The organism is Arthrobacter sp. SLBN-112 (assembly GCF_006715225.1).
Classification (GTDB): Bacteria; Actinomycetota; Actinomycetes; order Actinomycetales; family Micrococcaceae; genus Arthrobacter.
On record NZ_VFMU01000001.1, the window covers coordinates 3551388 to 3609058 of the forward strand.

50 protein-coding genes, 4 tRNA genes and 1 riboswitch (2 of these 55 cut by a window edge) are annotated in these 57671 nt (G+C 66.4%); of the genes, 9 read left to right on the forward strand and 45 right to left on the reverse strand.

Annotated elements, in window-relative coordinates; genetic code table 11:
• The 3 genes in view from FBY33_RS16315 to FBY33_RS16325 are tightly spaced (each overlapping or abutting the next) and all read right to left on the reverse strand, a layout consistent with a single transcriptional unit that may run on beyond the window.
• On the reverse strand, positions 1-446 hold the start of the coding sequence (locus tag FBY33_RS16315; RefSeq protein WP_200831406.1) for a class I SAM-dependent methyltransferase. It extends 931 nt beyond the left edge of the window; 446 of the gene's 1377 nt are visible here — the first part of the coding sequence; the start codon lies at positions 444-446; the stop codon falls past the left edge of the window.
• Positions 443-1174 carry a DUF1365 domain-containing protein gene (locus FBY33_RS16320; protein ID WP_142031455.1) on the reverse strand — a complete coding sequence of 244 codons (732 nt, stop codon included), beginning with the start codon at positions 1172-1174 and terminating at the stop codon, positions 443-445. Before FBY33_RS16320 ends, FBY33_RS16315 begins: the two co-directional genes overlap by 4 nt.
• Complete coding sequence (locus FBY33_RS16325; protein WP_142031456.1) at positions 1171-2568, reverse strand: NAD(P)/FAD-dependent oxidoreductase; 1398 nt, start codon at positions 2566-2568, stop codon at positions 1171-1173. The genes FBY33_RS16320 and FBY33_RS16325 overlap by 4 nt, the downstream gene beginning before the upstream one ends.
• A gap of 96 nt (positions 2569-2664) precedes the next feature.
• On the opposite strand from FBY33_RS16325, the gene FBY33_RS16330 reads away from it, so the two are divergent.
• From FBY33_RS16330 to FBY33_RS16340, 3 genes are all read left to right on the forward strand, one after another.
• Entirely contained in the window at positions 2665-3582 is a 918-nt protein-coding gene (locus FBY33_RS16330) for a LysR family transcriptional regulator (RefSeq protein ID WP_056336315.1), read from the forward strand.
• 45 nt (positions 3583-3627) lie between these two features.
• Positions 3628-4134: a DUF2004 domain-containing protein gene (locus FBY33_RS16335; protein WP_142031457.1), complete on the forward strand. Its 507-nt coding sequence runs from the start codon at positions 3628-3630 to the stop codon at positions 4132-4134.
• A gap of 177 nt (positions 4135-4311) precedes the next feature.
• Positions 4312-4710: a hypothetical protein gene (locus FBY33_RS16340; protein ID WP_235010600.1), complete on the forward strand. Its 399-nt coding sequence runs from the start codon at positions 4312-4314 to the stop codon at positions 4708-4710.
• A gap of 172 nt (positions 4711-4882) precedes the next feature.
• On the opposite strand, the gene metE is transcribed toward FBY33_RS16340, so the two are convergent.
• The 7 genes from metE to FBY33_RS16375 form a co-directional block, all read right to left on the reverse strand.
• The gene (gene metE / locus FBY33_RS16345; protein WP_142031458.1) at positions 4883-7222 is read right to left on the reverse strand and encodes a 5-methyltetrahydropteroyltriglutamate--homocysteine S-methyltransferase; all 2340 of its coding nucleotides are present in this window, start codon (positions 7220-7222) and stop codon (positions 4883-4885) included.
• Between the two features lie 141 nt (positions 7223-7363).
• A complete protein-coding gene (locus tag FBY33_RS16350) occupies positions 7364-8329 on the reverse strand; it encodes a methylenetetrahydrofolate reductase (RefSeq protein WP_142031459.1) in 966 nt (321 codons plus the stop codon).
• A gap of 330 nt (positions 8330-8659) precedes the next feature.
• Positions 8660-9373 carry a hypothetical protein gene (locus FBY33_RS16355; RefSeq protein WP_142031460.1) on the reverse strand — a complete coding sequence of 238 codons (714 nt, stop codon included), beginning with the start codon at positions 9371-9373 and terminating at the stop codon, positions 8660-8662.
• The gene (locus tag FBY33_RS16360; RefSeq protein WP_142032959.1) at positions 9370-11343 is read right to left on the reverse strand and encodes a vWA domain-containing protein; all 1974 of its coding nucleotides are present in this window, start codon (positions 11341-11343) and stop codon (positions 9370-9372) included. The genes FBY33_RS16355 and FBY33_RS16360 overlap by 4 nt, the downstream gene beginning before the upstream one ends.
• Complete coding sequence (locus FBY33_RS16365; RefSeq protein ID WP_142031461.1) at positions 11343-11822, reverse strand: hypothetical protein; 480 nt, start codon at positions 11820-11822, stop codon at positions 11343-11345. The genes FBY33_RS16360 and FBY33_RS16365 overlap by 1 nt, the downstream gene beginning before the upstream one ends.
• Positions 11812-12732 carry a DUF58 domain-containing protein gene (locus FBY33_RS16370; RefSeq protein WP_142031462.1) on the reverse strand — a complete coding sequence of 307 codons (921 nt, stop codon included), beginning with the start codon at positions 12730-12732 and terminating at the stop codon, positions 11812-11814. The genes FBY33_RS16365 and FBY33_RS16370 overlap by 11 nt, the downstream gene beginning before the upstream one ends.
• Positions 12733-12738: 6 nt before the next feature.
• On the reverse strand, positions 12739-13746 hold the full coding sequence (locus FBY33_RS16375; protein WP_142031463.1) for an AAA family ATPase: 1008 nt from the start codon (positions 13744-13746) through the stop codon (positions 12739-12741).
• Positions 13747-13885: 139 nt separating this feature from the next.
• Here FBY33_RS16375 and FBY33_RS16380 point away from each other — a divergent pair, with 139 nt between their 5' ends.
• Complete coding sequence (locus tag FBY33_RS16380; RefSeq protein WP_440151848.1) at positions 13886-14089, forward strand: hypothetical protein; 204 nt, start codon at positions 13886-13888, stop codon at positions 14087-14089.
• Here the strand turns inward: FBY33_RS16380 and FBY33_RS16385 are convergent.
• The 6 genes from FBY33_RS16385 to FBY33_RS16410 form a co-directional block, all read right to left on the reverse strand.
• The gene (locus tag FBY33_RS16385; RefSeq protein ID WP_142032964.1) at positions 14086-14868 is read right to left on the reverse strand and encodes a carbohydrate ABC transporter permease; all 783 of its coding nucleotides are present in this window, start codon (positions 14866-14868) and stop codon (positions 14086-14088) included. The two genes, FBY33_RS16380 and FBY33_RS16385, sit on opposite strands and share 4 nt — an antisense overlap.
• 98 nt (positions 14869-14966) lie before the next feature.
• Positions 14967-15848, reverse strand: coding sequence for a carbohydrate ABC transporter permease (locus tag FBY33_RS16390; protein ID WP_142031464.1), 882 nt, complete (start codon positions 15846-15848; stop codon positions 14967-14969).
• Positions 15849-15850: 2 nt separating this feature from the next.
• Positions 15851-17203 carry an extracellular solute-binding protein gene (locus FBY33_RS16395; RefSeq protein WP_142031465.1) on the reverse strand — a complete coding sequence of 451 codons (1353 nt, stop codon included), beginning with the start codon at positions 17201-17203 and terminating at the stop codon, positions 15851-15853.
• A gap of 6 nt (positions 17204-17209) precedes the next feature.
• Complete coding sequence (locus FBY33_RS16400; protein WP_142031466.1) at positions 17210-18412, reverse strand: ROK family transcriptional regulator; 1203 nt, start codon at positions 18410-18412, stop codon at positions 17210-17212.
• A gap of 204 nt (positions 18413-18616) precedes the next feature.
• On the reverse strand, positions 18617-19753 hold the full coding sequence (locus tag FBY33_RS16405) for a class I SAM-dependent methyltransferase (protein ID WP_142031467.1): 1137 nt from the start codon (positions 19751-19753) through the stop codon (positions 18617-18619).
• A gap of 50 nt (positions 19754-19803) precedes the next feature.
• Complete coding sequence (locus FBY33_RS16410; RefSeq protein WP_142031468.1) at positions 19804-20886, reverse strand: FAD-dependent oxidoreductase; 1083 nt, start codon at positions 20884-20886, stop codon at positions 19804-19806.
• Positions 20887-20932: 46 nt separating this feature from the next.
• Between FBY33_RS16410 and FBY33_RS16415 the strand changes: the two genes are divergently transcribed.
• Positions 20933-22315, forward strand: a complete 1383-nt coding sequence (locus FBY33_RS16415) for a class I SAM-dependent methyltransferase (protein ID WP_142031469.1) — start codon at positions 20933-20935, stop codon at positions 22313-22315.
• 13 nt (positions 22316-22328) lie between these two features.
• Here FBY33_RS16415 and mctP read toward each other — a convergent pair whose 3' ends face one another.
• The 15 genes from mctP to FBY33_RS16490 form a co-directional block, all read right to left on the reverse strand.
• The gene (mctP, locus tag FBY33_RS16420) at positions 22329-24005 is read right to left on the reverse strand and encodes a monocarboxylate uptake permease MctP (RefSeq protein WP_142031470.1); all 1677 of its coding nucleotides are present in this window, start codon (positions 24003-24005) and stop codon (positions 22329-22331) included.
• Positions 24002-24379: a DUF3311 domain-containing protein gene (locus FBY33_RS16425; protein WP_142031471.1), complete on the reverse strand. Its 378-nt coding sequence runs from the start codon at positions 24377-24379 to the stop codon at positions 24002-24004. The genes mctP and FBY33_RS16425 overlap by 4 nt, the downstream gene beginning before the upstream one ends.
• 228 nt (positions 24380-24607) lie before the next feature.
• Positions 24608-24680, reverse strand: a tRNA-Ala gene (locus FBY33_RS16430).
• 212 nt (positions 24681-24892) lie between these two features.
• Positions 24893-24965, reverse strand: a tRNA-Ala gene (locus FBY33_RS16435).
• Between the two features lie 128 nt (positions 24966-25093).
• Positions 25094-25495, reverse strand: a complete 402-nt coding sequence (rsfS, locus tag FBY33_RS16440) for a ribosome silencing factor (RefSeq protein ID WP_056336274.1) — start codon at positions 25493-25495, stop codon at positions 25094-25096.
• 39 nt (positions 25496-25534) lie between these two features.
• On the reverse strand, positions 25535-26920 hold the full coding sequence (locus FBY33_RS16445; protein WP_142031472.1) for a hypothetical protein: 1386 nt from the start codon (positions 26918-26920) through the stop codon (positions 25535-25537).
• A gap of 7 nt (positions 26921-26927) precedes the next feature.
• The gene (gene nadD / locus FBY33_RS16450) at positions 26928-27542 is read right to left on the reverse strand and encodes a nicotinate-nucleotide adenylyltransferase (RefSeq protein WP_200830595.1); all 615 of its coding nucleotides are present in this window, start codon (positions 27540-27542) and stop codon (positions 26928-26930) included.
• A gap of 55 nt (positions 27543-27597) precedes the next feature.
• Positions 27598-27837, reverse strand: a complete 240-nt coding sequence (locus FBY33_RS16455; RefSeq protein WP_142031474.1) for a hypothetical protein — start codon at positions 27835-27837, stop codon at positions 27598-27600.
• A gap of 79 nt (positions 27838-27916) precedes the next feature.
• Positions 27917-29281, reverse strand: coding sequence for a glutamate-5-semialdehyde dehydrogenase (locus tag FBY33_RS16460; protein WP_142031475.1), 1365 nt, complete (start codon positions 29279-29281; stop codon positions 27917-27919).
• 26 nt (positions 29282-29307) lie between these two features.
• On the reverse strand, positions 29308-30444 hold the full coding sequence (gene proB, locus FBY33_RS16465; RefSeq protein ID WP_235010601.1) for a glutamate 5-kinase: 1137 nt from the start codon (positions 30442-30444) through the stop codon (positions 29308-29310).
• A 4-nt stretch (positions 30445-30448) separates the two neighbouring features.
• Positions 30449-32038, reverse strand: a complete 1590-nt coding sequence (gene obgE / locus FBY33_RS16470) for a GTPase ObgE (RefSeq protein WP_142031477.1) — start codon at positions 32036-32038, stop codon at positions 30449-30451.
• Between the two features lie 118 nt (positions 32039-32156).
• Positions 32157-32420: a 50S ribosomal protein L27 gene (gene rpmA, locus FBY33_RS16475; protein WP_009372867.1), complete on the reverse strand. Its 264-nt coding sequence runs from the start codon at positions 32418-32420 to the stop codon at positions 32157-32159.
• Between the two features lie 60 nt (positions 32421-32480).
• Entirely contained in the window at positions 32481-32789 is a 309-nt protein-coding gene (gene rplU / locus FBY33_RS16480; protein WP_079596325.1) for a 50S ribosomal protein L21, read from the reverse strand.
• A 263-nt stretch (positions 32790-33052) separates the two neighbouring features.
• Positions 33053-34573, reverse strand: coding sequence for a bifunctional hydroxymethylpyrimidine kinase/phosphomethylpyrimidine kinase (thiD, locus tag FBY33_RS16485; RefSeq protein WP_142032967.1), 1521 nt, complete (start codon positions 34571-34573; stop codon positions 33053-33055).
• Between the two features lie 7 nt (positions 34574-34580).
• Positions 34581-34678: riboswitch (TPP riboswitch) on the reverse strand.
• A 149-nt stretch (positions 34679-34827) separates the two neighbouring features.
• Entirely contained in the window at positions 34828-38250 is a 3423-nt protein-coding gene (locus tag FBY33_RS16490; RefSeq protein ID WP_142031478.1) for an Rne/Rng family ribonuclease, read from the reverse strand.
• Positions 38251-38689: 439 nt separating this feature from the next.
• Between FBY33_RS16490 and FBY33_RS16495 the strand changes: the two genes are divergently transcribed.
• A complete protein-coding gene (locus FBY33_RS16495) occupies positions 38690-39358 on the forward strand; it encodes a vitamin K epoxide reductase family protein (RefSeq protein WP_142031479.1) in 669 nt (222 codons plus the stop codon).
• A 68-nt stretch (positions 39359-39426) separates the two neighbouring features.
• Here the strand turns inward: FBY33_RS16495 and ndk are convergent, their stop codons facing one another.
• From ndk to ileS, 4 genes are read right to left on the reverse strand one after another with little or no spacing between them, the layout of a single operon-like run.
• A complete protein-coding gene (gene ndk / locus FBY33_RS16500) occupies positions 39427-39846 on the reverse strand; it encodes a nucleoside-diphosphate kinase (RefSeq protein ID WP_018769466.1) in 420 nt (139 codons plus the stop codon).
• A 51-nt stretch (positions 39847-39897) separates the two neighbouring features.
• On the reverse strand, positions 39898-40362 hold the full coding sequence (locus FBY33_RS16505) for a DUF4233 domain-containing protein (protein WP_056336835.1): 465 nt from the start codon (positions 40360-40362) through the stop codon (positions 39898-39900).
• A gap of 2 nt (positions 40363-40364) precedes the next feature.
• Positions 40365-41723, reverse strand: a complete 1359-nt coding sequence (locus FBY33_RS16510; protein ID WP_142031480.1) for a bifunctional folylpolyglutamate synthase/dihydrofolate synthase — start codon at positions 41721-41723, stop codon at positions 40365-40367.
• A gap of 3 nt (positions 41724-41726) precedes the next feature.
• Positions 41727-45044 carry an isoleucine--tRNA ligase gene (gene ileS / locus FBY33_RS16515; protein ID WP_142031481.1) on the reverse strand — a complete coding sequence of 1106 codons (3318 nt, stop codon included), beginning with the start codon at positions 45042-45044 and terminating at the stop codon, positions 41727-41729.
• Between the two features lie 395 nt (positions 45045-45439).
• Between ileS and FBY33_RS16520 the strand changes: the two genes are divergently transcribed.
• Positions 45440-46447, forward strand: a complete 1008-nt coding sequence (locus tag FBY33_RS16520; RefSeq protein ID WP_142031482.1) for an endonuclease/exonuclease/phosphatase family protein — start codon at positions 45440-45442, stop codon at positions 46445-46447.
• Between the two features lie 15 nt (positions 46448-46462).
• Here FBY33_RS16520 and FBY33_RS16525 read toward each other — a convergent pair whose 3' ends face one another.
• On the reverse strand, positions 46463-47221 hold the full coding sequence (locus FBY33_RS16525; RefSeq protein WP_142031483.1) for an SDR family oxidoreductase: 759 nt from the start codon (positions 47219-47221) through the stop codon (positions 46463-46465).
• An 18-nt stretch (positions 47222-47239) separates the two neighbouring features.
• Entirely contained in the window at positions 47240-47620 is a 381-nt protein-coding gene (locus FBY33_RS16530) for a DUF488 domain-containing protein (RefSeq protein ID WP_142031484.1), read from the reverse strand.
• A gap of 72 nt (positions 47621-47692) precedes the next feature.
• Between FBY33_RS16530 and valS the strand changes: the two genes are divergently transcribed.
• Positions 47693-50314, forward strand: a complete 2622-nt coding sequence (valS, locus tag FBY33_RS16535) for a valine--tRNA ligase (protein WP_142031485.1) — start codon at positions 47693-47695, stop codon at positions 50312-50314.
• 355 nt (positions 50315-50669) lie between these two features.
• Here valS and FBY33_RS16540 read toward each other — a convergent pair whose 3' ends face one another.
• The 6 genes from FBY33_RS16540 to FBY33_RS16565 form a co-directional block, all read right to left on the reverse strand.
• Entirely contained in the window at positions 50670-51284 is a 615-nt protein-coding gene (locus FBY33_RS16540) for a mycothiol-dependent nitroreductase Rv2466c family protein (RefSeq protein ID WP_142031486.1), read from the reverse strand.
• Positions 51285-51298: 14 nt separating this feature from the next.
• Positions 51299-52579 (reverse strand): ATP-dependent Clp protease ATP-binding subunit ClpX, encoded by a 1281-nt coding sequence (gene clpX, locus FBY33_RS16545; RefSeq protein ID WP_056336242.1) that lies wholly within the window; start codon positions 52577-52579, stop codon positions 51299-51301.
• Between the two features lie 175 nt (positions 52580-52754).
• Complete coding sequence (locus tag FBY33_RS16550) at positions 52755-53414, reverse strand: ATP-dependent Clp protease proteolytic subunit (RefSeq protein ID WP_018769476.1); 660 nt, start codon at positions 53412-53414, stop codon at positions 52755-52757.
• Positions 53415-53450: 36 nt separating this feature from the next.
• Positions 53451-54074, reverse strand: a complete 624-nt coding sequence (locus tag FBY33_RS16555; RefSeq protein WP_142032969.1) for an ATP-dependent Clp protease proteolytic subunit — start codon at positions 54072-54074, stop codon at positions 53451-53453.
• A 233-nt stretch (positions 54075-54307) separates the two neighbouring features.
• Positions 54308-55702, reverse strand: a complete 1395-nt coding sequence (tig, locus tag FBY33_RS16560; protein ID WP_142031487.1) for a trigger factor — start codon at positions 55700-55702, stop codon at positions 54308-54310.
• Between the two features lie 81 nt (positions 55703-55783).
• Positions 55784-55858: transfer RNA gene (locus FBY33_RS16565), tRNA-Pro, on the reverse strand.
• Between the two features lie 131 nt (positions 55859-55989).
• On the opposite strand from FBY33_RS16565, the gene FBY33_RS16570 reads away from it, so the two are divergent.
• Positions 55990-56063, forward strand: a tRNA-Gly gene (locus FBY33_RS16570).
• 162 nt (positions 56064-56225) lie between these two features.
• Here the strand turns inward: FBY33_RS16570 and FBY33_RS16575 are convergent.
• Together FBY33_RS16575 and FBY33_RS16580 are read right to left on the reverse strand one after the other, a co-directional pair.
• Positions 56226-57185 carry an Fpg/Nei family DNA glycosylase gene (locus FBY33_RS16575; protein WP_142031488.1) on the reverse strand — a complete coding sequence of 320 codons (960 nt, stop codon included), beginning with the start codon at positions 57183-57185 and terminating at the stop codon, positions 56226-56228.
• On the reverse strand, positions 57185-57671 hold the 3' portion of the coding sequence (locus FBY33_RS16580) for a ribose-5-phosphate isomerase (protein ID WP_056336236.1). It continues 8 nt past the right edge of the window; only the last 487 of its 495 coding nucleotides appear in the window; its start codon lies beyond the right edge, outside the window; the stop codon is at positions 57185-57187. Before FBY33_RS16580 ends, FBY33_RS16575 begins: the two co-directional genes overlap by 1 nt.

The window sequence follows — 57671 nt, forward strand, 5'->3', positions numbered from 1 at the left end:
GGGATCAGCGTGTCCACGGAGGCGGCGAAGATTTCGAGCAGCGCGGCCAGGTCCGAAGCTTCCCAGTCGCCGGCCATGAAGGACTCACCCAGGCCGATCAGGCCGTTGTCGCCGATCCGCGCCTCAAAGGCGTCGGGGCGCAGCATGGTCATCACGGGGGCTTCCGGTCCGCCGGTCCCCAAAACCGAGCCGTCCGGATATTCAACGCGGAGCGGCAGCCGCTTGACCGCGCCCTTGAACAACAGCCCGGCAGCCTTTCCGGCCACCTCGGCCTTCAGGCCCGACGGCGGCTGGGCAACACCGGGCCACAGGTCAGGATCGATGGTGGCCGGCGCCGCCGGTACCCCGGTTGAGGTCCAGGCTTCGGGCACGCGTCCGGCGGAATCGCCGCCGGCCTTCTCTTCCAGACGGCCTGCGGTGGTGCCGTTATCGTCCGTCATGGTCATTGAACTGCCTCCTGTGAGGTGTGGTGGGGTCTGGCGACGACGGGCAGGCATCTTGCCCAGAGTTTAATGCCCTGTACCCGGATCAGGGCGGATACCAGCAGCGGCGCGGCAGGCGTCGCGAAAGCCGCTGCCAGGATGTTGCGCCTGGTGGCAGGCCGGCGTCGGCCGTCCATGGTGGCGACGAAGGGCCGGTGCCCCTCCCGCTCCAGGATGATGGAAACGGCCAGCCGGTCCCCCGGAGCCGGGAGCTTCATCCGGTATTCGCCGTCGACGTCGTTGAAGGGTGAAACGTAGAACGCCTTGGGCACCGAGGCGCGCCCGGAGGGATCGGTCCGCAGCAGGTAGCAGTGCCGCTCCCCGTAGGTGTTGTGGACCTCGGCCACCACGCACTGCAGTTCCCCGCTGGAGCGGTAGCACCAGAACAGGGTGAGCGGGTTGAAGACGTAGCCAAAAACCCTGGCACTGGTGAGCATGTGGATGGGACCGCCGTCGGGCTCCACGCCTTGCGTCCGCAGGTACCGCTCCACGTTGGCCCGGATGCCGGCGTCGGGATCTCCTAGGTGGTCCGCGGCGCGGAAAACCGCCAGCGGCCGGAGCAGGAACGGCAGGCGCGGAAGCTGGTCCACGTCCACAAACCAGCTGTAGCTCCGGTAGGTGAATGCATTCTTCAGGGGACTGCGCCGCACATGGGAAATCGATGTGCGGTAGATCGAGGCGTCCATGGTCATGCAGGTTCCGGGGCGAGCAGTTCCCGCTCCCCCTCGCCGAAGGACCCGGCGGGCTCCTCCGCGCGGACCACCGGCCAGCTGCGGCCAAGTTTCTCCGCGGCGCGCACACCTGAGAGGGCACCGTCCTCGTGGAATCCCCAGCCAAGGTACGCCCCGGCGTAGGCGATCCGGCTGTTGCTCAGCGCGGTGATGGCCTGCTGGGCCTGGAGGGATTCGGGCGTGTACTGCGGGTGTTCGTAGACCATGCGCTCCAGCACTGCAGTGTCGCCGATCAGCTCCGACTCCCCCAGGCTCACCAAGTAGGGCTTGCCATCCGCAGGGCTCAGCCGCTGCAGCCGGGTCAGGTCGTAGCTCACCAGGACCTTGTCCAGGCGGGCGTCGCAGGCCGGGAGCCGGTAGTTCCAGGACGCCTTGGCGTTGTCCGCGGCCGGCAGGACTGCAGGGTCCCGGTGGAACACCGTGTGGTTAACCGAGTACGGCATCCCGCCCAGCGCCTCCTTCTCCTCAGGGTTTGCGTCGGCCAGGAACCCGAGCGCCTGCGCAGGATGGGTGGCAATGACGACGGCGTCAAAGTCTTCCAGCCCGCTGTCCGTTGCGAGCTCCACGCCGTCCGGCAGGCGTCTGATGGCGGTGACGGGTGTGTTGAGCCGGACGTCGGCCAGCGTCGCAGCGAGCTTTTCGACGTACCGGGCTGAGCCGCCGGTGACGGTGCGCCACTGCGGCGAGCCCTTAATGCCCAGCATGCCGTGGTGGCCCAGGAACGTGAAGAGGTACCGCGCGGGATAGGCCAGGGCGGTGGTGGGATCGCAGGACCAGACTGCGCTGACCACGGGGGTCATGAAGTGGGAGATGAAGTAGGGGCTGAACTTCTCCCGTTCCAGGAATGCGCCAAGCGTCAGTTCCGGCGTCTCCGCTTCGTCGCTGACGGCCGACGGCGGCGCGGTCCTGAGCAGTTCCTGCGCCTTCCGGTAAAAGCGGGTGACCTCCAGCAGCATCAGCAGGTAGCGGCCGCGCAGCAGGCTGGAGGGCCTGGCGATGATGCCGCGGGCTCCGTCCCGCGCCCCCGCGTATTCCAGCCCGCAGCCGTCGCAGCGGATGGACATGCTCATCTCTGAGTCCTGGGTTTCGACACCAAGCTCGGCGAACAACCGCAGCAGCGTGGGATAGGTCCGTTCGTTGTGCACGATGAACCCGGTGTCCACCCCCATGGTGCTGCCATCGGGCTGTGGCATGTCGTGGGTGTGGGCATGGCCGCCCAGCCTCGAATCCGCCTCAAACAGGGTGACATCGTCCTGCCGGTTCAAGACGTAGGCTGCCGTCAATCCGGCCACGCCACTGCCGATCACGGCAACGCGGCGCCGGGCGCCTGGACTTCCTGCTGGGTCAAGTGACAATTCATGCTCCTCTGCTGAACATTTGCCGCTGGGCTGGGTATACAGACGGTTGTTCGGTGCGGTACCGCCGGCGGATGGGTGCAGTACTGTGGGCTGGTGGTAAATCCGGTGCACCTGAAGACCCTCCTTGAAGTCACGCGGCTGGGCTCGTTCGCTGCAGCAGCCGCAACCCTCGGCTACACGGCCTCTGCCGTGTCCCAGCAGATGTCGGCTTTGGAGCGGGAAACGGGCGTAACCCTCTTCCAGCGTTCGGCGCGCGCCGTGATTCCCACGGAAGCCGCCGTCGTCATGACCCGGCACGCTGCCAAGGTGCTCACGGACATCGAGGCACTGATGGCCGCCGCCTCAAGGACGCAGGACTCGGAAAGCCAGGAACTGCGGCTGGGGATCTTTCCCAGCCTGGCCACGTACGTCCTGCCGCGGATCCTGAAGAACCCGGCGTGGAAGAAACTTGGAATCGACCTGCGGGTGTCCGTGGCTGAACCCGGCCAAACCATCCAGGGGCTGCGCACCGGCGGCGACCTGGACCTTGCCGTGGTGTTCCAGGTGGGCCAGACCGGCTTCGCCTGGCCCAACACCATCAACCGGCAATGGATTGGCGACGACGACTTCCGGGTGGTGCTGCCTGCCGGCTGGGGTTTCCGGGCCGACGCGAAGGTCGCCGCCGACCATCTCTCGGAGATGCCCTGGATCATGCACCATCCCGGCACCAGCGACGCCATGGTGATCGAGCGGCTGTTCGCGGGCTGCAACCTGCACCCCCGCGTGGTGGCGCACAGCGATGATTTCCATGCCAGCCTGGAGATGGCCGCCGCAGGCCTGGGCGCGGCCCTGGTTCCGGAGCTCGCCCTGCGGAACAAGCCGGCGGGTGTGGTGGTGCTGGACGTCCCGGAGATCCGGCTGGCGCGGAACGTGTTTGCGCTGCTGATCAATGACCGGAAGACGGCGCGGGTCCAGCTCTTCGTTGACCTCCTGGCCGAAACACTCGCCGGAATGCGCACCGCGGTCAATTAGGGCAGAACGCTGGAATGGTCTGCCCTTCGGGTCTATGTTGAGAATATGAACAAGGTAGCGAGCCAGCACTTTGGGGAGATCGAGCTCAACCACGGCATGGATCATCTCTTTGCCGCCAAACATGAGCTGCGCGGCCACCCGCTGGAACTCGACCTGAACATCACCGCCCACGACAACTTCGACGAAGCCGCGCTGCGCAAGGTGGAGTACCGGCTGCGTTTCCTCCCGGAACTGGTGGACGAGGTCCGAGAAATGATCGCCGAGGAGCTTGAGCAGGAGGGCACCAGTCCCCAGGAGTACCTGCACTTCCACTGCAACGCGCTCAAGGACGAGCACCTGCACAAGGTGTTCGGCGTCCAGGACCGCAAACAGCTCACCAACGAGGTATTCCTTAAGGCCCTCAAACTCGGCCACGTGGCCATCTACCCCGGCCAGCCCGAACGCTACTTCGTCATGGATTTCACCCTGGGTGAGCACTTCACGGATGAGGTCCTGGTGGCCTCCGCCGACCAGGACGGCGTGGTGGACGACGAGATCGTCTGGGAGTCCTGAGCCCGCCGGCACCTCAATAACGCCCCGATACTAACGATGGTGGGCGGTTATGGCTATGGATGATGACAGGCGTGGAACGTGGCGGCTGGCTTCGTCGCTGCTCCTCGCCGGCGTAGTGGTCGCAATTCTTGCGGGCCTGCTGCATGCGCAGTCCCACGACGGCAGGCGGTGGATGGGGTGGCCTTGAAACAGGCGGTGGACGCCTGGGCTGCTGTTCCGGAGCCGGAAAAAGCGGCACGCTTTGCTACGGCTGAAGGCATCCGCTGGTTGGAATGGGGAGTGCGGAGCTACCAAAGCATTCTGCTGGGCGCCGCACTGGTGCTTGTGGGGGTTGTTGTGGCCGCAGCGCACCGCGTGGCCCGCATGATCGGCTACCTCATGGCGCTGTCCGGACTGGGCTACCTGGCGCAGGGGTGGATCATCGGGGAATCCGGATTTTCCGGCGGCAACTCAATACCCACGCTGGTCAGCATCCTGGCAATCGTCATTTCTGCCATTTGGCTGGCCGTCAGCACCTGGCGGATGAAGGAACAGACGCCGAGACCGTCCGGGAGTCCTGAATCGATTGCTCCGTAAACGTCCTTTTGCCCGCTCAAAACGGCAACTACGGAGCAATGGATGGTTAAAGCCCGACGGCGGGTGGTCACCGGGATTTCCCCGGTGACCACCCGCCCGTTCGCTACTCAAGTCCCGGCGCGCTGGGCGCACCGGACCTTGAGCCTCTGCGGGCTCTCTTAGCTCTGTTCGTCTACTTCGCTGCTTCCAGCAGTTCCGCGCGGACTGTCTGCGTGGCCTTGACCAGGTTGCGCAGGGACTCTTCGGTCTCGGCGTAGCCGCGGGTCTTCAGGCCGCAGTCCGGGTTGACCCAGAGCTGGCGGGACGGGACGTGCTTGACGGCGGTGGCCAGCAGCTCGGTGACTTCCTGCTCGCCGGGAACACGGGGTGAATGGATGTCGTAGACGCCCGGGCCCACGCCGCGGCCGAAGCCGTGGGACTCGAGGTCGTGGACAACCTCCATCCGGGAGCGGGCAGCTTCAATGGAGGTGACGTCCGCGTCCAGGCCGTCGATCGCGTCGATGATCACGCCGAACTCCGAGTAGCAAAGGTGCGTGTGGATCTGCGTGGAATCGGCGGCACCTGCGGTGGCCAGGCGGAAGGAGTCAACGGACCACTTCAGGTAATCCGCCTGGTCAGCCTTGCGCAGCGGGAGCAGTTCGCGCAGCGCGGGCTCGTCCACTTGGATGACCTTGATGCCGGCAGCTTCGAGGTCGGCGATCTCGTCGCGGAGGGCCAGGCCCACCTGGTTGGCGGTCTCGCCCAGCGGCTGGTCGTCGCGGACGAAGGACCAGGCCAGGATGGTGACCGGACCGGTGAGCATGCCCTTCATCGGCTTGTTCGTGAGGGACTGTGCGTATTTGGCCCATTCCACTGTGATCGGAGCGCTGCGGGTGACGTCGCCCCAGAGAATGGACGGCCGGGTACAACGTGAGCCGTAGGACTGGACCCAGCCGTGCACCGTGACGTCGAAGCCTTCAAGGTTTTCGGCGAAGTACTGCACCATGTCGTTGCGCTCCGGCTCGCCGTGCACCAGGACGTCATAGCCAAGCTCTTCCTGCAGCTCCACCACACGCTTGATCTCGTCCTTCATGAGCTGCGCGTACTGTTCGTTGGTCAGCTCACCCTTGTTGTTCCGGGCGCGCGCTGACCTGATTTCGGCGGTCTGCGGGAAGGAGCCGATGGTGGTGGTGGGCAGCGGCGGCAGGTGCAGCGCTTCTTCCTGGGCGGCTTCGCGGACCGAATACTCGGAGCGTGAGAAGTCGGCCGCGGTGAGGGCCTCGGTGCGGGCACGGACGTCTGCGCGGCGGACGCCCTCGGCGGTGGCCCGGGAAGCGATGACGGCGGTTGCCTCGTCGATCGCAGCCTTGGCGGAAGCAGGGTCGGCCAGGTAGGAGGCCAGGGCCTTGACTTCCACGGCCTTCTGGTCCGAGAACGCCAGCCAGCTGCGGAGCTGTTCTGGGAGCTGGGTTTCCTCGGCAACGTCGTGCGGGACGTGCTGCGTGGAGGTGGACGTGGAAACGGCCACCTTTCCGGCGGCGGCCTTCAGTTCGTCCAGCTTGGCGGCGGAGGCAGCGAGGTCGTTGCGCCAGATGTTGTGGCCGTCCACGACGCCGGCAACCAGGGTCTTGTTGCCGAGTCCCGCCAGGGCGGCGGCGGACGGAACGGCGCCCTTGAAGACATCGATGTGCAGGGCGTCGATGTTAGTGGCGGCGAGGGTGCCCAGCTGCCCGTCCAGCGAGCCGTAGGGGGTGGAAACGAGGATCTGCGGGCGGTTGGCTGAAGCGGTCAGTACCTCGTAGGCGCGGGCAACGGCTGCCTCGACTTCGGCGGCCGGGGTGTCCTGGTCCACCACCAGCGCAGGCTCGTCGAGCTGGACCCAGCTGGCGCCGGCAGCGGCGAGCTTTTCCAGCAGCTGCACGTAGACGGGCAGGATGTCCTCCAGGCGGGACAGCGGGGCGAAGCCGGCGGGGGCCTCGTCGGAGGCCTTGGACAGCAGCAGGTAGGTCACTGGGCCCACGATGCAGGGGCGGGTCTCGATGCCGTTGGCCAGGGCGAAGGCGAACTCGTCAACCTTGGCGCTGGAGGCCAGGGTGAACCCGGTCTCCGGGCCGATTTCCGGCACCAGGTAGTGGTAGTTGGTGTCGAACCACTTGGTCATTTCCAGTGGCTGCTGTTCCTTGTTGCCGCGGGCCAGGGTGAAGTAACCGTCAATGTCCAGCTGGCCTTCACCGTTGAGGAGCTTGCCGAAGCGGGCGGGCACGGCACCAAGGTGGGCGGTGGTGTCCAGGACCTGGTCGTAGTAGGAGAAGGTGCCAGGGACAGCGGAAGCTTCGGTCAGGCCCAGTTCCTGCAGGCGCCTGGCGATGGCCAGCTGGATGTCCTTGGCGGCGGCGTCCAGGGCGACGGCGTCGATCTTCCCGGCCCAGTAGGCCTCGACGGCCTTCTTGAGCTCGCGGCGGCGGCCGATGCGGGGGTAGCCGAGGAGTGAGGCTGCCGGGAAGGGGGTGCGGGCAATGTTCTGTTCAGTCATGGGGTACTCCTAAAAGTCGAGTAAATGTCGAGGTGGGTATCGAGGGCGTGCCTGAATCAACGCAGCACGGATGGACGCGGCGTCTACGGACGCTGCGCGAATGAATGGAAACTGTTGGGCGACGCGGGCGGCCCAGGCTGGTCAGCTGGCCAGCTGGCCGCGGGCGCTGGACTCGCGGCGGATGCCCGGACGGCAGCGCCGCGGAAGGGCCAGCTTGTCCAGCACTTCCAACGCACTTTGGTGCTCGTTGAAGGTGTAGATGTGGATACCGGGAGCACCCGCATCAAGGGCCGCATTGGCCAGGTCAACCGTGGCGTCGACTCCAATGCGGAGGCGTTCGGCGTCGGTATCGGCCGCAGCCAGCCGGGACATCAGCTGCGGAGCCGGCTCCACCCCGGTCAATTCGCCCAGGCGGTTGAGCCGGCGGAGGCTGGTCAGCGGCATGACGCCGGGGATGATCGGGATGGTCACACCGGCACGGCGGGCCCGGGTGAGGAGATCGGCATACTGCCTGGTCTCGAAGAACACCTGGGTGATGGCGAAATCGGCGCCGGAACGCTGCTTTGCGAGCAGCACCTCGACGTCGTGCTCTTCACTGGGTGACTCCGGATGCCGGGTTGGGTACGCTGCCACACCCACTGCGATCTTTCCGGCGCACAGCAGGGCTGAACGGCGCTGCTCCACGCGGCGGATGAGTTCGATCAGGTCCTGGGCGTACCGGAGCGACCCGCTGGCAGGGGCGCTGGCGTCCTTGGGAAGGTCGCCGCGCAGGGCAAGGATGCCCCGCACCCCGGTGTCCAGCAGTTCACCGACGATGCCGGCGAGTTCCTGCGGCGTGTTGCCCACACAGGTGAGGTGGGCCAGCGGCCGCAGCGTGGTTTCGAGCAGCAGCCGGTTGATGAGTTCGACGGCGGTGTCCCGGTTGGATCCGCTGGCGCCGTACGTGACGGAGACATAGTCCGGTTCAGTTGCTTCCAACTCGCGGATGGTGGTCCAGAGCGTCTCCGCTGCCGCAGGAGAACGCGGCGGGAAGAGCTCATAGGAAAGCGCCACCGGAGCGGTGTCGGATAGGTTGGGGTGTGCGTCAATAAGGCTTGGTGGTGACATTTGCGTCCTTGGCTTTGGGCCATTGGGGGCTCCGCCCGGCGAAACAGGACAGAGAACCGGCAATGAATTTGAGTTTGGGAACACGGAGGGACTCCACGAGGACGCAGCCGCGACTGTTACGCCTTGAATGAAGTAGTCCGTGAGCAAATGTCAGGCCCACATGGGGGCACCCACACCCTCCGGAACGGAGGATCGCTGACACGTTACCGCGGTAACTTGTCTACGACTCTAGGGGGCCCGGCGGGGGCGGTACAAGTCGCAGCCGAATTAAGACGCACTTTTACGGGTTGTTTCGTGCGGCAGCAGAATCTTCTTCGCCGGAAGGGCTTGCTACCAGGGGCGGTCCGGGGCCGACCCACCATTGCTGTCCAGGTATTCTTCCCGTTCGCGCCCGCTGTTCCGCTCCCGCTGGGCCTGCCGCGAACTGTCCTGGAGCTGGTCCAGTTTGCTCTGCCGGGTCTCGGCCTGCCCGTCCTCCGGGGATTCCTCCCCCGCTCCGCCCTGTGGGCCGGCGGGCTGGCCGGCGGCGATCTTTCCCTCCAGCCGTTCCCGGGCTTCCGCCAACCGCCCGGCCGCTCCCGCTTCCGCATCCGGAGACAGGCAACCTTCCGGCGCCTGGCCTGCCGTTGCCAGGGCTTCCTTAAAGAACGGAAGGGCCGACGACGGGTCCCTGGCCTGGAGCCGCAGGTCGCCCAGGCGTTCGATGACCAGGACAAGGTTCACCCTGACCAGGCATTCATCCCCTGAGCCGGCGGGGGCCATGCCCAGCGCCTGGTCGAACAGTCGCCGTGCGGTGCCGTAATCCCCTGCCAGCACCGCGGCGTCGCCGGCGGCAAACGGCGCTTTATGCGGCTCTACCAGGTTGGCCACACCCAGGCCATGGGCCGCAGCATCTACGGCGGACGTGTTTCCTGCTGCAAAGCCGGAGGCGGCACGGTCTGCAAGGACGCCGAGGCTGAGGAGTTTGGCGGCGAAGCACAGCAGCAGGAGAACCGGCACCGCCGACCAGAGCAGCAGGCGGCGCCTGTGGGCCTTGGCGTTCACCGGACCCCTTCCTTTCCCGGCCCGCCAGGCAACCCTCGGAGCTGCCGGATGATGCCCACCGCTTCCGGCAAGGCCAACAGGAAGGCGCCGGCGGCGAATATCCAGTACAGCTCGGCTCCAGCCGCCAGCGGGTCCTTTCCATCCGCCCGTTCCACGTTGCCCGGACGTGCCTGCTGCATCATCTCCGCCACCGGCGCGCCGGCGGCGCGGTGCATGTAGGGCAGGCCGAGCTGGCCGGCAAGGTTCCGCAGCCGCTCCTCGTCGATAACCGACACTGCATCACCACTGCTGCCGGCCCTGTTGTCCTGCACGTAGGTGCCGCTGTCGCTCTCCTGCGCCGCGTTTTCCTTGGGTGCGGCGCCCTGCAGTCCGGTGTTCTCTCTCATCCGGCCGCCCCCGGCCGTGCCGTAGCCCAGCACCGCTCCCCCGGCCACCAGCCCGCCGTCGAGAGTCATGGCTTGGGGATCCCTGGCGCTGGTCTGTTCGCCGTCTCCCAGGTAGTACACCAGGCGGGGCCTGCCGGGGTTGCTGTCGCGGGCAGCGCTCAACCGCTCGGACAGCACCTGCCTGGCTGCCGTGATGCTGCTGCCTTTGGCGTAGGCGGTGGCCTGGGGTTCCAGGACATCCGTGATGGTTTCCAGGGCCAGCGTGTCCGTGCTGAGCGGCATGCGGACGTGCGCCGTGGTGTCGAAAGTGATGACCGAAAAGCGCGCGCCGGGCAGTTGTTCGGCGATGGCCATGATGTCTTTCCGGACGCCCTCCAACCGCTGGCTGCCGTTGCCGTAGTCCTCGGCCACCATGCTGGTGGTGGTATCCACCACAAAGAACACGTTGAGGTCCGTGGTGGCAGCCAGTGCCGATCCGCCCGGCAGGCCCGGCCGCAGCGCCGCCACCAGGACCAGCAGGACCACTGCTCCCCGCCGCAGCCACGCCCTCCCCCGGGGCCGGGATCCTTGCAGCCGCCACAAAACCGCACACAGGGCCAGGGCGGACAACAGCCCGGCAGCCAGTGGCAGGCCGGGTACGTCCGAGAACACTGCGCGCGCCGCCCCCTGGATCGCCGCCGTTTCGGTCTGCTCCACGGCGTTGACGATTCCCGCCACCGCATCAGCGTTGTCCAGGGCGTAGTACAGGCCCCCGGTTGATTCCGCGGCAGCACGCAGTTGGGCCCCCGGCTGGTCGGGACCACTGCCGTAGTCCAGGTCGCCCGGGTTAAGTGCGTGAACGTGGACGGACCGTTCCCGGGCCAGCTGCGCAGCCTGTTCCAGGGACATGATCGGCTCGCCCGAAAGGAAGTTGTCCGTGGCCAGCACGATTGACCGCGAGCGCTGCTGTACACCTTCCTGCCCGGTATCTCCGCCGGCTTCGCCCTGGGTTTTTCCGGCTTCACGGGGAAAGCTGTTGAGGCATGATGCCAGGCCGTCGCCAATCAGCGAGGACCCCCTGCCGCTCCAGGTGCCGTCGAGGAATCCGGAGCTGCCCGGCTTGCCGTCAAACACATCCTTCGCGAGATGGAGCTGCTCCTGGGCGTAGGCGTAGTCGTCGGTCAACGGAAAGACCTGGATGGCGGTGCTGTCGAAGATGGTCAGGCCGATCCGCTCGCCGTCGAACGACCGGGCCAGGCCGGCGAAGACATCCGCCACTGCGGCGTCGGCGCTGCTCATCGACCCTGAAGTGTCCAGGCACAGCATGATGTCGCGGTTGCGCTGCTCCGGACGGACGGAGGACACGTCGAGGGGGCGGGCCGCCGCAACCGCCGTGGAAGCCAGCAGCAGGACGCAGGCGGCGCCGGCCAGGAGCAGCCGCCGCCGGTGCCGGCGGAGGGCTGCCTGGTACTCCGGCAGCGCGGTGAGCCTGTCAGCGTGGGCCACGGGCCGCCGTCGTACGTTGGACAACCGGTTGCTTCGCAGCGCGACCCATACCGCCACTCCTGCTGCAGCGGCCGCAACCGGCAGCAGCCACCAGAACATCAGCTCCACGCGCGCACCGCCGCCGAAGCTTGTGCTGCGGACGCTGTCACGGACGGCAACGGGCCCGGGCCGAATTCCGCGGGGTACAGGACTTGGACGGCCGCGGCCGCCGCCGGGAGCGGGTGCCGCGTTAGGTCCTGGTGCGTCATCCTGGTGGCATCCACTCCGGTGGCATCGCGGACGAACCCGCGCAGCAGCAGGCTGATCTGCTGGTGCGCCGTGCGTTCCTCAAGATGCCCGGCAGCCACCGCCTCCTCCACATCTCTGATGCGCTGGAGGCAGGCGGCTTTCAGGGCCGGCAGGTCGGTCAAGGCGGACCGGACCGGCGCAGAGCTGCCCTGCGTGGACCGTTTGGGGACGCGGGTGGAGGCAAGCACGAACACGTACCAGCCGGCCACCAGGGCGAGCAGTGCCATACCGCACCAGAGCCAGGCGGAACCGTACTGCAGCGGGCCATAGAATCCGGGATCAGCCTGCACGCCGGTGCCTCTCCAGGAGGGCGAAGAGACCCGTGATGACATCCGCGCTGCCCGCCACTTCCCCCTCAGTGATCCCCGCGCCCCGCAACATTGCCCTCCGCGCCGCGTCGCGCTCTTCCGTGGCCTTCAGGTAAGCGGCCCCCACCCCCGCCGACATTGCCGGTTGCCAGGCCAGCAGCGCAGAATCAGCCACGCTGTAGGCGTCCGTGACAGCGTGGGAATTCGTGCCGGCACCGGGAGTCCGTTCGGCGCCCGGCGATGGTGCCAGCCCGGCGTCCCTGATGGTCAGCCAGAGGATCTCGTGCTGGGCGCGGAGCCTGCGCAGGAGTTGGCCGGTGGCAGCGTCTGCGGCAACCTCGTCCGCGACGACAAACAGCAGGTGGCGGCCCTTGACGTTGCGCGCGGTGTACTTGAGTTGGTCCTGGATCCTGCTGGGCGCCGCCGCGAGGTTCGTGTGGGAGTCCACATGACTCAGCAGCCGTTCCAGGTGGGCTTCGCCTCCCTTGGCCGGCAGGGAACGGGTGGCCGCCGTATCACCGCATACAAGGCCCACCAGGTCTCCGTGCCGGTGGGCCAGGTAACCCAGGACCCCCAGCGCCAGCACGGCGATGTCCTTCTTCGCTTCGCCTGACAGCGCCTCGGCCGCCATGTTGCGCCCCGTATCGGTGACCAGCAGGACAGTCTGCCGGCGGACGGCGACGTACCGCCTGATCAAGGGTGAGCCGTGGCGTGCGGAAGCCTTCCAGTCGATATCGCGGACCTCGTCACCGGGCACATAGGCGCGCAGGTCATCAAAGTCCAGGCTGCGGCCCCTGAACACGGAACCGTATTCGCCGTCGAGCATGCCGCGGGCTTTGCGGTGCGCGAAGATGGCCATCTTCGACTTCACACGCTGGAGGAGACCGGCCATGGGGCGTCAGGGGGTCTGGACGGCGGCGACGACGGCGTCGATCACCGATTCCACCGGGACCTGCTCGGCCACCGCGTCAAAGTTCAGGATCAGCCGGTGCCGCAGCACCCGGTGGGCCAGCACCTTGACGTCCTCCGGGATGACGTGGTCACGGCCGTCCAGCAGTGCCACGGCGCGGGCTGCCTGGCTGAAGGCGATGCTGGCACGGGGGCTGGCGCCAAACTCGATGAACCCGGCAAGCCTGGCATCAATGTACCGGGAGGCGTTCCGTGTCACGTACACCAAGCCCACGATGTAGTTGATCACGGCCGGATCGATGTAGATGCGCCGGGCCAGTTCCTGGATCTCCCGGATGGCCTCAAGGGAAGCGGCTGCCGGCGGCTTCTGTTCGGGGGTGAAGACGCCGGCGTCGATCCGGGCGATGATCCGGGCCTCTTCGGCGGGGCTGGGGTAGTCCAGGACGTCCTTGAGCATGAAGCGGTCCATCTGCGCCTCCGGCAGCTGGTACGTGCCCTCCTGCTCGATGGGGTTCTGGGTGGCCAGGACCAGGAACGGCGACGGGAGGCGGTAGTCCTGGCCGCCGATGGACGTCTGGCGTTCCTGCATCGCCTCCAGCATGGCGCTCTGGGTTTTGGCGCTGGAGCGGTTGATTTCGTCGAGCAGCACGATGTTGGCGTGGACCGGGCCCAGCTGGGTGTGGAACGTTCCCTTGGTGGCGTCGTAGATCTGGGTTCCCACGATGTCGCTGGGCAGCAGGTCGGGCGTGCACTGGATCCGGCGGAATTCGGCGCTGACGGCGTCAGCCAGCGTTTGGGCCGCGGTGGTTTTGGCCAGTCCCGGGACGCTCTCGAGCAGGATGTGGCCGCCGGTCAGCAGGCCCACCAGCAATGATTCCCGGAGCCGGGACTGCCCCACCACCTTGGCCTCGAAACTGCGTGAAATGTTGGCGGCCACCTGCTGCGCCCTGGCCAGCTCCGAAGGCTGGATTCTTGCGGGCACGCTGGTCGAAAGCACTGGTTCTCCCCCTGAAGACGGTGATGGGCGTGCGGTCCGGAAGGCCGTGTCCCGTCCGTCATCCTATCCAAGCCCGGGAGCGCGAACCCGGCAATGGGCACCCCTCCCCATGCGGGCCCCGCGGGTCTATCCTTTTGCCATGATCGAGCTTCCAGCCAGTTACAAGGAATATCTCGCCGATAAGAGCCAGATGTTCATCGATACGGTCAGGCCGATCCTGATGCAGTCTGCAGCAGAGAAGCTGCACGGCGTCCGGGTGGTCTACAACCCTGGTTCCACCGGCCACCAGGCGCACCTCGACGACAGCCTGCCGTTCGGCGTGGTGCTCGAGGACATCGATTAGCCCCTGACTGCACCCGCAAGGGCCAGTGAGTTCCCGGCGCCCCGCGCCACGATAACGTAAAGGGCCAGGACCGGGATCGAATAGAGGATCGAGAATGCGGCCAGCTGGCCGTAGGCCACTGCCCCGTGCTGGCCGAAGAAGCTGAAGATGGATACTGCTGCGGGCTGACTGCCCTCGGACAGCAGGAGCACGAACGGAACAAAGAAGTTCCCCCATGCCTGGATGAACACGAAGATGAACACCACCCCCAGGCCCGGGCGCATCAGCGGCAGCACGATCGACCGCAGGGCGGCCAGCCTGGAGGCGCCGTCCACCCACGCCGCTTCCTCGAGGGCCAGCGGCACGGCGTCCATGAAGTTCCTGGTCATCCAGATGGCCATCGGCAGGCTGGTGGCGGCCAGGAAAAGCACTGTTGCGGGCAACGAATCCAGCAGCCGCAGCTGCACGAACAGCCCGTAGACCGGCACCATGATGGCGGTGACGGGAAGGCAGGTGCCAAAGAGGATGCCGTACATGAACGGGGTGTTGAAGCGGGACCGGTAGCGGGACAGGGGGTACGCGGCGAGCACGGCTGCCGCCAGGGTGACCATCCCCGTCCCCGCGGACAGCAACAGGCTGTTCCAGAGCGGACGAAACAGCAGTTCCGGGGTGAGTACGGCGGCGAAGTTGTCCAGGCCGGGCTGCTGCGGAACCTTGGTGCCGTGCCCGGCGGCCGGATCCACCGAACCCAACACCAGCCACAACAGCGGCAGCAGGAAGCAGGCACCAATCAGCAGCAGGACCCCATCTGCCCACGCGCTGCCCCGCGTGTGGCCGGGTCCGGGCCGGCGGCGGGGCTGCTGGCCGGGGCGTTGCCGTGCCGCCTGTTTCGGAACTGTCACGGGTTCCGCTCCCTGAGAAGGCGGAGATAGGCCGCCCCGAACGCGGCGCCAATCAGGATGAGGACCGACGCCACGGCGGTGCCGTAGCCGATGTCGCCGAACTTGAAGGCTTCCTGATAGGCCAGGACGGGCAGGGTGGTGCTGCCATTGGCCGGTCCGCCCGCAGTCATGACCCAAATCAGGGTGAAGACCGCCAGGGTCTGCAGCGTGACCAGCATCAGGTTGGTGGCGATGCTGCCCCGGATCACTGGCAGCGTGATGAAGGCCAGCCGCTGCCAGGGTCCTGCACCATCCATGTGCGCGGCCTCGGTCAGTTCCGCCGGGACGCCGTTGAGCGCGGCCCGGTACACCAGCATGGAAAAAGCAGTTCCGCGCCAAATGTTCGCCAGGATAACGGCGGCCATGGGCACGGTATACAGCCAGTCGGTTTCCGCCGCCCCGAATTGGCCCAGCAGTTGGTTGAGTGTGCCGTCACGGCTGAAGAACGCATAGGCGGCGAACGCAGCCACGATTTCCGGCAGGACCCAGGCGGCCACGACGGCGGTGCCAACAGTTGCCGAGACAACGGGACGTGCGCGGCGCATGAGGACGGCAAGGGCCAGTCCCAGCACGTTCTGGCCCACGATGGCCGAGCCTGCGACGAACAGGACCGTCAGCGCCAATGAAAGCGGGAAGACAGGGTCCTGCAGCAGCCGTTGGTAGTTCTCCAACCCCACCCACTCCGGGTTCCTGGCGTAGCGGCCGGTCAGTCCGGCGTTGGTCAGCGAGGAGTGGAACGCCCACAGCACAGGGCCGGCAAGGAACACGAGCAGCAGCAGGACGGCAGGCAGGACGGGCAGGTACCGGAGCAACTGCCGTGTCCGGTGAGTGGCCGCCACCGCTACTTCCGGATGGTTTTGTCGCCACCCACAATGCCGGCCACGGCTGTGTCATAGTCGGCTGCGGCCTGCTCCGGGGTCCGGCTGCCGGTGATCACAGCCTCGGTGGCTTCCTGGACTGCAGCGGAAATCCGTGGATAGTCGGAGGTGGCGGGCCGGAACTTGGTGACGGCAACCAGGCCGGATACGTCCTTCACAAACGGGTTGGCGGACTGGTAGGCAGGGTCAGCGGCCACGTCGGACCTGACGGCGATCTGTGAACTGGCCACCGTGAACGCCAGCGAATTCTTCGCGTTGAGCGCCGTGGTGAGGAAATTGAAGGCAAGATCGGGCTGCTTGGTTTCCGCACCCACGGCCAGGGTCCAGCCGCCGGACATGCTGACTGCGCCGGGGGCGCCGCCGTTCTGCGTCGGGAACGGTGCCACGCCCATCTCCTGCTCGTACCCCGGCCAGGCATAGCTGCCGCCGTCCTGCCAGAACGACGGCGCGTAGGAGCCTTCCACGGTTGCCCCGAGTTTTGCTTTCGGGAACCATTCGCCGAATACCTTTTTCCAGACGTTCGGGTCCAGCGCCTCGGCAGGCGCCACCGCGAGGTTCTCGCTGTAGAGCGTCTTGAGGAAAGTCAGGGAGTCCTTGAAGCCGGCCGAGCCAACAACCCACTTTTTCGAGTCCGGGTCATAGAGGCCGGCGCCGGTTCCATACAGGAGTTCGTAAAACCCCTGCATGACAGTCCCTTCACCGGTGCCCTTGCCGGCATACATGTTGAAGGGGATTACGTCAGGGCTGGCGGCCTTGATCTTCCTGGCCGTGTCCAGGATGTCCTGCCAGGTGGACGGCCGCCAGGGAAGCGCCACGCCTGCGGCCTCAAAAACTTTCCTGTTGTACCAGATGGCCCTCGTGTCGGTGCCCAGCGGGACGGCGTACGTGCCGCCGTCGTCCGCTTTCCCCGCCTCCTTGGCGGCGTCGTCGAACGTGTCCCACTCCCCCCATCCAGCCAGCCGGCTGTCAAGGTTCAGGAGGTAGCCGGCGTCCACATCGGAGCGGACCTTGAAGGTGTCCTCGTAGAAGACGTCCGGCGCAGTGGAGGGTGACCGCAGGGCGAGGGCCAGCTTTGTACCGTAGTCGTCGTCGTTGCCCTGGATGGGCTGCAGCTCCACGGTGACGCCCTGGTTCGCGGCTTCGAACTCCTTCTTCGCGTCCTGGAACATGGTGTCCAGGGCCGTGAACGAGTCCGTCTTCTGGTAGGCCACTTTGATGGTCTTGTTTCCCTCGGCCGGATTTCCGGGAGTGCAGGCTGCGAGCACCAGCACTGCGGCGGCCAGCAGGGAGACTGTTTTCGATGCCCGGCGAAGCATGTCCGGTCAGCTTTCCAGCAGGAGCCGCTGGGCCCGGGGCGCGAGGGTATGTTCAAGGACCAGGGATGCGGCGCCGATGGCTCCGACGTCCTCCCCCACTCCCGTACCCACAACCTCGATGGGGTGGATCAGCCGGACGTCGCTGTTGGCATCCAGCAGTGGCGGAATCCGCTCCAGGTAGCGCTCCGCCAGCCCGCTCCAGAAGGGGCCGCCGAAAACGACGCGTTCCACGTCAAGGGTGTTGGTGACAACCGAGACGGCCCGGGCCACCAGGACGGCAGACTTGTCCAGGATGGCCGCGGCACGTTCGTCCCCGCCGTCGGCCAGTGCGCACAGCCGGGAGAAGCTTTGCTGGACTTCTGCACCGCTGTTTCCTGCGCGGGAACCGTCCAGGATCCCCGCTGCTTCCGCCTCCGCCACCAGGACCTGCGGGATGCAGGATGACTTCACGCAGCCGCGCAGGCCGCAGTCGCAGGGTGGCCCGTCCGGATCGACGATGATGTGGCCGATCTCCCCCGCATTGCCGGACGTGCCGCGGACCACTTCGTCGTTCAGGACGATGCCGCAGCCGATGCCTGTGCCCATGTACATGAAGATGAAGCTGCCGGCGCCGCTGGGCCCGCCCGCCCACGTTTCCGCCACCGCGGCGCTGGTGACGTCCTTGTCAACGAGCACGGAGTAGCCGGTGGCCGCGGCCAGCGCTTCGCGCAATTCCACCCTGTCCCAGCCAGGCAGCAGCGGCGGATCCACCACGGTGCCGTTGTCCAGGTCGATGGGCCCGGGGGCCGCCACGCCCAGGCCGGCGATACGGCTGCGGTCCACACCCGAATCCGCGACGAGCTGGTCGATTTCCGCGGCGATGGTGGTGATCACGGCGGACGGGTCATTTCCACCAGGGGTCTTGATCCGCGAGTGGCGAACCACCGAGCCCACCAGGTCCAGCACCACGAACGTGGTCACTGCCGGGTCCAGGTGGACACCCAGGGCGTACATGCCGCCGGGATTCAGGCGGAGAATGGTGCGCGGCTTGCCCGGGCCGCTGCCCTCCTTGCCTGCCTCGACAATCAGGTTCTGGTCCAGCAACCGGCGCGAAATATTGGAAATGGTCTGCGGGGACAGGCCAACGATCTGGGCCAGCTCCACCCGGCTCAGGCCGCCGGACGTCCGGCGGATCGCATCAAGGATGACGGTGAGGTTGAAATCCCCCATCCTGGGCAAGTTGGTTCCGCGTCTCGGAGAAGATTGGCGCATCTCAGACACTGTGTCCCCTAAACGTCTTCGGCTACCTGGTGATGGTGATGCTTTGAATCGTACGTTACCGGCGCGTCGCCGCCCATATGCTGGTCAGCGGCGCGGCGGAGCATTGTCTTCCCTCCAGGGCGCATTCCCTGGCGGGAAGACGGGCTGTTCCAGTCAGCGGGGGCTGCGGATGCTGCGGGTGACGGTGAATTTGGCGTTCCCGCCCTCCACCACCGTGGGTCCCACATGCCGTTCGAGGGCGGGCAGATAGGGCAGGTGCCGGTTGTACACCGTCCACAGCTCACCCCCGGAAGCCAGCACCCGCCCCGCCGCTTCGATCATCTTGAGGCCGGCGCCGGCATGGACGCCTGCACCAACATGGAAGGGCGGGTTGAGCAGCACCGCGTCCACGGAGCCATCAGGGAAGGTCCCCAGCGCATCGTCCTGCTGGACACTGATCCGGTCGGCCAGGCCGTTGGCGCGGGCGGTGGCAAGGGCGGACAGCACCGCGGCCGCGGACTGGTCCGTCGCCGTCACGGCCGCTGCGGGGAACTGCCGTGCGTACATCGCGGCGAGGATTCCGGTGCCGCAGCCCAGGTCGACGGCGTGCCGCGCCGCTTTCATCGCGGGCAGGAACGTCAGCAGGAAGCGGGTGCCGATATCCAGCCTGGGGCCGGCAAAAACAGCGCCGTGCGCGGCCACGTCCAGGTCCAGCTCCGCGAGGTGCTCCACAACCGGGAAACGTGGTGCCGTGGTTGGGGGTTTGGGGCCGGCGGCAAGGAGGATCCGCGATTTTTGCCGTGCGAGCTGAGGCTGCACGGACAGGAAGTACCGTTCAAGGACCGCGTTCATGCCCAGGGACATGTGTTTCACCCGGCCTCCGGCCAGCAGCCGGACATCCGGGGCGGCATGCAGGGCCACGGCGGCGGCGATTTCCTCCAGTTCCGCGAGGGTCTTGGGAAGCTGCAGCAGGATGGTGTCTGCTCCCGCCAGCAGCCCGTTCCCCAGGGGCAGCTGGACGAAGGGTGTGCCGGCGCCCAGTTCTTCCGCGTTGAGCCGCAGCGCCCTTTCCCCTGTGATCAGATCCTGGTGCACCCGCAGCGACGCCGGGGCAAGCACCGCCGAAGCGCCGAGCGTCAGGGCCCCGTAACGGTCACCGATCACGGCCACGGTACTGCCCGCCCGCCCGAGCTGCACGGCGGTCTCCAGCAGCAGCCGGTCGGTGGCGTCCCAGGCCTGCAGATTCGGGCCTTCGACATCGGGCCGGCGGCGCAGGACCTGGAAAATGTCCGCCAACGTGTCTGCTGCCACCGGTGTCCTGCCGCCTTCTGTTGCCCTTGCCCGCCCCGGCTCCCGGCGCGTCACCCCCACGTTACCGTTTCCGCCGCCGTCGCCATTCCAGGCAGTTTCAGGATGGCCGCCACGGCTGCGCGGCCTGCACGGTTGGCACCAATAGTGGACGACGACGGCCCGTAACCCACCAGGTGGACGCGCGGCTCGGCAGCCACTTGGGTTCCGTCCATGGCTATTCCGCCGCCGGGCCCCCGCAGGTGCAGCGGGGCGAGGTGTTCCAGTTCCGCCCTGAAGCCCGTGGCCCAGAGGATGACGTCCGCCTTGAGCAGGCTTCCGTCGGCCCGGCGGACCCCTTCCGGTTCGATGGACGTGAACATCGGTTGCCGGTCCAGGGCACCCCGTTCCCTGGCCTCGCGCAGGGCAGGTGTCCAGATAAGGCCTGTCACAGAAACGACGCTTTCCGGTGGAAGTCCCTTTCGGACGCGGTCCTCCACGAGCGCCACGGCATCGTGGCCGGCTTTGGTATCGAACGGAGCGTCGCGCCACACGGGTTCCCTACGGGTGAACCAGCTCGTGGTGGTGACGCGGGAAATCTCCTCCAGCAGGCCGACCGCGGAAATGCCGCCGCCCACCACGATCACGTGCTTGCCGCGGAACTCTTCCGCCGAGACGTAGTCGGCAACGTGGAGCTGCCTGCCCCGGAAGGAGGACTGGCCCGGGTAGATGGGCCAGAACGGGCGGGTCCAGGTGCCTGTGGCGTTGATGACTGCCCTGGCGCTCCAGTCCCCGTCCGTGGTTTCCACCCGCAATCGCCCGGCCGGGTTGTCATCTTCACGCCTGACAGCCCGCACCTTCACGGGCCGGTGAACGGACAACCCCAGCTCGGCCTCGTAGCCTCCGAAGTAGCGGGTGAGGAACTCCGAGCTTGGTTCCGCCGGGTCCACCTCAGGCTTGGCGATGCCTGGCAAATCGCTGATCCCGTTGATAGTGGACATCCGCAGGCTCCGCCAGCGGTGCCGCCACGCCCCGCCCGGACCCTCCTCGGCGTCGAGCACGGCATAGTCAAGGCCCCGGCGCTGGAGGTGGTACGCGGCGGACAGGCCCGCCTGGCCTGCCCCGATGACCACCACGTCGGTTGGCTGAGGAATCACCTGCCCATGATAGTCGCGGAGGGCAGCGCGGCCTTAAGGTGGGCGCATGGACACTGGAGCAGCCGCACAAACCGGAACCGGAAGCACTGGGCATGCCGCCCGGCTGGAAAAAGCCTTGGGGGTGGTCCTGGGGACCGGGCAGATACCCCTGCGCCTGCGTGCGTGGGATGGTTCGGAAGCCGGCCCGCCTGACGCGCCGGTCCTGGAGTTCAAATCCCGACGGGCCCTGCGGCGCATCCTTTGGTCGCCCGGGCAGCTGGGGCTGAGCCGTGCTTACGTGGCGGGTGAAATCGACACACCCGGCGACATCTTCGCGGCGTTCACGGCGTTGAGCTCGGCGGGCAAGTTCGCCGAGCCCGGACCTTTCCGCCCGCTCTCCGCCGGCGAGCTCTGGCTGCTGCTGCGCACCGCTGTCCGCCTCGGTGCCGTCGGGCCCAACCCGGCACCGCCCCCGGAGGAGGCACGCATCGCCAAGAAAGGAAGGATGCACTCCCGGCGCCGGGACTCGGCTGCCATCTCCCATCATTACGACGTCGGCAACGACTTCTACGCCCTGGTGCTGGGACCATCGATGGTCTATTCCTGCGCAGTATGGCCGGACGACGGCGCCGCTGCGGCAGCGCCGTCCGGGGGCGGCACGGATGCTGGCCTGGATGCGGGCCCCTCCGCGGGGCCGGCGGCCGGCCTGGATGGTGCGCAGGAGGCCAAGCTGGACCTGGTCTGCCGCAAACTGGGCCTTCAGCCGGGGATGCGAGTCCTGGATGTGGGATGCGGCTGGGGCAGCTTCGCCCTTCACGCTGCAGCCAGGTACGGGGTCAGCGTGGTGGGAGTGACGCTCTCCACCGAGCAGGCAGGCCTGGCCCGGAAACGTGCAGCGGAGGCCGGCCTGACGGACAGGGTGGACATCCGGGTGCAGGATTACCGGGACGTACGGGACGGGCCCTTCGACGCCATCAGTTCCATCGGAATGTCCGAACACGTGGGGCGGGCGCAGACGCCCGCCTACGCGGAGGCCCTTTATGGGCTGCTCCGGCCCGGCGGCCGGCTGCTGAACCATGCCATTTCCTGGAATGCGGTCCCCACAAGCCCGGACCCGGACTCCTTCATCCCCCGGTACGTTTTTCCCGATGGCGAAATGATCAGCCTGGGCGAGATGGTGGCCGCCCTGGAATCGGCACGGTTCGAAGTCCTGGACGTGGAGGCTCTGCGCCGCCATTACGCCCTGACGCTCCGGGCGTGGGTAAGCCGGCTTGAGCGGAACTGGGACGAGGCGGTAAAGCTGGCCGGTGCGGGACGGGCCCGTGTCTGGCGGCTCTACATGGCCAGCAGTGCCATTGGGTTCGAAACCGGGCTCACCGGAGTCAACCAGGTCCTGGTGCGCCGCCCGGGCGGGGAGGAACCGCCGCTGCGGCGCACCGCCTGGATGTGAGGCTGCCCCGCCCTTAGGCCACCGGGGAAGGACCCCCAGGCTGGGTGAAGTGCTGGGTCTTCTCGATCTGCACCACCTTTGGGTCCGTTTCGTCGGCGGCGTAGTCCGTGGGACGGGTAAGGTCCTTGCCCGTGCGGACCTTCAGGGCCCGCAGCACGAGGGTCAGGACGGCGGCGACAATGAGGTTCAGGGCGAATGCCGAGACCGCAATGTAGACGCTGAAATCCGTCCCGGGGATGGGGGCCACGGAGCCGCCGAAGTGCGCCTTCGTGACGGGGTTGATGACGTTGTAGGCGGAGACGGTTCCGAAGATGATGCCCACAGCCCAGCCGATGAGCAGCGCCCACCGGTCGAACCACCGGGTGTAAAGGCCTGCCACCACGGCCGGGAAGGTCTGCAGGATCCAGATGCCGCCCAGCAGCTGCATGTTGATGGCCGCTGACTGGTCCATGGCGATCACGAAGACCAGTGCGCCCACCTTCACCACCAGCGAGACGATCTTTGACACCTTCGCCTCTGTCCTGGGATCGACGTCGGGGCGGATGAAGTCGCGGTAGATGTTGCGGGTGAACATGTTCGCCGCCGCAATGGACATGATGGCCGCGGGTACCAGTGCCCCGATGGCGATGGCAGCCAGCGCTATTCCCGCGAACCAGGCGGGGAAGTGGTCAAGGAACAGCTGCGGAACCACCAGCTGCGGGTTGACCGACCCGTCCAGGTCGATGGGCTTGGTGCCCGCCTTGATGGCCACGAAGCCCAGCAGCGCCAGGAAACCAAGCATCAGCGAGTACAGCGGCAGGATGGCGGCGTTGCGGCGGATGGTATTGCGGGCCTTTGACGCCAGCACCGCCGTCACTGAGTGCGGATACATGAACAGCGCCATGGCCGAACCCAACGCCAGCGACCAGTAGGCCGAGTAATTGGCAGCCCCCGGGATGAACACCCCGGCGGGCTTGCCCGTGGCCTGGTTCACCGTCCCCAGCTTGGCCTGCGCAGAGCTGAAGATGGTGTCCCAGCCGCCGAACTTGATGGGCAGGTAGATCACGGCGACGATGACGGCAAGGTAGATCAAAAGGTCCTTGACGACGGCGATCATCGCCGGCGCCCGCAGCCCCGACGTGTAGGTGTACGCGGCGAGGACCACGAAAGCCAGGATCAGCGGCAGGTCCGTCAACAGCACGTTCTCCGAGCTCCCCAGCCCCAGAACCGTGAGTACGGCCTTGATGCCCACCAGCTGCAGCGCGATGTAGGGCATGGTGGCCACGATGCCCGTGACGGCGACCGCCAGCGAGAGCCAGCGGCTCCCGTAGCGTCCGCCCACGAAATCCGCCGAGGTGACGTAGCCGTGCCGGTGGGACACCGACCACAGGCGGCTCATGATGATGAAGATGATCGGGTAAAGGACGATGGTGTAAGGCACGGCAAAGAAGCCGCTGACCGCACCCGTAGCCCACATTGCCGCCGGAACTGCAACAAACGTGTACGCCGTGTAAAGGTCCCCGCCCAGCAGGAACCAGGTGATCCAGGTACCGAATCCGCGGCCGCCCAGGCCCCACTCGTCCAGGCTGTGCAGTCCTTCCACCTCTTCGCTGCGGCGCCATTTCGCGGCCAGGAAACCCATGACGGCCACGACGACAAATAGCACCACGACAATGACAAAGGCAGTCCAGTTGATCTCGCGTCCGTTCATGGCCGGTCCCCTCCCAGCCCGGCATCGGCGGAGCCGGCGCCTGTGCGGGGCGGGCCGCCGGCACGAACCTCTGCCCGCCGTCGTCGGTCTTCCCTGGTCACCAGCCAATACGCCGAGCCGGTCAGGATCGCCGAAATAGGCACCCAGAGCAGTTGGTACCAGTAGAAGAAGGGCATCCCGGCGAGCCTGGGCGCGTCAAAGGAGTAAAGCTGCGGCATGAGCGGGAAGAGGATGGCGGCGCCGAGCAGGACGGCGGCGCCGATATACGGAGCGGGCCTTGCCGGGCCGCGGATGGCGGTATCGCGGGTCAGGCGCGATTCCTCCGGAACTGCGTCGCCGTTCGGGCTGTAGCCGGAACCATCTGAATGGGACATCTGTGACCTCCTCGTCAGCCTGTCCCGCGTCCGGCGCCTTGTGGGTGAAAAAGGCCTGGCGGCGGGACGATGTGCCCTCCACCTCCAGTTGTACCCCGCTTTGACCTGCGCGGGAAGGGGTTTTCACCGTGACGGGGGCTTATCCCGGCGGGAGAAAAAGAGGGGCCACGCAGACGAATAAAAAAGGGAACCATCACATATGTGATGGTTCCCTTTTCGATGTACCGGTGGAGCTGAGGGGACTCGAACCCCTGACCCCCTGCATGCCATGCAGGTGCGCTACCAGCTGCGCCACAGCCCCCTACTTTTGTTCCTTCCGGTCTGATTAGCCGGAGCAACCTGACCAGAGTAGTGCACTTTTCCGCTGGACGCCAATCGGCCACCGCGGGCCCCGGAACCGGCTTTCCCACCGCCTTGTCCTGCCATTCAACACAGCAGCCAACGGGAGGCATCGGGAACAGCCGGAAACGAAAAAGTCCGCCGGAACCATGATGGTTCCGGCGGACTGGCCGGTGGAGCTGAGGGGACTCGAACCCCTGACCCCCTGCATGCCATGCAGGTGCGCTACCAGCTGCGCCACAGCCCCGGATTGTTGCTGCTCCGAGAAGCTTTCTTCAGGGTCTCCCCCGAAGCAACTCAAATATCTTAGAACAGCAATTCCGAAAATTCCAAATCGGGAATATTCACTTTCTGCACACCGTCAGGTTGCGGCGCCTACTCGGTGTCGGCGATTGCTCCGGCTTTGGCGGATGCGTCGTCGCCAAGCTGCAGATCCACCACGGGGCAGTCCTTCCAGAGCCGCTCCAGGGCGTAGAACACGCGGTCCTCCTCATGCTGGACGTGGATGACAACGTCGGCGTAATCCAGCAGGACCCACCGGCCGCCGGAGCGGCCCTCGCGCCGCACCGGACGCAGGTCCTGTTTGGCGAGTTCTTCCTCAATACCGTCGACGATGGCGTTGACCTGGCGTTCGCTGGGCGCGGACGCGATCAGGAAGACGTCGGCCAGGGCCAGTCGTTCGCTCACGTCCATGGCGACGATGTCCTGCGCGATCTTGTCGGCGGCCGCTTTGGCGGCCGTGCGGGCTATGGCGATGGACGATTCTGTTGCAGTCACGGGACTCCTTGTTTGGTTAAGTGTTAGTGCCGGTGCGGGTCAGCGGGACATGCCGCTGACGATCAGGATGATGCCGGCAACGAGGGCCAGGATCCCGAACGCGAGGATGCAGAACTGGAGGATCCGGTTCCGCCGGGCCCTTGTGAGGCCGGCAGTCGCGGCATCCAGGGGGTCGAGGCCATAAGCGGAGCGGGCAGGAACGCGGGGAAGGTCCTCGAAGAGATCCTCCGGTTGGTTCTCTGCGTGGTTTTCCGGAATGGATACCCGTTTGGGACGGCTGGCTGCTTTTGCCGCCGCCTCAGCACGGGCAATCACTTGGGACCGGCCTGCGGCCGAATCAGGCGCGGGCGCCTTGGGACGGGAAGCCGGTTTCCGTTTACCCGGAACCTTGCTGCCGGGCCTGGTGGTGACCGGGACATGCGAGGTTGCCGGCGGCTTCATCACCGGACGTTCGACGCCGGGCACCTGGACGAACTCAAGCGGTGTCACCATCGCCAGGTTGCTGGCGGTGGAGGGGCCGGGTTTGTCCTTTGGCGCGGCATCCTTGGGCCCTGCCTCCTTGGGAACGGCATCCTTAGGAGACGCATCTCTGACCGGTCCTGCAGGGTTGCCGGCCTGTTCGGCAAGTTTCTGCCGGGCCATGGCCCTGCGGTTGAGCACCGCGGCCCGTTCGGCCAGGGCAATCTGCTCAGCGAGGATCTCTGGATCCACGGCTTCCGGATCCATGGAGGCAATGTGCTCCATTTTGGCGATCTGGTTCCTGGCCTGGGCCGCAATCAGCGCGCGCGCTTCCAGGGCCTGTTCCACCGTCATCCCTTCCGGGACGCTTCCGGAAGCCGGTGCCTGACTGTCAGCGGCGGCTGTAGCGTCCGACGCCGCGGGGCCGTCGGTCTTTGCTGGGCCGCCAGGCTTTTCGGGGCCGTCGGTCTTTGCTGGGCCGCCAGTTTTTCCCGGGCTGGCTGTCTTTGGCGGTGCAGCGGCATTCCGCGCGGGCGTCACCGCAGGTGCCGGGGCGGCAGGGGGCGGCACTATGGGGTTGGCGGCGGTCAGCGCTTGCTCTTTGAGTTGCTGCAGCCGCAACTGTCGCCGGGTGGGCGGACCGCCAGCAGCAAGCTGGCCTTCCTTTTCCTCGAGCTCCTTGATGGTGCGGAGCGCGGCCCGATCGCGGGCCCGGATCTGGGAGGAACGCTGGGTGGCGCTCTGTTCTGCGGCAGCCTGGCCTGCTGCGGAGGGCCGTACGGGCGAGGCGGTGCCTGCGGAGCGGAAGTTGGCCGTCGCATCCTGCCCTGCCGGCGCTGATGCGGGACCGGCCGGCCGGTCCGCGGCAGGCGGGCGCTGCCCAGCGGCGGGCAGGGTGGCCTGCTGGGCATCCCTGGCCTTCCGGAGTTCCCGGCGGCTGCGGATTGGGGGCTGTTCCTGACTCATTGTGAACTCATTCAGTACTGGCTGGTTCGCGTGCTTTGGAAGCTGGTTCATCCGTGGTTGCGGGCGGGTCCGAATACAGGCCGTACTTGGCGATGTACTGGACCACCCCGTCCGGGACCAGGTACCAGACCGGGTTGTTCGCCGCCACGCGGGCACGGCAGTCGCTGGACGAAATGGCCATGGCCGGAACTTCCAGGAGGCTGACGTCGTCGCGTCCCATGCCGTCAAGGACGTGTCCGGGTCGCGTCACGCCCACGAAGTGGGCCAGCGACCACAGTTCGTCGATGTCCTTCCAGGACAAAATCTGGGCCAGGGCGTCCGCGCCGGTGATGAAGAAAAGGTCGGCGTCGGGGCGCTGGGCCCGGAGGTCGCGGAGGGTGTCGATGGTGTAGGTGGGACCCGGACGGTCAACGTCCACACGGCTGACGGTGAAGCGCGGATTGGACGCCGTGGCGATGACGGTCATCAGGTAGCGGTGCTCGGGCTCGCTGACCTGTTTATGGGACTTCTGCCATGGCTGCCCGGTGGGAACGAAGACCACCTCGTCGAGGTCGAATTCCGCCGCGACTTCGCTGGCTGCGACAAGGTGGCCGTGGTGGATGGGATCGAATGTTCCGCCCATCACGCCCAGCCGCAGCCTCCCCCGGGCACCATTGCGGCGCAGGTTGTGGGAAATCTTAGTGGCCCTGCCCGCGATCGTGCTTATTGGGGTGCTGGCGGTGCGGGTCCGCGTGCTCGTCCGTGGCGGCGTGCCGGTTGCCCAGGTTGTTGTAGGACCAGGCGATGAACATCAGCACCAGCAGGATGGCGAACATGGATACGCCAAAGACCCAAGGCTCGGCCCACAGCGGGGCAAGCTCCTCATGGCCTTCTTCGCCTGCGGCGGCGACGGACGTGGCAATCTGCTGGAGCAGCATTTTCTCCCCTATGTTCAAGGATTTACGGGCAACGGAACCTTCCGCTGCTTTCCGGGTTCTGGTCTATGTTACCGCGTTGCTACCCGCGGACCTGGCCTTCGCCCTGGACGATCCACTTGGTGGTGGTGAGCTCGGTCAGGCCCATGGGGCCGCGGGCGTGCAGCTTCTGGGTGGAAATGCCCACCTCGGCACCAAGGCCGAGTTCCCCGCCGTCGGTAAACCGCGTGGAAGCGTTGACGATCACCGCCGCGGAATCCACCTCCGCGATGAACCGTTCGGCGTTGGCAAGGCTGTTGGTGAGGATGGCTTCGGTGTGCCCGGTGGACCAGGCACGGATGTGCTCGACGGCTTCGTCGAGGGTGTCCACCATGGCCACGGCGAGGTCCAGGTCCATGTATTCGGTTCCCCAGTCCACATCCGTGGCCGGCTGGGTCTCGATCCCGGGCAGTGCGGCGCTGATGCGTTCGTCGACGTGCAGGCGGACGCCGGCGGCGCGCAGGGCGGCGGCGACGGAGGGCAGGACGGTAGAGCCCGAGTGGACCAGCAGTGTCTCCACCGTGTTGCAGACACTGGGGCGCTGGGTTTTGGCGTTGAGCAGGATCTCCACGGCCATGTTTTCGTCAGCGGACTCGTCGATGAAGATGTGGACGTTCCCCTCCCCCGTCTCGATGACGGGCACCGCGGAGTTGGTGACCACGGTCTGGATCAGGTCCCGGCCGCCGCGGGGAATCAGCACGTCCACCCGGCCCCGGGCCTTCATCAGCACGTTGGCTCCGGCGCGGCCGAACTGGTCCACGGTCTGGACGGCATCAGCGGGCAGGCCAACGGATTCGAGCGCCTCGCGCAGCACCCGCACCAGGACCTGGTTGGTGGCCTCGGCGGCACTGCCGCCGCGCAGGATGACGGCGTTGCCGCTCTTGAGCGCCAGCCCCGCGATGTCCACCGTGACGTTGGGCCTTGCCTCGTAGATGGCTGCCACCACGCCCATGGGCACGTTGACCTGGCGGAGGCGGAGCCCGTTGGGAAGGGTCTGGCCGCGGACTACGTTGCCCACAGGATCCGGGAGGTTGGCCAGGTTTTCAAGGGCGGCCACCAGCCCGGAAATGCGTGTTTCGGTAAGCGTGAGGCGGTCCAGGAGCGCCTTGGATGTGCCGTTGGCCTTGCCCTTGTCCACGTCCATGGCGTTGGCCGTGAGGATGGCCGGGGCACTCTCCTGCAGGGCGGCCCCGACGGCGCGGAGGGCACGGTCCTTCCAGGCCCGGTTGGCGGTGGCCATCCGGCGGGCGGCGTGGCGGGACCGGTCAGCGATGGCGTGGACTGCCGCTTCAACTTCTGCAGCGGAAAGCGGCGCCCCAGCTGATCCCGGTTCTGCCGCGGGACCCGGCTGCGCCTGCGCAGCAGTGGTTCCGGTGGTTTCAGCAGTATGGGTCAGGGCTTCAGTCATGATCCAAGTTTAGGCGAGGCCTGGACTCAGACCAGCACCAGGTCGTCAACATGAACAACTTCGCGGTCATAGCCGCTTCCCATTTCCTCGCCCAGCTCCCGGGTGGAACGCCCCAGCATGCGGGGCAGCTCCTCCGACGAGTAGTTCACCAGGCCGCGGGCCACAACGGTGCCGTCGGCCCCCGCCAGCTCCACGGCGTCGCCCGCTTCAAAGTCCCCCTGCACGGCAGAAATACCCGCCGGCAGCAGGGAGGTGCGGTGATGCCGTACGGCGCGCACCGCCCCTTCGTCCAGGACAAGGCGGCCCTGCACCGAGGCAACGTGGGCCAGCCACAGGAGCCGGACCGGCTTGCGGGAACCGTTGACGGAGAACCACGTTCCGACGTCCTCGCCGTTCAGGGCCGCGGCGGCGTTGGACGTGGAGGTCACCAGGGCATGGATCCCCGAACCGGCCGCCATGCTGGCAGCTTCCACTTTGGTCATCATTCCGCCGGTGCCCACGCCGGCCTTGCCCGCTTTGCCGATGGAAACCCCTTCAAGGTCGTGCGCGCCGGTGACCAGGGGGATGCGCCTGGCACCCTGGGCGGGGGGCCCGTCATACAGGGAGTCGACGTCGGACAGCAGCACCAGTGCATCGGCGCGCACCAGGTGCGCCACCAGTGCCGCAAGCCGGTCGTTGTCACCAAAACGGATTTCGTGGGTGGCCACGGTGTCGTTCTCGTTAACGACGGGGACCACGCCCAGGTTCAGCAGGCGGTCCATGGCGCGGAGGGCGTTCGTGTGCTGGCTGCGGCGCATCAAGTCCTCGGCCGTGAGCAGGACCTGGCTGACGGTGACGCCGTGCGCACCGAAGGCCTGCGTGTACCGGGCCATCAGCAGCCCCTGGCCCACGCTGGCTGCCGCCTGCTGGGTGGCGAGGTCGCGGGGCCGCTTGGCGAGTCCCAGCGGGGCCAGTCCGGCGGCGATGGCGCCCGAGGACACCAGGATGATCTCGGCGCCCGCATTGCGTTTGGCCGCCAGCGCGTCTGCCAGGGCGGTCAGGGACTCCTCCGAAATGCCGCCCTTGATGCTCGTCAGCGAGGAGGACCCCACCTTTACGACGATCCGGCGGGCACCCGCCAGCGCGCTCCTGTCGGAGGCGCGCCCAGCAGGCTCCACAGTCATGCCCCTAGAGGTCATCGTCCGCTTCCAGTCCGCGCTCCTTCAGGGGCTGCACGGCGCGGCGGCCGCTGACGGATTCGGTCCAGATACCGGCTTTCCGCTCCGCCTCAAGTTCGGCGCGGGCGGCGGCCTTTGCATCCCGGCGCTCCTGCTGCTCCTCGCGCTTCTGGGTGCGGGTGGGGCGGTCACCAATATCGGCGAACCGCACGTCGGTGCCGCGCGGCGACGCCAGGAGTTCAGCGCCTGCCATCATGGTGGGCTCCCAGTCGAACACGACGCCGTCGTCCCCGCCGATGACCACTGTGTCGCCGGGCTTGGCGCCCTGCTTGAAGAGTTCGGTCTCCACGCCGAGCTTGGCGAGCCGGTCCGCGAGGTAGCCGATGGCTTCCTCGTTGGTGAAATCCGTCTGCTTGACCCAGCGCTCCGGCTTTTCGCCCATGACGCGGAACAGCGGCTCCAGGTTCTTTTCCTCGCGGCGGATCTTGAAGCCGGCTTCATTGACGGCGCGTGGGCGCAGTACCGCAGGCTGGACCTTGGGCGGGGCGGCAGCGACGGCGTCGCGGGCTGCCTTGACGATCTCTGCCATGGCGAAGCCCAGCTGGCGCAGGCCCTCATGGCTGGTGGCGGACACTTCGAAGACGCGGTAGCCGCGCGATTCGAGTTCCGGGCGCACGAATTCGGCCATGTCCTTGCCGTCGGGCAGGTCCACCTTGTTCAAAGCCACCAGGCGGGGACGGTGGTTCAGCGGAACCACGTCGCCGTCCTGCCCGGCATAGCTCATATCGACGGCGTACTTTTCCAGTTCACCCTCGATGATGGCCAGGTCCGAGAGCGGGTCGCGGTCCGACTCCAGCGTGCCGCAGTCAAGCACGTGGACCAGCGCGGCACAGCGTTCGACGTGGCGCAGGAAGTTGTGGCCCAGGCCCTTGCCCTCACTGGCGCCCTCGATGAGGCCCGGGACGTCGGCGATGGTAAAGCGGACATCCCCGGCCTGGACGACGCCCAGGTTGGGGATCAGCGTGGTGAACGGGTAGTCAGCGATCTTGGGCCGGGCGGCGGACATCGCAGCGATGAGGCTGGACTTGCCGGCGGACGGGAAGCCCACCAGCGCGATGTCGGCGATTGACTTGAGTTCCAGCACGATATCGCTGGATTCGCCTTCGATACCGAGCAGGGCGAAGCCGGGAGCGCGCCGTTTCTGCGATGAAAGAGCAGCGTTGCCCAGGCCTCCGATTCCGCCGGCGGCTGCCACGTACTCCGCGCCTTCACCGACAAGGTCCGCCAGCACGGTGCCGTCCTTGGACTTGACCACGGTGCCGTCCGGGACGGGGAGGATGAGGGTCTCGCCGTTCTTGCCGCCGCGCCAGTCGCCCATGCCCGGCCCGCCGTTGGTGGCGTGGCGGTGGGGCGCGTGGTGGTAGTCAAGGAGCGTGGTGGTCTGGTGGTCCACGCGAAGGATCACGTCGCCGCCGTTGCCGCCGTCACCGCCGTCGGGACCGCCCAGGGGCTTGAACTTCTCACGGTGGACGGAGACGCACCCGTTGCCGCCGTTACCGCCGGATACGTGCAGTACTACCCGGTCTACAAAGCTGGCCACGTGGATCTCCTCAGAAGCTGTATACCTGGCGCCCCCGGGACGCCACATCGATTGTAATGCGGTTAAAAGAACAGTGGAGCGGACCCTCAGGCCCGCTCCACCGCTTCAGAACTGGTTGTTACTCTGCAGCTGCAGCAGCAACGATGTTGACCACGCGACGACCGCGGCGGGTGCCGAATTCAACGGCGCCCGGGGTCAGTGCGAACAAGGTGTCGTCGCCGCCACGGCCAACGCCGGCGCCCGGGTGGAAGTGGGTGCCGCGCTGGCGGACGATGATCTCGCCTGCGGAAACTACCTGGCCGCCGAAGCGCTTGACGCCGAGGTACTGAGCGTTGGAATCACGACCGTTGCGAGTGGAGCTCGCGCCCTTTTTATGTGCCATCTGAAATGCCTGCCTCTAAATTCTGGGGAATCTGCTGAAAAACCTGAACAGTAACGAAGGTTACTGGATACCGGTGATCTTGACCTTGGTCAGTTCCTGGCGGTGACCCTGGCGCTTCTTGTAACCGGTCTTGTTCTTGAACTTCTGGATGACAATCTTAGGACCACGCAGGTCCTGGAGGATTTCAGCCGTAACAGTTACCTTGGCCAGGTCGGCGGCGGCGGAGGTGACCTTGTCACCGTCAACCAGGAGCAGTGCGGGCAGCTCAATGGTGCTGCCGGCTCCACCGGCGACGCGGTTCAGGGTAACGAAGTCTCCGACGGAAACCTTCTCTTGGCGGCCGCCTGCGCGGACAATCGCGTACACCACTTGGGAACTCACTTCTCTCGACGTTTATAACTAAATTTGCGTGCGGAACCGACTATCAAAAGCCTGGTTTCTCGCTGTGCCTCAACGCCGTGGGGTCATAACCCAAGTGTTGGCGTAAGCACCGAAGATCTAGATTACGCTAATTTTGTCTCCGGCCGCAAATGAGGCTGGTTCCCGGCGGGTTGCTGTGATAGGTACCACAGCTCAGGCCCGGCGTCCGCACCATGCCCCACCATAGTACCGGGACACCCGCCGGCCCTGGTTCAGGAGTGCAGGCGCGGCGCGTCGAAGAAGTCCACTTCGAGCCGGCAGGACTGCTTGAACGCCGTCACCATCGCGGCCTTCTCATGGTCGGAAGCCTGCCGTCCGGCCGCATCCACGATAGCGATGGCCTGGCGCGTGGCTTCGGCAAAGGCTTCATCTGCGTAGGTGCGGAGCCAGTCCGCGTAGGCGTGCCCGTCCGGTTCGCCGGAAGCAAGGAACCGGGCGTGCAGCGTGGCGCCGACCTCTGCGTAGAGCCAGAAACAGGGCAGGACGGCGGCGGCGAGGACCGCGTAGCTGCCCGACGCCGACGCTGCGGTGAGATGGTCCACGTAGGACTTGGTGACGGGGCCCAGCCCGTTCGGGGCCGGGCGGGTGCTGAGCCACGAGCGGTGAAGTTCCGATTCCACCTCAAGGCACTGCTGCGCGGACCGCGCCCAGAACAGCTGCTCGGCCTCCGAGGGAGCAAGGGCACTGGCCCGTGCCAGCACGCGGGAATAGCCATTCAGGTAAAGGGCATCCTGCGCCAGGTAATAGGCAAAGTCCTTCTCGGAAAGATCGCCCGAGGCCAGTCCGCCGATGAAGTCCAGCGCGTAGATGTCGTCGAGGTCCCGCCGGGCTTCGGCCCACAGCCGGGCAGCGAAGCTGCCTTCCGCCAGGACCGGCCGCACGTGGTGGAAGTGGTGCACGGGTCCGTTCCCCTGGCCCACCTCCAGCTGGCCGGAGTTCTCAAGTGCGCCGGCCAGCCAGGGCTTCACGGTCCGCAGCGAGGCCTCCCAGTCGCCCAAGCGGGCCTGCACTGTTGCCATGGCGGAGGACAGGGAACATCCGGTGCCGTGGCTGTTGCGCGTCGAAATGCGCTTCCCCTGCACTTCCACCACCTCCTGTCCGAGGAGGCCCGCGGTGTTCACCAGCGCGTCCGGGCAGTCCAGGCCTGCCAGGTGGCCGCCCTTGACCAGCACGGTGGCTCCGGTGGCATCCGCCAGCCGCCTGCCCTGGTCCAGCGCGGCATCCCAGTTTTCAGCCGGCTCCATGTCGAGCAGCAGCGCGAGCTCGGGCAGGTTGGGGGTGATGAGGTGGGCAAGCGGCAGCAGTTCCCGGAGCGTAGCTTCGGCCGATTCCTGCAGCAGCCGGTCGCCACTGGTGGCCACCATCACGGGGTCAAGGACTACGACGGCGGGACGGACCTTTTCGAGCCACTGGCGCACAGTGCGGATCACCGATTCGTCACCCAGCATGCCGATCTTGACGGCGTCGATGCTGATGTCCGCACTGACGGCGTCCAGCTGCTGGGCCAGGAACGCGGCGGGAGGGACGTGGACGGCCTGCACGCCGCGGGTGTTCTGCGCCGTGAGGGCGGTAATCGCCGCCATGCCGTATCCGCCATGGGCGGCAATGCTTTTGAGGTCCGCCTGGATCCCTGCTCCGCCGGACGGATCGGAACCGGCGATGGAGAGGACTCGCGGGACGTCACGGCCCGCGGGAACCCCGGAGGGAACAGCGGACGCGGTTGGCAGGGGCATGGAAAGGGTCGAAGACAAGAGACATCCCTTCGCCGGTACTAGCCGGACAGGTTCAACGGGTCTGGATCTCAGCCGGCCTTCTGCGCGGCACCCCGTGTCGCTGTCCAGCGTAGCTGCTGGGGCCCACTCGGCGGAAAGGTGACAGCACCTGCTCATGCAGGAAGTCCCCGCCTTGTGGTCCATTCCCCCGGGGATTCTGAGGGGAATGGACTACATGGCGGGGACTTCCTTGGTGGCGTTGGTCCCGCCCTGGCTTAGAGCTCAGAGGCCGGGACCCCGACACCGAGGATGATGGGTTCGTTTGCCGTCTTGGCGGTGTCCTGTGCCTTGGCGGTGTCGGGCGCCTTGGCTGCGTGTGAATGCCCTGCACCCGTCGACTGGACGTTCTCGTGGTGCTGGACAGCTGTCTCGTTGGCTGCGCCCTGGGCACGGCTGGCAGCGCGGTGGCGCCGCGGCCTGCGTTGCCGGGACTGCTCCAGGGTGTGGTCGGAGTAGTCCTTTTCCGCCGGCGCTTCCGCGGTGGCGCGGGTTGCGGCTCCCCCGCCGGTCTGCTGTTGGGGCACTGCCGGTTCGGCTGCCTTCACCGATTCTGCGGCTTTGGCGGGCGCATCCTCCATGGGGGAAGCCTGCTTGCCGAGGTGGGCGAACGCTTCCGCCAGCCGGTCCAGGGTGAGGGCGGGCTTGGGGTGCTGCTCCTCGGCGTGCTCCACGAACGGAAGCGGGACTTCCTCGCCGCCGAAGGTCAGGACAGCTGCGGGGCGTGCGTGGGAATCGGCGTCGTGCTTCTCCTCTGCGGGAGCCGGTGCGGGCTCGGCCTGCGGCGCCTGCCGGGTTGCCGCCACCTCATCGTCATGCAGGTGGGCGGCGTGGGCGGCAGCCGCAATGTTCGCCAGGGCAAGCCGGGTGGCCTCTGCCTTGGCGTGCCGCTCGGCGTCGGCAGGGTCCGGCTGGACGGTGTGCACGTGCACGGCAGCTGCCGGGGCAATGTCCGGCTGCTGGCCGCCGCGGCCGCGGCGGCGCTTCCGGTCAGGACGGACGCCGGGCTGGGTGCTGTCGGCGCGCTGGGCCTCGGCGCGGTGGTTCTCGGCGCGCGGTTCCGGGCGGTTGTCGGAACGCTGCACGTGGTGCTCAGCGGCGACAATAGTGGCCCGGCGGTGTTCCACGGGGTCATCGTGGGTGACCACGCCGCGGCCGGCGCAGGCCTCGCACTGCTCACCGAAGACTTCGAGGAGGCCGGTGCCCATCCGCTTGCGGGTCATCTGGACCAGTCCGAGTGACGTGACTTCGGCAACCTGGTGCTTGGTGCGGTCCCGGCCCAGGCACTCCACCATCCGGCGCAGGACAAGATCGCGGTTCGATTCGAGGACCATGTCGATGAAGTCGATGACGATGATGCCGCCGATGTCGCGGAGGCGGAGCTGCCGCACTACTTCCTCTGCGGCTTCCAGGTTGTTCTTGGTGACTGTTTCTTCGAGGTTGCCGCCGCTGCCGGTGAACTTGCCGGTGTTGACGTCCACCACGGTCATGGCTTCGGTGCGGTCAATCACCAGGGAGCCGCCGGACGGCAGGAAGACCTTCCGCTCCAGGGCCTTGTGGATCTGTTCGTCGATCCGCCAGGCGCTGAAGATGTCCTGGTCCTTGGTCCACTTTTCGAGCCGGCCCACCAGGTCCGGGGCCACGTAGGTGACGTAGGCCTCGATGGTGTCCCAGGCCTCCTCGCCGGAAACGATCAGCTTGGAGAAATCCTCATTGAAGACGTCGCGGACCACCTTGATGGTCAGGTCAGGTTCGCCGTAGAGCAGCTCCGGGGCGAGGATCTTGGTCGACTTCGACTGGCTTTCGATGCCCTCCCACTGGGCACGCAGCCGGTTGATGTCATGCGTCAGCTCTTCCTCGGAAGCGCCTTCCGCGGCGGTGCGGACAATCACGCCCGCCTGCTCCGGGAGGCGGTCCTTGAGGATCCGCTTGAGGCGGTTGCGTTCGACGTCGGGCAGTTTCCGTGAAATGCCGGTCATGGAGCCGCCGGGAACGAACACGAGGTAGCGGCCGGGCAGCGAGATCTGGCTGGTCAGGCGCGCGCCCTTGTGTCCCACCGGGTCCTTTGTCACCTGGACCAGGACGGTGTCGCCGGACTTGAGCGCGTTCTCGATGCGGCGCTGCTTGCCCTCCAGGTTGACGGCCTCCCAGTTCACCTCGCCGGCGTAGAGCACGGCGTTGCGGCCGCGCCCGATGTCCACGAAGGCAGCTTCCATGGACGGCAGGACGTTCTGGACCTTGCCCAGGTAGACGTTGCCGATCAGGGAGTCCTGCTGGGTCTTGGACACGAAGTGCTCGGCCAGGACACCGTCTTCGAGGACAGCGATCTGGATTCTGTCGTCGCGCTGGCGGACGATCATTTGCCGGTCCACGGATTCCCGGCGCGCCAGGAATTCAGCTTCGGTGATCACGGTGCGGCGGCGGCCGGTATCGCGTGACTCGCGGCGGCGCTGCTTCTTGGCTTCCAGGCGGGTGGAGCCCTTGACACTGGTGACGCGGTTGTTCACGGGCGCTTCGCTGACCGCACGGGGCGCACGGACCCTCGTCACCGTGTTGGGCGGGTCGTCATCCCCGCCGCCGGTGAGTTCAAGGTCCTGGTCCCCGCGGCGGCGGCGGCGACGGCGGCGGGACGTGACACCGTCCTCCAGCTGCACGGCGTTGTCCTCGTCGGCGTCGTCCTCGGCGTCAGCCTCGGCGCTGCCGCCCTCGATGTCCTGGTCGGCACTGTCGCCGATGCGGCTGCGGCCCCTGCGGCCCCGGCTGCGGCGCCGGCGGCGGCCGGAGGAATCGTCGCCGTCTTCGGTTTCTTCCTCTTCAGGCTCCTCGACGGCGGGCGCTGCGGGACGGACCACGGTGCTGAGGTCCGGCGCCTGGAAGAGCACGGACGTGGGCGATGCAGGTTCCAGGAAAAGGGAACCAAAGGGGCTGGCAGCCGCGGCGGGTGCGGACTCGCCCTTGTCCCGGGCCGGGGTTTCCTTGGCAGGCTCGCGGGTGCCGGAAGCTTCCGGGGCCGGCGCCACAGCGGGCTCCTGGGTCTGCCCGGGGGCGGCAACAGCTTCCTGCCCGGCGACCTGCTCCTGCACTGCAACGTCTTCCTGCATTGCAGCCTCTTCCGGCGCGGCAACCTGGGCTGCGGCTTCCGGAGCCACTGATTCTGTACCTGCAGCGTCCACTGCCCCGTTTTCGGGGACAGTCGCGGCGGCGGGGGAGGCAGCCTTGCGGGTGGCTACCCGACGGCGGCGAACGGGCTTGGTTTCGGCGTCTGCCGTGGCGGCAGTGGCCGGGACTGCGGCGGGGCTTTCACCGGTTACGGCCGGTTCCACTGCCGCAGTGTCGGGTGCCGGGGCGCCGGCGGGTGCTGCCGCTTCTGCTTCATCAGCGAAGGCCGGCAAGGGTTCGGCGGTGTCCGCTTTCCTCCGGGCGCGTGTGCGGCGCGCCGGCGCCGTGGGCGCTGCGACTTCCTCCGCCGGCGAGTCGCCGCTTGCTTCGGGGGCAGCGGCCTCCGGCGCCGTGGCCACTGCCTCCGTCACCGCGTCGTCGGTCCTTGGAACCGCTTTGCGCCGGGTGCGTACGGCCCTCTTGGGTGCGGCAGCGGCAGCCGCTGCATCTTCGTTAACGGCCAGTTCCTGATCATTGTCCATATGTGGCAGCACTCCTGCCCCTGACGTACCGCCACATCCGGCACCCATTGGGGCACATATTGTCAAAACCCGCAGGCGTTGACAGAAGTCAAATGGATACTCCCAGGTTCGCACCGTCAGTGGGGTGCGGCAGCCCGTGGGAGCCGGTGGATGTTCTGAAAAACCCGTTGTTCTGCGTGCCACAACCAGGTGCCGCCCAATGGAGTGGCGGGAGTGCCGGAAGAATCCGAAGCCTGCCCTGCCCATCATTGGCGGTCTTGGGAACATACCACCGGACCGGAGTCCGAATGTGGATCGGCTTCCAGCCACGTTCATTCTCTCACATCCGGACCGGATCGCCGCGGAAGCAGGGGTTGCTGATCTTGTTGCTGTGTGGTGGCTCCAGCCTGCGGCGTTACAATCAGGCACAGGAGCACCGGACGAAAAGGACGCCACACCCATGCCCAGCATCTCCCCCGTCAGCGCCCACGAGCAGGAAAGGGCCACAAACTCGCAGACCACTGCTGCCGCAGGCGTTCCGCGGATGGTCCGGAACCGGCCCTTCGGCTGGCTTTTGGTCATCACCGGAATCGTGGGCTGGCTGGCCTCCGGAACCCTGGTCCTGGAAAAGCTCGAAGTGCTCAAGGACCCCAACCACACCACAGTATGTGACGTGAACCCCTGGATCTCCTGTGGCCAGGTCATGCAGACATGGCAGAGTTCCCTGTTCGGTTTCCCCAACATGTTTATAGGCATAGTCGCCTTCGCCATCACCATCACCGTGGGCATGGCCTTGCTGTCAGGTGCCACCTTCGCCCGGTGGTACTGGGTGGGGCTGCAGGTGGGCGTCACGCTCGGCTTCGCGTTCGTGGTGTGGCTGTGGTCGCAGGCGCTGTACTCCATCCACATCCTGTGCCCGTTCTGCATGATCGTCTGGGCGGCCATGATTCCGCTCTTCGTGTGGACCACCATCAGGAACATCACCGCAGGGGTGATTCCGATGCCCGCAGGGGCAGCCCGGGTCCTGGGGGACTCCGGCTGGATCATCACGGCGCTGCTGTACGTGGCCGTCGTCGCCACCATCTTCTTCGCGTTCATCCAGGTCTTTGCGGGAACCTCCGGCTTCTAGACGACGCCGAATGACAGATAAGGCCAATGTTCGCGAAGAACATTGGCCTTATCTGTCATCCCGGTGGGTCAGCCCTGGAACCAGATCTTGATCTCGCGCTCGGCGGAGTCGGTGGAATCGGAGCCGTGCACCAGGTTCTGCTGGACCTTCAGGCCCCAGTCCCGGCCGAAGTCGCCGCGGATGGTGCCCGGTGCCGCCGTCGTGGGGTCCGTGGTACCGGCCAGTGACCGGAAGCCTTCAATCACGCGATGGCCTTCGAAGATGGCCGCCACAACGGGACCGCTGAGCATGAACTCCACCAGCGGCTCGTAGAACGGCTTGCCCACGTGCTCCTCGTAGTGCTGCTCCAGCAGCTCACGGGTGGCGTCAACCTTCTTCAGTTCAACAAGGCTGTAGCCCTTGGCTTCGATCCGGGCCAGGATGGCGCCGGTCAGGTTACGGGCGACGCCGTCGGGCTTGATCAGGACGAGGGTGCGCTCTGTAGTCACAACTGCTCCAATGCGTTGGTGGGGTTTCGGGATAAGTCTAGGGGGATGGGGTTAAGGGGATTGCGGCTGGGCGGGACCAGCGGCCCCGTCCGGATGGGCGGCTTCCCATTCTGCCTGTTCGCGGGCGCGCTGCGCGGCCTCCCGGTCCAGCCGGATGCCGGTCCGGATTCCGTACCACCACGCCACCGCGAAGAGCGCGCCTACCAGGAACATGGCGGGCTCGAAGATGCCGGTGAGGATCAGGACCAGTTGCAGGATCCATCCCAGGCCGATCCCCCAGGGCTTGTTGAGGACCGCGCAGGCGAAGATCATGACCACGCTGAGGGCAATGCCCACGCCCAGGATCAGGGCCGGCGGGAACTCTCCGCGGCGCAGGCCGAACACCACCAGGGTGGCGAAGAACATGACGAACGCTTCCAGGAGCAGCACGGTGGAGGCGAACATCACCTTGGTGGACCGGCGCTTCTTTGGCATGCCGGGTCGCCACTCGCGCTGCGCTTTGGTCAGCCTGGCCACGGTCACGCCTCCGTTTTTCCGAGCAGGATCCGCGCCTCTGCCACCAGGGTGATGGAACCCGTGACCAGGACGCCGCCGGAAAGGTCGTCATTGGCTTCGGCACGTTCCACGGCCCATTCGAGCGCATCATCCAGCTTTTCGGCGACATGCACGTTGTCCTCACCGAATCCCAGGTCGATCGCCAGCTCGGCAAGCTCCGCAGCCGGAACCGCCCGCGGAGAGTTGGACTGGGTGAAGCAGTACTCCACCGCCATTTCCCCCAGCGATTCCCTGATTTCACGCAGGATCTCCTCGGCGTCCTTCTCCTTGAGGACACCAACCACCGGAACCAGCCTGGTGAAGGTGAATGCTTCCTGCAGTGCCGCGGCTGAGGCCTTGATGCCGTCGGGATTGTGGGCCGCGTCCACGATGATGGTGGGTGCGGTCCGGACCACCTCCAGGCGGCCGGGCGACGTTACCTCCGCGAAGCCTTCCTGCAGCACTTCGAGGTCGAGTTCCTTCTCACCGCCGAAGAACGCCTCCAAAGCGGCCACCGCCACGGCAGCGTTTTGCGCCTGGTGCGCGCCGTGCAGCGGCACCATGAGGTCCGGGTAGCGGCCGGCGATGCCCTGGATGGTCACCACCTGCCCTCCAACAGCCACCGTCCGCGACTCGACGCCGAACTCCACGCCCTCGAAGCGGAACGGAACGCCCACCTCCTTGGCCTTCTCCAGCAGCACCTGGGCCGCATCGAGGGGCTGGGCAGCGCTGATGAGGTAGCCGCCGGGCTTGATGATGCCGGCCTTTTCGTGGGCGATGTCCCCGGTGGTGTCCCCCAGGAGGTCGGTGTGGTCCAGCGAGATCGGCGTGACTACCGACACCTGACCGTCCCCCACATTGGTGGCGTCGGTGATGCCGCCCAAACCCACCTCGATGATGGCCACGTTGACGGGCTGGTCAGCGAAGATGGCGAAGCCCAGGATGGTGAGGCACTCGAAGTAGGTCAGGCGCGGCTGCCCCTCGGCTTCGAGCTCGGAATCCACGATCTGCAGGTAGGGCCTGATCTCGTCCCAGATCCTGACGAACGTCTCGTCGGATACCGGATGGCCGTCAATGCTGATCCGCTCCGTGACCTTGGACAGGTGCGGGCTGGTATAGCGTCCGGTGCTCAGGCCGTGGGCGCGGAGCACCGATTCGATCATCCGGGACGTGGACGTCTTGCCGTTGGTTCCGGTCACGTGGATGATCGGGAAGGCCTTGTTGGGCTCACCCAGCACGTCCATGGCGCGGAACAACGGCGCCAGGCGGGGCTCCATCTTGTTTTCCGGCGCCCGTCCCAGCAGTTCGGCGTAGACGCTCTCCACGGAAAATTCGTCACTCATGTCCTAGGCCTCCACTTTTTCAACCGCGACGGCGGGTTCGGACACTGTGCCCGGTTCTGCGGTGAGGTCAACGGTGAGGGTCTCGCCCTTGACCAGTTCGGCGTTGGCCAGCAGCGCATCCACCACGTTCTGCGGTGCGGTGACCGTGGTGCGGATCCGGTCGCTGACGTTGAGCCCGGCGTCCTTGCGGGCCTGCTGGATGGCGCGGACCATGTCGCGTGCCAGCCCTTCGGCCTCAAGTTCGGGGGTGACTTCCGTGTTCAGGACGACGAATCCGCCGCCGGGCAGTACGGCAACAGCTGCCGAAGCGCCCTCGGACTCGGCCACCACTGTCTCCAGCGTGTACTCCTGGGGTTCCAGCTGAAGGCCTCCGGAGGTGACCACGCCGTCGTCCACGGACCAGTCCCCTGACTTGGCCCCCTTGATGGCAACCTGGACGTTCTTGCCCAGGCGCGGCCCGGCAGCGCGGGCATTGACCACCAGCTTCTGCTGGATCCCGAACTCCTCCGGAGAAGCGGTGGCGGCGTCCAGCAGGCGGACGGAACGGAGGTTCAGTTCATCGGCGACGACGGCTGCGAACCCCTGCAGGGCGTCCGCGCCGGGTGCCACGACAGTCAGCTCCTGCAGCGGCAGCCGGACCCGCAGGTTGGCTGCTTTGCGGAGCGAGGAACCGGTGGAGCAGATCTGCTGGACCCGGTCCATGGCTTCCACCAGGGACGGATTCGCGGGGAAGAGGTCCGCGTCCGGCCAGTCGGCAAGGTGCACGGACCGGTCACCGGTCAGGCCGCGCCAGATTTCCTCCGAGACCAGCGGCAGCAGCGATGCCGCCGCACGGGTGACGGTCTCCAGCGCGGTGAACAGTGCGTCGAAGGCATCCTGGTCCTCGTCGAAGAACCGCTGGCGGCTGCGGCGGACGTACCAGTTGGTGAGCATGTCCAGGTAGCTGCGCAGGGAGTCGCAGGCGCCGGAGATGTCATAGGTGTCCAGCTGCGCCGTCATGTTGCGCACCAGGTCGCCGGTGTTGGCCAGCAGGTACTGGTCCAGGGTGTCCCGGTAGCCCTCGTAGCGGAGCTTTGCGTCATAGCCGGCGCCATCGTTCGCGGCGTTCGTGTACAGGGTGAAGAAGCTGTATACGTTCCAGAGCGGCAGGATGACCTGGCGCACGCCGTCGCGGATGCCCTGCTCGGTGACGATCAGGTTGCCGCCCCGGAGGATGGGGCTGGACATGAGGAACCAGCGCATGGCGTCGGAGCCGTCGCGGTCCAGGACCTCGGAGACGTCCGGGTAGTTGCGCAGGCTCTTGGACATCTTCTGGCCGTCGGACCCCAGCACGATGCCATGGCTGATGACGTTGCGGAACGCGGGCCGGTCAAACAGCGCGGTGGAAAGGATGTGCAGCATGTAGAACCAGCCGCGGGTCTGGCCGATGTACTCCACGATGAAGTCCGCCGGGTTGTGGGTGTTGAACCAGGCCTCGTTTTCGAACGGGTAGTGCACCTGGCCGTAGGGCATGGAGCCGGAGTCGAACCAGACGTCCAGCACGTCCTCCACGCGGCGCATGACGGACTGACCCTCTTCAGGGGTGCGCGGATCGTCCGGGTTGGGCCGGGTGAGTTCGTCGATGAAGGGGCGGTGGAGGTCCACTTCGCCGTCCTCGTTCAGCGGCAGCCGGCCAAAGTCCGCCTCGATCTCGGCCAGGGAGCCGTAGACGTCGGTGCGCGGGTATTCGGGGTCCGTTGACTGCCATACGGGGATGGGGCTGCCCCAGAACCGGTTGCGGCTGATGGACCAGTCGCGGGCGTTTTCCAGCCACTTGCCGAACTGGCCGTCCTTGACGTTGCCGGGGATCCAGTTGATCTCCTGGTTCAGTTCGGACATCCGGTCCTTGAACTTGGTGACCTCCACATACCAGGAGGACACCGCACGGTAGATCAACGGATTGCGGCAGCGCCAGCAGTGCGGGTAGCTGTGCTCGTAGCTGGCCTGCCGGACCAGCCGTCCCTGGGCGCGGAGCACCTGGGTGATGGGCTTGTTGGCCTCGAAGACCTGCAGGCCCACGATGTCATGGAGGTCGCCGTGCTTGAACAACGGCAGGAATTTGGCGCCTTCGTCCACGGAGAGCACCACCGGGATGCCTGCCTCTTCGCAGACTTTCTGGTCGTCTTCGCCGTAGGCCGGCGCCTGGTGGACGATGCCGGTTCCGTCGGTGGTGGTGACGTAGTCGGCCACCACGAAGCGCCAGGCGTTCTCCATGCCGTACTTCTCGTTGTCGGCGAAGTCGTCCCAAAGCCGCTGGTATTCAAGCCCTTCCAGTTCAGCACCTGTGTGGGTGGACACCACCGCAGCTTCCGCATCTTCAAAGCTGTCGTAGCCGAGGTCCTTGGCGTAGCTGCCCAGCAGGTCCGCCGCGAGCAGGAAACTGCCCGTGACGGGCGCGTCGGCCGTGGCCGCCTTGACGCCGTTGGGTCCGGCCGGCAGTACGGCGTAGGCGATGGAAGGCCCGACGGCGAGCGCGGCGTTGGTGGGCAACGTCCAGGGGGTGGTGGTCCAGGCGAGCGCCTGCACGCCGGCAAGCTCCCTGGACAGTTCCGACGCCCCGGCGAGGATGGGGAACGTGACGGTGACGGTCCGGTCCTGGCGGTTCTTGTAGACGTCGTCGTCCATGCGCAGCTCATGGTTGGACAGCGGGGTCTCGTCCTTCCAGCAGTACGGCAGCACCCGGTAGCCGTTGTACGTCAGGCCCTTGTCGTGCAGCTGCTTGAACGCCCAGAGGACCGACTCCATGTACTCAACGTTGAGGGTCTTGTAGTCGTTGTCGAAGTCCACCCAACGCGCCTGGCGGGTGACGTAGCTGCGCCATTCATCGGCGTACTTCATCACCGAGGCGCGGCAGGCGTCGTTGAATTTGTCGATGCCCATGGCCTCGATCTGCGTCTTGTCCGTCATCCCCAGCTGCTTCATGGCCTCCAGCTCGGCAGGCAGGCCGTGGGTGTCCCAGCCGAAGCGGCGCTCCACGCGCTTGCCCCGCTGGGTCTGGTAGCGGCCCACCAGGTCCTTGGCGTAGCCGGTGAGGAGATGGCCGTAGTGCGGCAGGCCGTTGGCGAAGGGCGGGCCGTCGTAAAAGACGAACTCGTTGCTTCCCGGCTCCCCGCCCGGAGCGTCCGCGCTGCGCTGGTCAATGCTGGCCTGGAAAGTGCCGTCCTGGTCCCAGTACTTCAGGATGCGCTCTTCGATCTCCGGAAACTTCACGGAGGCGGAAACACCGGCGCTGCTGCCGTTGGAAGAGGTACTGGAGGCTGAGGCCTTGGGGTAAAACGTCATTTTCGACATCCTGGGTTGAGCGTGGGTGAACTCCCGGCAGGGCCGGACGTTCCGTTCAGGATGCGAGGACGGCTGCCGTGCCGTCCGAAGACTGCACTTGACCGCGGTACCACCTCACTTACCGGCGCTGCGTGTTCCCTGGGGAACGGCCGCTGGCTCCGGCCTCTCATTACTGCTGTGACGGGCTTACCCGTCCGGTTCTACTGACACCCACCGCCCTTCATGGCGCGGCCGCGCGTTCTTCCGGAAGCTCACCGGTGATTGCCGGGTCATAGCCACTCCAGAGTCTACTATCGCCGCAGGGTCCAGTGCCATTCCAAGTGTGCGGGCGCTCCTCAGCGAACCGGGCCAGTCCGGGGCTGACGCCGCCAGGCCGCTTTGCCTAGACTCGCGTCATGACAGCTTCCGGAGGTCCCCCCGGCCGGCGGCGTGCGGCGACAGTATGCAGGTGGCTGTTCATTCCTGTTGCCCTGCCGGTGGCGGCGGTGTCAACGGTCCGGGCGGTTCCTTCCGACTGGCCTGTGCTGGGTGTCCAGCTGGTGGCCTTCATGCCGTGGCTCGCGGTGCCCGCCGCTGCTGCCCTGTTCCTGGCCTTTGCCGGGCGGAGCCGCTGGCAGCAGGTCCTGGCCGCAGTCCTGGCGGGCTGCCAGGCATTCTGGCTTTTCCCGCTGGACATCCGGGAACCTGCCGCCGAGGCCGCCGGCACGTCCGCCTCCCTGGTTGCCATGAGCATCAATGCGGAGTTGGGCGGCGCAAATGCCGGCGAGATCGTGGCGCTGGTCCGTGAGCTGCAGGTGGACCTGCTGGCGGTTGAGGAGTACACGCCTGACCTGGCGGGAAAACTGACGGCGGCGGGACTGGACGGACTGCTCCCCCACCGCGTTGCCAATGCCAGGGAGCGAGCCGGCGGCTCCGCCATCTACTCCTCATACAAGCTGACAGCAAGCGGAGTACTTCCGGATACCCGGTTCGCCATGCCGGTGGCGCGCCTTGACCTCGACGACGGCAACGGAACCAGCCTGCGGGTGGTGGCCGTCCATGCCCTGGCCCCGGCGGGGGACGGCCGCGATCAATGGCGCAGCGACCTGGCCGCAGTGGCCAGGGCAGACAACGGTTCCGGTCCCCTCTTGCTGGCGGGCGACTTCAACGCCACCTATGACCATCAGGAATTCCGTGGGCTGTTGTCCGGACAGGGCGGCAAACGTCCCCTGGTGGACGTGGCCGCTGCCCTTGGCAGCAGGCTGGTACCTACCTGGCCGATGCGTGGGTACCGGCTGCCGGGCATCACGCTGGACCACCTGGTGACCAGCCCGGACATCAGCAGTTCGGGTTACTCGGTCCACCGGGTTGGCGGTACGGACCATGCCGCCGTCGCGGCAACCCTGAACATCCAGGTCCCCTAGCCCTTCCTTGGGGACTCAGGCCTTCCTGATGAGCTTGTGAGTGGCGGCCTGCGCCACCGGCCGGATGACGATCTGGTCCAGGTTGACGTGGTGCGGAACCGTGACGGCGTAGCGGACCACGTCGGCAACGTCCTCTGCGGTCAGCGGCTTTTCAACGCCCTGGTAGACCTTGTCCGCCGCCTGCGCGTCCCCCAGGCGGTTCAGGGCGAATTCCTCGGTCTGCACCAGGCCTGGTGCCACCTCGATGACGCGGACGTTGTTCTCCACCTCTTCAAGCCGGAGCGCCTTGGTCATGGCATGCTGGGCGAACTTCGCGGCGTTGTAGCCGCCGCCGCCCTCGTATGCGTCCAGCCCGGCGGTGGAGGTGAGGTTCAGCACGGTTCCTTCGCCGGTGGCCCGCAGCATGGGCAGGAAGGCGCGGGTGAGCTTCATGGTGCCCAGGACATTGACCTGGTACATCCATTCCCAGTCAGCCGTACTGGCGTCACCAACCCTGTCGGCGCCCCGGGCGCCGCCGGCGATGTTGATGAGGGTATCGATGCCGCCGGCGCCGGTGACCTGCGCCAGGAGCCGGGACACGTCGTCGTCCTCTGCAATGTCGGCAGGAAGCGCGACGGCGCCCGTTTCGCTTTCGAGGGACGCGAGGCGTTCGGCGCGGCGTGCCACGGCGAAGACCGTCCACCCGTCAGCGCGCAGCGCGCGTACTGCCGCTTCCCCGATTCCGCTGCTCGCGCCGGTCACAAGTGCTGCCTTTTTCTGCAAGTCCTTCGTCATGGCACCACCCTAACGGGATCAGGCGGCAGGACGTCCCCGGAGGTAATCAAGCAGGACAAGGGCGTGGTTCGCGCCGGTGTTACGGGCAGCGTAAAGCAGGGTGACACTGGGGTGGCCGGCGGCAAGTTCCAGCAGCGTCTCCACCGCGGGATTTGAATCCAGTTCCAGCCGGTAGCGTTCGCTGAATTCGGCGAACCGTTCGGGGCGGTGGTTGAAGTCCTTGCGCAACCCTGCGGACGGGGCCACGTCCTTGAGCCAGAGGTCGATGGCCGCGTCCTCCCTGGGCAGCCCCCGCGGCCAGAGCCGGTCCACCAGCACCCGGAAGCCGTCGTCGTCCGCCGGTGGATCGTAGATGCGCTTGATGCGGAAAGTGCCGTGCCGTTGGACCATACGCCGCATGCTACCCGCCTTCACATCCGCCGTGGCGGGACGGGTTGGGTGGGATGGAAGCAGGCATGAAAGAATTGCCCAATGGCTGAACACACGCAGGGTACAGACACGCCCACCACCGCCCCCATTAACGTTCCGGACAAGCCGGCCCTCGAGGGCCTCGAAACGGCGCTCACCCAGCGCTGGCTGGCCGAGGGAACCTACAAGTTCAACCCCGACACCACGCGGGAGCAGGTCTACTCGATCGACACTCCCCCGCCCACCGCGTCGGGATCCCTGCATGTGGGCCACATGTTCTCCTTCACCCAGACTGATGTCCAGGCGCGCTACATGCGCATGACCGGCAAGAACGTCTTCTACCCCATGGGCTGGGACGACAACGGCCTCCCCACGGAACGCCGTGTGCAGAACTACTACGGCGTCCGCTGCGATCCCGCCATTCCCTACAACGCCGACTACCAGCCGCCCGCCCAGCCGGCCAAGAACCAGCGCGATTTTGACGTCGTGTCACGCCAGAACTTCATCGAGCTCTGCGAGGAACTCGCTGTTGAGGACGAGAAGGTCTTCGAAAACCTGTTCCAGACCCTGGGCCTGTCGGTCGACTGGGACCTGACCTACCGCACCATCGACGACACCTCCCGCGCTGTGTCCCAGCGCGCCTTCCTGGCCAACCTGGCCGCCGGCGACGCCTACATGGCCGAAGCGCCCACGCTGTGGGACGTCACGTTCCGCACGGCGGTGGCGCAGGCCGAGCTTGAGGACCGCGAGGTTCCCGGCGCCTACTACCGGTACCCCTTCTTCACCGGGGACGGGGACAAGATCTTCATCGAGACCACACGCCCCGAACTGCTCGCTGCCTGCGCCGCACTTGTGGCAAACCCCGACGACGAGCGGTACCAGCCGTTGTTCGGCAAGACTGTGAAGTCCCCGCTGTTCGACGTCGAGCTCGAGGTCAAGGCCCACCCGCTGGCCAAGGCTGACAAGGGCTCCGGCATCGCCATGGTCTGCACCTTCGGCGACCTGACCGACGTCACCTGGTGGCGTGAACTCCAGCTTCCCACCCGCGCCATCATGGGCCGCGACGGCCGGATCACCGCCGAGACCCCCGAATGGATCACCAGCGACGCCGGCAAGGAAGCGTACGCCGCGATCGCCGGCAAGACCGCCTTCTCCGCCAAGGAAGCCGTGGTGGAACTGCTCAAGGAAGCGGACCTGCTGGACGGTGAGCCCAAGAAGATCACCCACCCGGTGAACTTCTTCGAGAAGGGCGACAAGCCCCTGGAAGTGGTCACCTCCCGCCAGTGGTACATCCGCAACGGCGGCCGTGACGAGGACCGCCGCCAACGCCTGATCGGCCGGGGCAAGGACATCGACTTCCACCCGTCCTTCATGCGCTCCCGCTACGAGAACTGGATTGCCGGCCTGAACGGTGACTGGCTGGTTTCCCGCCAGCGGTTCTTTGGTGTGCCGATCCCCGTGTGGTACCCGCTCGACGCACAGGGCAACCCGGAGTATGACAACCCCATCCTGCCCTCCGACGCGATGCTGCCCGTTGATCCCGCAGCGGACGCTGCCCCCGGCTTCGAGGAGGCACAGCGCGACCAGCCCAACGGCTTCACGGGCGACGCCGACGTCCTGGACACGTGGGCCACTTCCTCGCTGACCCCGCAGATCGTGGGCGGCTGGAGCCGTGACGAGGACCTGTTCGCCAAGGTCTACCCGTTCGATCTCCGCCCCCAGGGCCACGACATCATCCGGACCTGGCTCTTCTCCTCGGTGGTGCGCGCCGATGCCCTGCAGGACTGCGCGCCGTGGAAGCACGCGGCCATCTCCGGCTGGATCCTGGACCCGGACCGGAAGAAGATGTCCAAGTCCAAGGGCAACGTGGTGGTCCCCACCGATGTGCTGAACGAGTACGGCTCGGACGCGGTCCGCTACTGGGCTGCCTCGGCCCGGCTTGGCGCAGACACCGCCTACGAGATCGCGCAGATGAAGATCGGCCGCCGCCTGGCCATCAAGCTGCTCAATGCCTCCAAGTTCGTGCTGAACCTGGGCGCCACCGAGAACTCGGTGCTTGGCGGCGACCTCTCCGTCCTGGCCAACCCCTTGGACCGGGCGCTGCTGGCCCAGCTGGCCGACGTCGTTACCCAGTCCACCAAGGCGTTCGACAACTACGACTACGCCCGCGCCCTGCAGCTCACCGAGACGTTCTTTTGGCAGTTCACGGACGACTACGTGGAACTGATCAAGGACCGCGCCTATGGAGCGGCCGGCGAAGCCGAACAGGCGTCCGTGCTGGCTGCCCTGGCCACCACCCTGGACACCCTGCTGCGGCTCTTCGCGCCGTTCCTGCCCTTCGCAACGGAGGAAGTCTGGAGCTGGTGGCGCAAGGGGTCGGTGCACCGGGCCGCCTGGCCGGCTGTGCTGGAGATCCCGGGCGGGGACACCACCATGCTGGCAACCGTGGGCGTGGCCCTCAGCGGTGTCCGCAAAGCCAAGTCCGAGGCGAAGGTTAAGCAGCGGACGGAGGTCCTTTCCGCAACCATCACGGCACCGGAGGCCCTGACTGCCCAACTGCAGGCGGGACTGGCCGATCTGAAGGCGGCGTCCAACGCGCGGGAGATCACCCTGGTGGTGGGCGACGGGGACCTTGCGGTGACTGACGTGGACCTCGCTCCGAGCGACGAACCCGCCAAGGCCTGACAACCGTCCGGATCCAGCAAGCTCCATTTCCGGGCAAAGGGGAAGCCCCATCAGCGTTTTGCCGTTGGTGGGGCTTCGACTTTCGGCCATCTTGTGACGTTATCTCGATGGTCTGGCAAGATCCTCTGAACTCCAGGTCTTGCTACACCGTCACTGGTAGCTTGCATTCAACTTTGCCGATGGCTGCGTCAAATTACATATCACTGGATCTTTGGTTCCTGCGTCCCGCTTCTTTCGAAGTGGGTAAGAAACATTCTTCTCCTGCCCCATGGCATGCACAAGGGCCCTGGCAGAACTACACGGTGGTAGTTCTGCCGGGCCCTTGGTAGGTCACCCGCGAGCGGCGAGTGGGCGATCAGTCGAATTCCGGGCTCTCCGTGCGGCTGCGCTTCAGCTCGAAGAAGTGCGGGTAGGCGGCGATGGCGGTGGTGGCATCCCAGATCCTGCCGGCTTCCTCGCCGCGGGGAATGCGGGTCAGCACAGGCCCGAAGAACGCGGTTCCGTTGAACGCGACCACGGGCGTGCCTACGTCCTGGCCCACCAGCGAGATGCCTTCCTCATGGCTGGCCCGCAGCTGGGTGTCATATGCGTCGGTGGTGCCGGCATCTGCCAGGGAGGCGGGCAGCCCGCACTCAGCCAGGGCCTTGGTGATGACCTGTGCCCGGTCCTTTTCGCCCTGGTTGTGGATCAGCGTGCCCATGGCGTCGTAAAGCGGCTTGATGACCTGCGGGCCATGCTCTTCCCGGGCGGCGATGATCACGCGGACCATGCCCCAAGCGTTGTCCATGGACTCCCGGTAGGCCGGCTCCAGGTCGCGTCCCTCATTCAGGACGGCGAGGCTCATGACGTGCCACTCCGTCTCGATATCGCGGACGGCTTCCACCTCGCCGATCCAGCGGGATGTGACCCAGGCGAACGGGCAGAGGGGGTCGAACCAGAAGTCGGCTTTGTTCTTTGCAGGTGCAGTCACGAAGGTCCTCTCGGTCAGGCAGACTTACGGCGCTTGGCCACGTGCGGAATCATGGTGGGTTCGGCGCCCCGCAGGACCACGTCCTCGGTGATCACCACGCTGGCCACGTCCTCGCGGCTGGGGAGATCGAACATGACGGGAAGCAGCACTTCCTCCAGGATGGCGCGGAGGCCACGGGCACCGGTGCCGCGCTCCAGGGCCTGGTCCGCAATGGCTTCCAGGGCGGTGTCGTCGAACACCAGCTCCACGCCGTCGATCTGGAACATCTTCTGGTACTGCTTCACCAGCGCGTTCCTGGGCGTGGAGAGGATCTGGATCAGGGCGTCCCGGTCCAGGTTGGACACCGTGGTGATTACCGGGAGGCGGCCGATGAATTCCGGGATCAGGCCGAATTTCAGCAAATCCTCCGGCATGACTTCGCCGTAGGAGTCTATCTTCTTGCTGGCCTCGTTCAGTGGCGCGCCGAAGCCGATGCCCTTGCGGCCGGAGCGGGAGCCGATGATCTCTTCGAGGCCTGCGAAGGCGCCGGCCACGATGAACAGGACGTTCGTGGTGTCGATCTGGATGAATTCCTGGTGCGGGTGCTTCCGTCCGCCCTGGGGCGGGACAGAGGCGACGGTTCCTTCCAGGATCTTGAGGAGCGCCTGCTGCACGCCCTCGCCGGAAACGTCACGGGTGATGGAGGGGTTCTCGCTCTTGCGGGAGATCTTGTCGATCTCATCGATGTAGATGATGCCCTGTTCGGCCTTCTTGACGTCATAGTCTGCGGCCTGGATGAGTTTGAGGAGGATGTTTTCCACGTCCTCGCCCACATAGCCGGCCTCGGTCAGTGCGGTGGCGTCCGCGACGGCGAACGGCACGTTCAGGCGCCGGGCAAGGGTCTGGGCCAGGTAGGTCTTGCCGCAGCCGGTGGGGCCGATAAGGAGGATGTTCGACTTGGCGATTTCGACGTCGTCGTGGTGCGCGCCGTCCCCCAGGCTCCCGGACTTGGGGGCGTGGCCCGCCTGGATGCGCTTGTAGTGGTTGTAGACCGCGACGGCGAGGGAACGCTTTGCGGGCTCCTGGCCGATGACGTATTCCTGCAGGAAGTCGAAGATTTCGCGCGGCTTGGGCAGTTCAAAGCTGCCGAGGTCTGCGACCTCCGCGAGCTCCTCTTCGATGATTTCGTTGCACAACTCGATGCACTCATCACAGATGTAGACACCGGGCCCGGCAATGAGCTTGCGCACCTGCTTCTGGCTCTTTCCACAGAAAGAGCACTTCAGCAGATCCGTGCTCTCGCCAATCCGAGCCATATGTGAACCCCTTAGTATCCTGCTGCCAGGCAGCCCTGCACCGTTGCTGAAATCGTTGGCCGGCCCCAGTGGGCCGGTTTGTGACAACATCCACTCTAGGTCACATTCGCCCTCAAGGGTGGAAAGAAAAGGCCGGTGCGGCCAAATGAACTGGCCGCACCGGCTTTGCGTACTGCTACCTCGTGATCGCCTGGGGCTTGATCTTGCGTGAATCAAGCACCTGGTCGATCAGGCCGTAGGCCTGTGCCTCTTCAGCCGTGAGGATCTTGTCGCGCTCGATGTCGTTGTTGACCTGCTCCGACGTGCGGCCGGAGTGGTGGGCCAGCGTGTCCTCGAGCCAGGACCGCATGCGCATGACCTCGGCCGCCTGGATCTCCAGGTCGGAGGCCTGGCCGCCCTGGCCGCCGGACAGTGCCGGCTGGTGGATCAGGACTCGGGCGTTGGGCAGTGCCAGGCGCTTGCCCGGGGTACCGGCGGCCAGCAGGACGGCAGCGGCGCTGGCGGCCTGGCCCAGGCAGACGGTCTGGATTTCGGGGCGGATGTACTGCATGGTGTCGTAGATCGCCGTCATGGCAGTGAACGACCCGCCCGGGGAGTTGATGTACAGGGTGATGTCGCGGTCCGGGTCGGTGGACTCAAGGACCAGCAGCTGGGCCATGATGTCGTCGGCGGAGGCGTCATCAACCTGCACCCCGAGGAAAATGATGCGGTCCTCGAACAGCTTGGTGTACGGGTCCTGGCGCTTGAAGCCGTAGGGCGTGCGCTCCTCGAACTGCGGCAGGACGTAGCGGCTGGACGGAAGATTGCCGGCGGACCACCCGAAGTTGTAGTTCATTGTCTTTGCTCCTGATCGAAGTGTTCTGGTTGCCGGTTAGTTCTGGGAGGCTGGGTCGCCGGAGGACCCGTTGGACGTTCCGCCGCCGCCGGACACCGAACCGGCGTGCGCGGCGATCTTGTCGAAGAAGCCGTATTCGAGGGCCTCGGTGGCGGTGAACCACTTGTCGCGGTCGTTGTCCTTGAGGATGGTTTCAACGGACTGGCCGGTCTGCTCCGCCGTCAGTTCCGCCATGACCTTCTTCATGTGCAGGATGAGCTCGGCCTGGATCTTGATGTCCGAGGCCGTGCCGCCGATGCCGCCGGAGGGCTGGTGCATCAGGACGCGGGCGTTGGGCGTGGCGTACCGCTTGCCCTTGGTACCCGAGGAAAGCAGGAACTGGCCCATGGACGCGGCAAGGCCGGTGGCAACGGTCACGACGTCATTGGGAATGAACTGCATGGTGTCGTAGATGGCCATGCCTGCGGTGACGGAGCCGCCGGGCGAGTTGATGTAGAGGTAGATGTCCTTTTCCGGGTTCTCGGCCGAAAGCAGGAGCAGCTGCGAGCAGATCGCGTTGGCGTTGTCATCACGCACCTCCGAGCCCAGCCAGATGATCCGCTCCTTGAGAAGGCGGTTGTAAATGTAGTTGTCCTGGGCTGCAGGATCGACGGTCGCCATCCGGGGGGCCTCTGAGTGCTGTGACATGTTTACTTACCTCTCACTGGTGACGGTGACATCACTGAAAATCACTACTTGGACACTAACCGGTTTCCCCGGCGTTTTGTTCGTGCACCGAGGGCTGTTCGCTGACGGCGCACGATGACCGAATTGACGCCGTGCTGCTTGAGGTCCAACGCGAACGGCCCCCGAATCGAAAGGATCCAGGGGCCGCTGCTGCGGGTGGTTAAGGACTAGGCCTTGGCCTCTGCGGTGGCGTCCTCAGCCTCGACAACCTCGGCCTCGGGGGCTTCGGTTGCGTCAGTGTCGGCTGCCTCTGCAGCGGGGGCTTCCTCGCCGCCGGGGCGGACGAAGTCGCTGAGGTCAACGGTGTTGCCCTCGGCGTCGGTCACGGTGGCCTGGCCCAGGACGACGGCCAGTGCCTTGCGGCGGCGGACCTCGGAGACCATCATGGGGACCTGGCCGCTCTGGTCGATGATCTGGGCGAACTGGTTGGGGTCCATGCCGTACTGGCTGGCGGTGGTGACGATGTAGTCGATCAGCTCGTTCTGGCTGACGTTGACTTCTTCCTTTTCGGCGATGGCGTCAAGGATGATCTCGTTCTGGAAGGCGCGGGCCGTGTTGGCGCGGACCTCTTCGCGGTGCTCCTCGGTGTCGTGCTCGCCGTCTCCGTGGCCGTTGCCCTCCTGGAAGTGGGCTTCGAGCTGCTCTTCGACCACCGAGTCCGGAACGGGAACCTCAACCATCTCAACCAGCTTGTCCAGGACCTTGTCGCGGGCCTCAACGCCCTGCTCCACGATCTTGGAGTCGGCGGACTGCTTGGCCAGGTCCTCGCGGAGTTCGGCGAGAGTGTCGAATTCGGAGGCGAGCTGGGCGAAGTCATCGTCCGCCTCGGGCAGTTCACGTTCCTTAACGGCCTTCACCACAACCTTGACCTGGGCGGCTTCGCCGGCGTGGTCGCCGCCAACCAGGGTGGTGTCGAAGATGGCGTCCTCGTCCGCGCTGAGGCCGGTCACGGCCTCGTCCATGCCCTCAAGCATGGTGCCGGCGCCAACTTGGTAGGACAGGCCTGCAGCGGAGTCCACTTCCTCGCCGTCGATCGTGGCGGTGATGTCGATGGTGAGGAAGTCACCGTCGGCTGCGGGACGGTCCACGGACTTGAGTGTGCCGAAGCGGCCGCGCAGTTCGTCCAGGGCCTTGTCCACATCGGCTTCGGAGGATTCCGCAGCCGCAACCTGGACCTCGATGCCGGAGTAGTCCGGGAGTTCGATCTCGGGACGGACGTCAACCTCAGCGGCGAACTTCAGGCCGCCGTCGGTGGCGGAGGGATCGGGCACCTCGGTGATCTCCACCTCGGGACGGCTCAGGGGGCGGATGCCCGACTCCTGCACGGCGGCCTGGTACCAGCCGTTGAGGCCGTCATTGATGGCCGTCTCCAGGACGTAGCCGCGGCCGACGCGCTGGTCGATGAGCTTGGCAGGAACCTTGCCCTTGCGGAACCCGGGAACCTGGATCTGCGACGCAACGGTCTTGTAGGCCGAGTCGATGCTGGGCTTCAGTTCCTCAAAGGGGACCTCAACATTGAGCTTGACCCGCGTGGGGGTGAGGTTCTCGACAGCGCTCTTCACGGTCTAAGTACTCCTGGGTTGTGGGATTGGTTTCTGCTAACGCAATGGATCTCCAGGCCTACCGGACCTGGTCACGCAGAGTCGGGGTGACAGGATTTGAACCTGCGACTTCCTGCTCCCAAAGCAGGTGCTCTAGCCAAGCTGAGCTACACCCCGTAAGTGCACAGGCAAGTCTACGGTGATACGCGTCGCGAATGCACATTTGACACGTAGGCCATGGATTAGGTTTAGTTGTATCCGGCTTGAACAGCCAGCCCGGAGTTTCCGCGAAAAACGGATCTTCCTTCGGGGACGTAGCTTAATGGTAAAGCCTCAGTCTTCCAAACTGATTACGCGGGTTCGATTCCCGTCGTCCCCTCCATAGACAACGAATGGCCCCTCCACAGAGGGGCCTTTCGTGTTTAAGCCGGAGCCGGCAAGAACCGTCGTGGGGCGCTTTGGCGGCGTCACGGCAACAATGTACGACGGCGGGCGGCGTGTCCGTGTCGAAGTGCCCCGTTTCTGCGTGGCGGAAGAGGAACGGCTAGTCCCGCGGCTGTTGGCAGTAGGGGCACCAGTAGAGGTTCCGCCCGGCCAGGTCGGCGATGAGCACGACGGTGCGGCACACCCTGCAGGGCAGGCCGTGCCGTTTGTAGACGAAGTGGGCATCATCCCGGCCGGGGAAGTGGGCGCTTTTGGGCGGCACCGGCGCCCCGGCTGCGGCGGCCTTGGCTGCGGTGGTGCCATCGAGGGGCCAGTATTTCGGCGGCGTGGTGATGATGCGGCCGTCCGCCACGCCGTCGCCCATGACGGCAACAATGTCGCGCCAAAGCTTCCGGACGTCGCTGTCCGGGAGTGACGCTCCGGGCAGCCAGGGGTCCAGCCGGCGGCGGAACAGGACTTCGGCGCGGTAGACGTTCCCGACGCCGGCAATCACCTTCTGGTCCATCAGCAGGGCGGCCAGCGGCGTCTTCCGTGCCTGGACGTTGGCGGCAAAACGGCCGGCGTCGCCGCGGAGGTTCCGCAAGGGGTCAGGTCCCAGCCGCGCCAGGACGGCGCGGGATTCTGCCGCGGTGATGGTTTCGCAGGTAGTGGCCCCCCGAAGATCGGCCCAGCCGTGGCTCCCGGCGAGCCGGACCCGCACGGCCCCGACGGGCGCCGGCGGGCCCGCGTAACGCGCGCCGCCGCCGTCGTCCGCGTCAGCGAAATCCTCCTGCTCGCCGACCCGCCGTGGCGCACCAATGCTGGAGGCCCCGCTGAAGGTGCTGTCACCGCCGAAGCTCCAGGCACCGTACAGGCCCAGGTGGACGTGCAGCACCAACGTGTTGTCGAAGTGCAGGAACAGGTGCTTTCCGTGCGCCTCGGCGGCGAGCAGGGTATGCCCGTCCAGCAGCGCCGCTCCCCCGCTGAACCTGCCCTGGGGGCTGGAAACAGCAAGCGTGTGACCGGCGAAGACGTCGCCGAACTGGCGCGCGAGCCTGCGGACGGAATGGCCCTCAGGCACTACTCGATGACCTCGCCGGTTGCCTCGTAGGCCGCAATCTTGCCGATCCTGCGCACGTGGCGCTCGTCATTGCTGAACGGCTCGGACAGGAACGCCTCGATCAGTTCCGTGGCTTCCTCCACCGTGTGCTGGCGTCCGCCGACAGCCACGACGTTGGCGTCGTTGTGCTCGCGGGCCAGGGTGGCGGTGGAAAGGTTCCACGCGAGGGCTGCGCGGACGCCCTTGACCTTATTGGCTGCGATCTGCTCACCGTTGCCCGAACCGCCCAATACGATGCCGAGGGCGTGGACGCCCGCCTGCTGGTCCGCAACCACAGCGAGGGCAGCGTTGATGCAGAAGGAAGGGTAGTCGTCCTGGGCGTCGTACACCTTGGGCCCGTGGTCCACCACCTCGTATCCCTTGCCGGTCAGGTGGGACACCAGGTGGGCGCTGAGCTCCATGCCTGCGTGGTCGGTGGCGATGTGGACCCGCGGGAAGGCAGGGGAA

Excerpts from the sequence above, each read along its gene's own strand:
- FBY33_RS16320 (WP_142031455.1), bottom strand. The coding sequence starts at position 1,174 with ATGACCATGGACGCCTCGATCTACCGCACATCGATTTCCCATGTGCGG.
- FBY33_RS16335 (WP_142031457.1), top strand. The coding sequence starts at position 3,628 with ATGAACAAGGTAGCGAGCCAGCACTTTGGGGAGATCGAGCTCAACCAC.
- metE (WP_142031458.1), bottom strand. The coding sequence starts at position 7,222 with ATGACTGAACAGAACATTGCCCGCACCCCCTTCCCGGCAGCCTCACTC.
- FBY33_RS16350 (WP_142031459.1), bottom strand. The coding sequence starts at position 8,329 with ATGTCACCACCAAGCCTTATTGACGCACACCCCAACCTATCCGACACC.
- FBY33_RS16360 (WP_142032959.1), bottom strand. The coding sequence starts at position 11,343 with ATGTTCTGGTGGCTGCTGCCGGTTGCGGCCGCTGCAGCAGGAGTGGCG.
- FBY33_RS16370 (WP_142031462.1), bottom strand. The coding sequence starts at position 12,732 with ATGGCCGGTCTCCTCCAGCGTGTGAAGTCGAAGATGGCCATCTTCGCG.
- FBY33_RS16380 (WP_440151848.1), top strand. The coding sequence starts at position 13,886 with ATGATCGAGCTTCCAGCCAGTTACAAGGAATATCTCGCCGATAAGAGC.
- FBY33_RS16395 (WP_142031465.1), bottom strand. The coding sequence starts at position 17,203 with ATGCTTCGCCGGGCATCGAAAACAGTCTCCCTGCTGGCCGCCGCAGTG.
- FBY33_RS16400 (WP_142031466.1), bottom strand. The coding sequence starts at position 18,412 with ATGGGGGATTTCAACCTCACCGTCATCCTTGATGCGATCCGCCGGACG.
- FBY33_RS16415 (WP_142031469.1), top strand. The coding sequence starts at position 20,933 with ATGGACACTGGAGCAGCCGCACAAACCGGAACCGGAAGCACTGGGCAT.
- mctP (WP_142031470.1), bottom strand. The coding sequence starts at position 24,005 with ATGAACGGACGCGAGATCAACTGGACTGCCTTTGTCATTGTCGTGGTG.
- FBY33_RS16425 (WP_142031471.1), bottom strand. The coding sequence starts at position 24,379 with ATGTCCCATTCAGATGGTTCCGGCTACAGCCCGAACGGCGACGCAGTT.
- FBY33_RS16445 (WP_142031472.1), bottom strand. The coding sequence starts at position 26,920 with ATGAGTCAGGAACAGCCCCCAATCCGCAGCCGCCGGGAACTCCGGAAG.
- nadD (WP_200830595.1), bottom strand. The coding sequence starts at position 27,542 with ATGGGCGGAACATTCGATCCCATCCACCACGGCCACCTTGTCGCAGCC.
- FBY33_RS16455 (WP_142031474.1), bottom strand. The coding sequence starts at position 27,837 with ATGCTGCTCCAGCAGATTGCCACGTCCGTCGCCGCCGCAGGCGAAGAA.
- FBY33_RS16460 (WP_142031475.1), bottom strand. The coding sequence starts at position 29,281 with ATGACTGAAGCCCTGACCCATACTGCTGAAACCACCGGAACCACTGCT.
- proB (WP_235010601.1), bottom strand. The coding sequence starts at position 30,444 with ATGACTGTGGAGCCTGCTGGGCGCGCCTCCGACAGGAGCGCGCTGGCG.
- rpmA (WP_009372867.1), bottom strand. The coding sequence starts at position 32,420 with ATGGCACATAAAAAGGGCGCGAGCTCCACTCGCAACGGTCGTGATTCC.
- thiD (WP_142032967.1), bottom strand. The coding sequence starts at position 34,573 with ATGCCCCTGCCAACCGCGTCCGCTGTTCCCTCCGGGGTTCCCGCGGGC.
- FBY33_RS16490 (WP_142031478.1), bottom strand. The coding sequence starts at position 38,250 with ATGGACAATGATCAGGAACTGGCCGTTAACGAAGATGCAGCGGCTGCC.
- FBY33_RS16495 (WP_142031479.1), top strand. The coding sequence starts at position 38,690 with ATGCCCAGCATCTCCCCCGTCAGCGCCCACGAGCAGGAAAGGGCCACA.
- FBY33_RS16510 (WP_142031480.1), bottom strand. The coding sequence starts at position 41,723 with ATGAGTGACGAATTTTCCGTGGAGAGCGTCTACGCCGAACTGCTGGGA.
- ileS (WP_142031481.1), bottom strand. The coding sequence starts at position 45,044 with ATGACGTTTTACCCCAAGGCCTCAGCCTCCAGTACCTCTTCCAACGGC.
- FBY33_RS16520 (WP_142031482.1), top strand. The coding sequence starts at position 45,440 with ATGACAGCTTCCGGAGGTCCCCCCGGCCGGCGGCGTGCGGCGACAGTA.
- FBY33_RS16525 (WP_142031483.1), bottom strand. The coding sequence starts at position 47,221 with ATGACGAAGGACTTGCAGAAAAAGGCAGCACTTGTGACCGGCGCGAGC.
- FBY33_RS16530 (WP_142031484.1), bottom strand. The coding sequence starts at position 47,620 with ATGCGGCGTATGGTCCAACGGCACGGCACTTTCCGCATCAAGCGCATC.
- valS (WP_142031485.1), top strand. The coding sequence starts at position 47,693 with ATGGCTGAACACACGCAGGGTACAGACACGCCCACCACCGCCCCCATT.
- clpX (WP_056336242.1), bottom strand. The coding sequence starts at position 52,579 with ATGGCTCGGATTGGCGAGAGCACGGATCTGCTGAAGTGCTCTTTCTGT.
- FBY33_RS16550 (WP_018769476.1), bottom strand. The coding sequence starts at position 53,414 with ATGAACTACAACTTCGGGTGGTCCGCCGGCAATCTTCCGTCCAGCCGC.
- FBY33_RS16555 (WP_142032969.1), bottom strand. The coding sequence starts at position 54,074 with ATGGCGACCGTCGATCCTGCAGCCCAGGACAACTACATTTACAACCGC.